This is a genomic window from Dorea sp. 210702-DFI.3.17 (genome assembly GCF_020560825.1).
Taxonomy (GTDB): Bacteria; Bacillota; Clostridia; order Lachnospirales; family Lachnospiraceae; genus Dorea; species Dorea formicigenerans.
This window is the reverse complement of the sequence record NZ_JAJCNB010000012.1, coordinates 1-57,671: the sequence shown is the minus strand read 5'-3', so window position 1 is coordinate 57,671 and position 57,671 is coordinate 1. Positions and strand designations below refer to the sequence as shown.

Below are 57,671 nucleotides of genomic sequence, written 5' to 3'. Positions count from 1 at the left end.
AACCTTTGTCACACTGCCATCTTCTTTGACTTCAAACGTCACATCGCTGGCAGACACATAGCCATCTTCATAAGGAGCCAGTTCCTCATGTAAGGTATAACTTCCTTCCGGCAGTCCGTAAATGACATGTTCTTCCTTACTGCTTACCCATTCTTCCACAACATTTCCGGCTTTATCAATGACCTGCAGTTTGGCTCCTTCCAGCTCATTTCCGGTTGTTGCATCTGTTTTTGTAATGCGTGTTTCTGTCGGCTGATTCTCAACTTCTTTGTTCAGTTCAATCTTTGTAAGATTCTGATTTTCGTAAGTTGCATCTACATTCCATACTTCCTCATTTGGAAGATATCCGGCTTTTCTGACTTCCTCTTTGACATAGTATTTTCCATGTGGAAGATCGCTGTCGAAAGTAAGTGTTCCCTTTGCATCCGTTGCTTTCTTTTCCAGCAGGGTATCTTTCTCTACGAGAACCTCTCCCTGATTAGAAAGAATATCTTCCGCAGCATACAGTCCAAAAATAACACCTTCCAGCTTTTCGCCTGTGACAGAATCTTTCTTTTCTACTGATACAGAAACTTTCTGTCTTTCATTTTTATAGGTAACGCCTTCATAAACGACTGCCTGTGTATCATCCTCTGCTGTCAGGGTAAATTCTTTCTGTTCTGTATTCAGGACAAAATTCTCTCCTGCTACAACTTCTTTCAGATAATAAGTTCCCAGTGGCAGATTGTTGATAACTGCCATTCCCTTTTCATCTGTAGTCAGTTTGGCTACCAGGTCATCTTTCTCATATCGGACAACTGGATTTCCTGCTTCGTCCTTTGCTCCGTCCGGTGAATAGATGGTATCTTTGGCATATACTTCGAATTCAGCACCTTCTACTCCGGTTTCTTCATATTTAAAGCCTTTATAAATACCTGTTTCTTCTTTACCAGATACGGCATTTCTTACTTTAGAAACCAGTGCTTTTACTTTTGCCAGAACAGAATCTCCGGTTACTTCGGTAAGCTGTTCTCCCTTTTTCGTCAGGAGCAGGCTTCCTACCTGTTCGTCATTTTTCTGTTCTACTTCTACAATCGCAGCTCCTGTATCCGGATCAATCTGATGTGCAGTATTTGAGGATACTGTAATTACAATACCGCTCTGTGGATTTTCTTTATATGTTCCTTTTGTAGTCTGCTCTAATGGTGAAATAATCGTTGTTCCATCATACAGGGACTCTTCGCTTCCCTGCCTTACAAATCCTTCCGGTGCTTTTACTTCTTCGATTCGATAGGTAGCGCACTTCAGTTCCTGCGGTGTGATCAGATATCCTTCCTCATTTGTTTTGAATACACTGATCTTTTCTTTCTTCGGATACTGAACAACCTGTTCCACATATTTCTTATTTGTCACATCGTAAATCTTATAAGAGGCTCCGGCCTTTAAAACCGTATTTCCAGTCTGTGCATCCTTCTTTACGATTTTCAACAAAAATTCAAACGGACGGTCATCAAATACTCTCCACTGCATTGGTTCTCTGCTGTCATTTTCCACATTTACAACAAATGGATCAATGGTTTTCAGATTCTCCGGGGTAGTGCTTTCCACTACAACATAACTTCCATACGGCAGTTCCGGGCTGACTGCATATCCTTTGGTATCAGTGATCAGTTCCGGTACTGGTACGGCGGTTCCTTTCTCATAAGTAACTGCAACCTGCTCTTTGCTGAAGTCATAATTCTTGAAATCATTTGCTGTATAGCTTTCCCCATTGGACGGTTTCAGTTTCCCATTTTTCACCTGTGTCAGGTCGCTGATTAGATATACCTTAAATCCTGCTCCTGCAACCAGGTCTGTTTCTGTCTGCTCTCCATCTTCACTGACTTTGATTAACTGGAATGCCTGTTTCTTTACCTGCTCTTTTACCGTAAGGTCTCTTGTCACTTCTGCAACATCCTGACCTTCATAAGTTACGGATACTTCATATTTTGTAGTATCCAGTGTATATCCTTCCGGTGGAGTGATTTCTTTTACATACATTTCTCCAAGGTATAATTCTGAAAACTCCAGTGTTCCATCATCTCCGATGACTCCCTGCGCGATCAGGCTGTCCTGTTTATACAGAACTCCTGTTGTTCCATCCGGATGCACGATGTCCTCTTTGGCATACAGACCATACACCGCACCACGAAGAGCACTGTCCCCCTGTGCCTTAAATGCAAGTGTTTCTTTATCAATCTTTGCGATTTTCACCTTTCCGGTGACTCTCTCATCTGTTGCAGTTACAGACAATGTCTTTCCTGCTGTAACATCTACTTTATATACTTCTGTATTCAGTTTGTACCCTGTCGGAGCAGTAACCTCTTTTACATACACAGTTTTCAGTGCGGAATCAAAATAATCGCTGACTGCTTTTCCGTCTGTTCCGGTTGCTGACATTGTCATAAGCAGGTTTTCACACTTCTTATCAGTATAAATACCATAAACTGCCCCAGACAGCGGATTCTGTGTATTGACATCTTTTTTCATAAGTTCAATGCGTGTCATATTCAGCCACTGTACACTGAAACTTACCGGAGCTGCTGTTTCGCTTTCAAATACACCGATATCCTGTTTGGAATCTCCGGTCGTCAGCACCAGCGTTCTCCATGTCTTTCCGACAGAACCGTATAAGTTGCCGGAAGCATAACTGCCTGTCAGCAACAGATCTGCCGACAGATAAATAGTATCGCCGCCATAAATCTGGATCTTTCCATTTGTCACACTTGTTCCTTTAGTCAGGTTATGTGCGGTGACATTTTCCGGCACACTGAGTGTCACATAATTTCTGTGATCCCCGGACAGTGTGATATTTGGTGTTTTCTGGAGATTTCCATCCCTTACTGCATTCAGTTTCGTACTGGAAAGTCTCAGTTCCCCTTTTGGCGGTTCTTCCTGTCCGAACAGGTAATTGATATATGCGATCACCCCTGCATTTACAAGGTCATTGTAATTACAGCCTGTAAATCCGGCTTCTCCTGCGTAAGCGTAGCTGGCTGCAATATGCGTATACACATACTTTTCATCCTCTGATTTCCCGGACAGATAACTTCCTGTCAGATCTCCTGCCCCACCATAGCCATAGTAAAGGACTTTCTGCAGATTCTTGTTACTGTCCAATACCTGTGCCACATAACTTCCACTCGGTGGGGATGCTTTTTGGGACTGGAGACAGTATGCGATCTTTCCGTTTACGGTAAACAGACAAGTAAGATAATTTCCAATATAGCTTGGATAATAAATGGTTCGCCCCTTTGTCAATGTTACTGTAGAACCGCTGCTTGTAGCTCTTTCAGCCGCAGACAATACCATCACATTTCCCTCTTCGATGTCCTCTTTCAGTTCTTTGACTGCCTGTGCAGATGCATCTTCTTCGGATGTTTCAATTTCTACATCTGTGTAGTTCTGCACAGGCGATTCCGAATCATCTTCAGATTCTGTATCTGACTTCTGTTTCTCTCCACCATTTTCTTCGGAATGTGCCTGTCCTTCGGTATCCGTCAGAGTCACTTTCCGGGTGATGGTATAGCTGTCACTCTTATCTTTTGGAATGACCATATAAGTGGCAATATATGTTCCTGCTTTGTCTGAATGATACGCTCCACCATTCTCATCTTTGATACTTACAAGCGTAACATCTTCTTTTTCTGCATCATAATGGATTCCTTCCATACTGGTTTCCACTGCAAATGTATCATCTGAAACTGCTTTTGTGATATCATCTGCTGTAACTGATGTATCTTTCTGGCTTGTTACCGCCTGTTCAGATGCCTGTACTTCCGTCTGCTGTTCCGAGCCTGTCTGTTCGGCCGCAAACGCATTCGCACTGCTCAAGGTACTGATGCCCATCAGGACAGCCAGTCCAAAAGCAGCAATTCTGGTCTTTAATTTTCTAACCTTCATGTGCTTTTCCTTCCTATTATAAATAGATTTTTTCAGTAAAATACCGCAGAAGATGTTTCCTCTGCGGTACGTTTTATCTTGCATATCGATTTTTTTCTTTTTTTACTTCCTGTCTGGTACGTTTTACCGCTTCCATGACAGACTCCGTTGGAATCTGGTTATCCTTACATCCTTCCAGAATTCCATCCAGATAAAATTTCGACGGCCTTGCCGGAACATCTTTGTGCGGAGCGTTCATCATATATACAAACACTTCTTTCTCCACACCATCCCGATTTTTTACACGAATTGATTCTTTCCCATAAAAACTTGGAAATCCTTCATAAAAATCCAGACTCTTCTCACACGCTTCTGTGATTTTCCATAAGACTCCTTCGACATAGCTTCCTTTTTCCGGCAGTACCGTTGCTACTCCGTTACCCGGAGCCCTTCCTCGAAATGCCAGCCGATAATCTTCAAGCCGGACATTTTCCACAACTTCCGCAGCCGGACACCTGTACTTCATCTGCTCCAGATTCATGTTGCTGCCATAAGCGAAGTAATATCTATCTTCCATTCTTTCTCACCTCTATCTGACTCCTTCTGTCCTTTGATTTTTCTTCAGACACTCATACGTGCTTTTATCATATCTCCACGCAAGATCACCATCCAGATTTGCCAGCAGATGTTTTCGGACATTTTTATATTCATCTCCAATTAACCCAAGTCTCAATAAAAATGTACGAAATGTAAATGCCGGATTTTCTGATATCAGTGTCTTTTTCATCTGTGTAGATCTCTGATTGATCGCCTGTGCGGAAATGGCTAATGCCAATGTAATGTTTGCTCTTACCTTTCCTGCATGTAGTGTGCTTTCAAAACAGCGCCATTCCAAAGTTCCCTTGGAAAACACAGCATGAAGATTTAGAGCATAATAACGGGTATCATCATAATGGATATGACTTCTATCCCTGCCTCCATACCAGACATTTCTTACTCGGTCCATAGTGATTGACCTATTTGGTATTTTTCGGATTTTCTCCAATACCTCCGGTTGCACTCTCTGACAATAACTATTTGCTCTTCTCTCCTGCACTTTCAGAGCCTTGAACAGGATATCTTCCTTTGCATACATAATTGTCAATGCATTTTTCAGGCTTTGCGGTGTATGATTCGATGCATCTACATGAACATGCTGACCACAGGACTCATTTACAAAACCTCCATGCTGTCGCAGACAGCGTACTACTTCCTGTAACTTTCCCATTTCATCATAGGATAATTTCGGAGATACCATTTCTGTTGAATATTCTCCACTTGCATCTACAATTCGACCGTATACTTTCCGTTGTGTATAAATGCTTCCATCAGACATAAATTTCCACTTTTTTCCTTCCAAATCTATCACTGACCAGATTCCGTAGGTAGTGCCGTCATAATATGCTTCTGTTCCAAACATTTCAGCAACAACTTCTGCAGCACGTTGTCTGGTAATCCCTGTCATTTCGATTTCTGTGCCAAAGTATTGGTCTTTTATACCGATCATGCCTAATAGATTCCTTTCTCAGACACTTCCTGTGTGTTGAGTTCGGAGTCTGCCTTTTGTAACAATCTGCCAATTGCCTCGATAACATTGACAGTTACTCCGTTTCCAGCCTGTTTATAAAGCTGTGCGTCAGAAGTGCTGTCTATGATCTTATCAATCTGCCAGTCGTAATAACCCTGCAGACGCAGACATTCCCTCGGAACTAACCTTCTTATTCTGCCGTGATACAAGATGCCATGACGATCGGTTGCAGTAATTGTAAACATCGGTTCTTCGGGTTCTTTCATACGTCTGCCGTTCTGACGAACATTTTCTTTGGCTGGTGTAAGGACTGCTCTTGCCCCTTCTTCACTTAATACGCCGGAACATTCTCCTTTGTATTTGTGGATTCCGCATTGTCGGGTATTAAGGCTTCTGCATTCTTCAGTTATCAGTGGTGGCGGAGATAAATCTACAAAATGAAGTGTTCCCTGTTGGATACCTGTAGTCAGGGTATGTGCTATCCGATGTCCGACTCTTCCTCTCCTGCTGTTGAGATTCGCATAGCCTAAATCGATGCTGTCACCCTCTCTTGCAAGTTTGTAGCCGAGCTTTGTATTTTCTTTAATTGGAACACCCACATCATATAATCCTGTCTTTCCACCCATTCCTCCGGCTTGTGATGTCAAGGTACAGCTTAATCCTTTTGGACTGTAGACTCTTTTTCCCTGACTTCCTGCCCGGATTTGAACAAGAGCTGCTCCATTTGTTTCTGGTTCAGGTAATACTTTTCCGGCACATCTGAAATCAAGATATCCGACAATATACACCCGCTTTCTTGCTTGGGGGACTCCGAAATCCTTGCTGTTAAGCACTTTCCATTCGACATGGTACCCCAGTTCAGAAAGCGTACTGAGGATGGTGCAAAACGTCCGGCCTTTGTCATGCGATAACAAACCGGGAACATTTTCAAGGATAAAATACGAGGGTCTTTTAGCTTCAAGAATCCGGGCAATTTCAAAAAAGAGAGTTCCTCTTGCGTCAGCAAATCCTTCTCGCTTTCCGGCGATAGAGAATGCCTGGCAAGGAAATCCTGCACAGAGTAAATCAAAATCTGGCATTCGTTCTGGTTCAATTGTTCTTGCATCACTACAATACCACTCCCCTTCTGTGTCAAACAGCAATCGGTAGTTCTTATCCGCATAAGTATCCACCTCGCAATGTCCGACACAGACAAAGTTTCCTGCCCGTCTTAAGCCTTCACGGAATCCCCCGATTCCGCTAAAGAGATCAAAAAATTGAATGGTTGCGGCTATCAACCTCCTTTTTGCTGATAAAAACAGGCGGCATGATTTCTCATACCGCCCTTCGTTATTCTGTATCAATTAGTTACCATTCTGTTTGTTCTTCTGCTTTGGTTTCTTCTTCCAGATCAGTTTCTCTTTCTGGTTCAGTTTCCTCTTCCGGTTCGCTTTCCCCTTCAGGTTCGTTTTCCTCTTTTGGTTCGCTCTCTCCTTCCGGTTCGTTTTCCTCTTTCGGTTCGCTCTCTCCTTCTGGCTCGCTTTCCTCTTCTGGTTCACACTCCCCTTCCGGCTCAGTGCTTTCTTCCGGTTGAGTTTCTTCTGTTCCCGATTCTTCGGTTGTCTGTTCGGATTCTTCAGGCTGTTCTTTGCTTTGCCATTCTGCCTCTGCCTTTTCCAGCGCTTCTTCTATAATCTGAATTAAGAAGTCTTTCTGTTTCATGTGTTTCTGTCCGATGACTACTTTTAATCTCTGGAATAACTCCTCTGATACCTGTACTGCTACTGTTCTTACTGCTCCCATGCTTATTTCTCCTTTTCCTTCCAGTCTGTTGAAATGTTCTTCAATGACCTGTTGTAAAAATTTTTGTGTGCTGCTTTCTGTGAGTTCGATCTCTTCTCTTACTTTTTCATGTAAGTCCATCGGGATCTTTCCGCAGATATTTTTCATCTCTGCCATAACTTTTCTCCTTTCTCTTTCGCTACACACAACATACTCCAAAGCCGCATGGAAAGCTATTCACAATACCCACCAAAGATAACGATACATTTCTGTCCTTACCCCTAGCAGATCCAACAATGTATGTATCGTGCAATCATAGGCCTCACCCCCTTTACAAATTTTCCATTTGAGATAAAAAATCCATCATCTGAGCTGGTATTTCTTCCGATGATGGTTTCGTTTTCAATTGTTCCGTAGTGCCACATATTCCTAATTCCCGAACACTTTCTTTTATCGTCTTTTGAATGACTTCTTCCAGCCATTTCCGATCCTCTTTTTCCAGAATTGCCTGAACCAGATACTGGCTTTTCTGCCCTTCTGGAACACTTTGAAATTTCTCCCATGCCCTCTGGTGTTCTGGATTTTTCAGGTTTGGGCGGAACGAATATACCGGACGTGTCATCTCGCCCACATCTGCTCTACAATCCGTTCATACCCTGTTGCGTTGGCATGGACGTCCTCTATAAAAACGGGGCGGCAAATCGCGTCCTGTGCGGTCACGTGGCGTTTTAAAATTGCGGAGCCTCCACCCATAAATACGGTTGGTACTGCCCGGAGATCAAACCCAGATTCTGTCACCGCAGACAGTATTCTTTCTATATATTTCCGTCCGCTTTCCTGTATAATCCGTCTGGCCTCCTCTGCCATACTGCAAGATTCCCCCCGAAGCACACGCTCAATTTGAGTTTCTGTTACAGACAGTCCGGTATTTCTACGCACCTGTTCTGCTGTCTCATCAATACATCGGATCACTCCAAGCTCCAGACTCCTGCACGTTGCTGCATTCGGAACAGCATTGTCCAGCCTCATAAGGTCAACGGTCCAGCCACCAATATCAACAAGCAGAACAGACGGTTCATTTTTCAGATACTCTGGATGAAGAGCAAGCGCAGAGTATCCCTGTGGGAACAGTTTCACATCTTTTATTGTTATCTCATATAATTCACTTTCATATAAAAATCGCACTGGCTGCTCTTTCCGCAACAGATACTCCCTGAATCCCTGTTTCTCTCTTCCGAAACTTGAAAGCGGAAGTCCGACAGCCAGAATTACCTCTGTCTTTCGTTCCGCTTTCCGATGCTTGATTTCTTCTGCAATGGCTGCCAACGTCAGCAGATAATAATTATCATTGGACGTTTTATTTTTTACCAGCGTCTGTCTTCCCGTACCACAGACATAATACTTTCCCTGATACTGCAGAACATTCTGCATGGTATACGGCTCGTAATCATACCTGATAATTCCACTTGGGAAAGACACTTGTCTTGTTTTTATTGCATAATAGCCATGATCAATTCCTATGATTATCGCAATCACATCCTTTCATTTTTCTGTTTAACGTAATGTCAAAAATGCTTTCACTGCTGCAACGGATCGTTGCAAAAGTGCCATTCGTGAACACTTTTCTATGTTCCAGTGTCCCAAAACCTGCGGAAAATCTGGCTTTTTTATACCACTATCGCCAGAGGAACACTACTGTTCCTTCCCAGCCGGTTATAAAAGATCCCTCTCCCGGTGGCGGTTCGGCCTGTCCGGGGGAGGGATATATCGCAAGTTTCCTTTTTGAACAATTGCCTGTCTTTTTATTTTTATGAGATGTTTTTCCTGCTTTTGTAAAATGGGAAGATACTCCGGTTCTGACAAAAACTTCCGTATATAATTCCCCTTTTCTCCCAGCCTGTTATCATTTTCTAACAGCTCCATTTCCACCATGTAATGGGTATCTGGATGAAATCTCTTCTCACACAAAATGCTGTCCCCTTTTATATAATCAGATTTAGCCGATTCTCTTGCTGCCGCCAAGAGTTCATAAATACTTACTTCCACCTCTTATCACCTCCCAAAAGACCAGAAAAAAGCAGACCTCTTAATCGAAGTCTGCTCCTGTCGGATATGGTAATCCTCTTTCTTCATATTTTTTATCGATATAATTTCGAATCCATTCCCTGTATTCTTCCGTTAATGCCAGTTCCTGAAATTCTAACAACCACTTTTCCCCTTTTGCTTCGTCATCAAGCCATCGATCTTCTATGCACTCCGGCTCATCTAACATTTTCATCATCGCTTCAAATGGCTCTTTTACATCATCACCAAATTCTTTCCATAAGGCGATTCCATAGTTCTCCAGTTCAAAAAATTCTGTCAGATATGTCAATCGTTCCATATCCCCCAATGTCATTCTTTTTTCACCTGACAATAATGCTCGATCTCTTTTGCCACATAGATTTAAAAATTTTCTCTTTTCCATCTCCACATCCATTATACTTTTACCTCTTCCTGTTAAAAATAATTCCTTATTACGAAACATTATAAAATTTAAATTCTTTAGAATCAATATATATATTTCTGTATTACGAATCTTTTTATTTTATAAGGGGAGTTCATCATTATGCAAAAGATTAGACCAGATATGGATATTGGTAAAAATATCCAAGCAATTCGATATAAAAACAATATGACTCAAGACCAAGTAGTTGCAAAATTAAATCTTATGGGTATCTCCATCACCAAAAGTACCTATGCCAAACTGGAAACAAATCGCATGAACATTAAGGCATCTGAATACCAGTATGAAGCTGATCGTATGAACAGACAATGGTATTCTGTAAGTAAAGACAAACGTTTAAGTGGTACATGGACTTTAGAGCAATACGAAGGACAGTATAGAGCTGCTATGTATGCAGCAGTGAAATCGGCTAATCCAAATTGGAAGCCGGGACAAAAGTTTGATACAAGCATTCTTGATAACGTTACAAGAGAATCAGTGGAATCTACGCTTGTCAAAAATGGTAATAGGTTAGTTCGCAATTCTATTGATGTATCAGTATAGAATACAACATCTTTGGTGCTAGAGATACGGTCAAATAAGCTGCTCCATCATGGGAAAAGTATAAAATTAGGAGGGATTATCGAACTGGTTTATATTGTGTTACAAAGTGTTGTAAAGCCCGGAATTACAGGCTTTTTTAAAATTGACTTACATATAAAGTGTTATATTTATTTATCCTGATTTGACCGAAATTTGCCCCGAGATTCTTTGTTTGGATTTGTTTGAAAATAGTTTGATAAAAATAAAATGGAATGAAATATTTGAAATAAACATAAAAAAATATAGACAAAATAGGGAATAAGATATAATATTAAAGTAAATATATAATCTAAGGAGGAAGGATATTTATGAGAAAAATTTTTAAACGATTTGCTTCACTTTTGACAATCTTTATATTGACTATTATGTCAATAGTTCCTGTCCATGCATCGGAGAATACTTCTGTTGTAAATGTTACGGATGATTTGGCGATACAGATGGCAGAACGTTTTGCAAAGGGAATAGGAGAAAATAGCAATATTGTTGCTAATAATCCGAGAAAATTTTATGATACAACAGGTCAAGCTATTGGATATATTGTAAATTACAATTTAGAAAACAAACCATATGGATATGTAGTTTTTGATACTACGTGTGAATCTTTGATATCAGAATACTCATTTGGTAATAATTCAGCAAATCCATATGAGGTGATTTATCAAAGTGAAGCAAATGTATTTAGTGAAAAAGCAAATACCTCTGAAATATATAAAATAGCTCCGTTTGAATATGGTATTGTTGATAATTTGGGAAAGATTAGAACGAATTATGGTGAAACATTAGAAAAAACAGTACTGTCCTTGAATGAGAGTAGGGGAAAAGACCCAGCTACTTGGGATGAGGTTTTGCTAGATATTGATGAAGTTTATGAAAACTACACGCTTGTTTCAACAAATCATCTTCAAGAATTTATTTCCTTTAATGAGCCGTATATAGAAAGTGTAACAGGACATTATGCATGTGCAGTTAGTGCATTATTAGCATGTGGTGCATATTATAATGCTGTTGATTATACAGATATTGCAGGTGATTATATGGATATTTGGGATTCAACAGGAACGACAGTTTCATCGGAGAGTGGAGGAATAACATATGGTTCAACAACTATTGGCAATATTGGACCTGGATTTGTGGACTTTTGTGCTGGAAAGAATGTTTCTGTAACACAAAATACTGACTATAGTCCCAATTATAATTTTTTCACTAATTGCATTGATAGAGGAGATATAGCAGTTGTCCATTGTGGTATAATTAGCAGTGATACTGGAGAACGTGCGGGGCATTCAATGGCAGCAGAGGGATATGCAACTTTGCGAGCATATAATTCTGGAAATACAGTACATACATTGATGGTATTTGATGGATGGGGGGATACAGTACGTTATTTGAATTTTGATTTTGATAGTTGGACAGACATATCGGGGACTACATTTAATGGATAAGAAACGATTGATTTTGTTAATCATACTTTTGCTTGCAATAGTATTAATTGTGCTTGGCGTAAAAGGAAATGTTTTTAAGGAGAATCGTCAAAATATGGAGTTGCGTTCTAGTGGAGATGATAATTCTCATTGGTTTCATTTGAGTGGGGTTGTTGTAGAGAAAACTTTTGATACACTTTTAATAGAACTAAATGAGAAGGAAGAAAGTAGTCTATTTTTTGATACGACAAAAGTTAGTTTAGATTGTACTAAGTGTAAAGGTGATCTAGAACAAGTATCAGAAGGAAATGTTATTAAATTTTATTTTTTTAAGTATAATATTGATGGTGAAACGGTAAAAATTGAAAGAATAGTAAGATAAAAGTATAAGTAAGAGTTCTGCTATCAGAACATTATTATTAGTGAGGTAAAGGAACAAGGCGAAGCCGAGACGCCGTAGGGCAGTCCTTTACGGAACGGACACAGCCAATACCATCATGATACATAAGAGGACTTGAAAGGTCACAAACCTTGCAAGTCCTCTTGTTTATCTTATGGGTTACTTCTGTCGGATTGCATTTTCCGATAGACCGCTTCTTTCGTGGCTTCTCGGAAAAAGCTATCCTGTCTGGTATATGCCAGATGTTCATTCTGGATATAAGCGTCTGATTCGCAATCATATTCGTAAGGGATTACCTGTGTTGTTCCCTGTTTTTCATCAATTCCATAGATAATTACTTTGGAATCTCTCAATGCCAGTCCGAGTGTCAGAAAGCCGGAAGTGAAATAATTGTTGTTGTGTGGAGCGGTTATGCTTTTCAGTGCATGAAAGAAGTCTGCTACTTCCTCAGTCTGTCCATTCTCAAAAGCCGGAATGATATGTAAGGTGTTGTTTGCCTTATCTGCATATGCCCGGCAGACCAGAACGGAAGAATCCGCTTTTTGTATGATACCGTCAAAATAATCGCCGGAGTATGCAGTTGGCTGATAGAAAATGGCGGTTTCTTTTGTTGTAAGGTTATGATAAGTCAGAAAGCCGTTTACAAGCCGGACAATCTCGATATCATCCCCGTAGGTAAATCCGTTCTGCTCTAAAAGAGAATAGAAAGTTCTGGTAAATTCTTCCGGCAGTTCAATCCCCAGTTTTTCTGTGATAAGCATATCTACATATTCTTTAAATGAACCATACAGAAGTTCATTCAGCGTCATATTGCCCAACGTGGCAATCTGCTTCAAGCGTTTCTCATTGGGAAGATTCACACCCTTTTCCCAACTGTTTACAGAGCCTTTCGGGGCATTATCTATGATTTCCCCAAACTTCTGCATACTGTAACCGTATTTCTTGCGTATCTGTAAAATTCGTTTTCCTACTGCTTCTTTATTCACAAACATATGCACACCTCGTTTCTGTTTTCATCATAACACAAGATAAGGATAAATGTAAGGGTAAAATTATAATAAGTTATAAAAAGATATAGTTAAGCGTTTGAAATACAAAAATAAAAAGTAAGGGAAAAAGTAAAATAATTGTTGACAAGAAGAAAAAACAGGTCTATGATGAGGTTAAGAGGTAAGGAGAAAAGTAATGAAATAAATATAGACGTGGATATGAAAAGGACTTGTCACACTTACCAGACACTCATTCACCATGATTTCAAAAAAGGAGAAATGTAGCATGCAGATTACATTGACAAAAGAACAGGTCAGAGAAGCGTTCGGGGAACTCCGTTACATGGGAGCAGACTACTGCTACAAGTATGATAAGGAAACCCGGAAGAAAACCGAGGAAGTGGAAGCATTGAAACTTCACCTCGGAAGCATGAAACTTGGAAACAGCGTAGATATCCGTCTGGAAGCAACAGAACTTCCAAAGGTAGAGCCTTACACAGTGGTAGAACTAGAAGAAGCGGTATATGCCCCTTATGTGCAGAGAGGAAACTTCCCGGTATTGGTGGACAGAATCTCCTGCAAGGGTATCCGTGTTGTTACCGGAAAAGGAAACGTGTAGAGACTGTTCCCGGAAATTCTCTGCGGACTGCTCCGTACAGCGTGAAAGGAGCAAAGGGAGTAGAGGAAGTTCCGGGAACGTGGCGAAAGCCACGGCATACTACGAAAGGCAGGGATGATGATAACAGAGGTAATGAAAATTTCAGAACCCCCCTATACTAACAGGGGGGTAACTCGTCAGAAAGAAGATTTGACAGCACTGATTGACTGGTGTCAGATTACACTCCCTTCATTATCCAAAGTATTTTTGCATCAAACTATCAAAAAGCAATTGCGATTTATCTAAAGCAGCTTGGATTACAACTTTTGATTTGTCGACTTGATTTATAAAATCAGCAAATTGGCTCTGTAATTCCATCGGCGGAACAGGTACTACCAAATTAAGAATATCTTTATTTGAAATATTAGCCTGTCGAACTCCTCTACTGATAACAGTAAGTTTTTTCTTAATCTGTTCAAACTTAAGCAATTGGGAAAGATAGAACTTATCTATTCCCTCTATGATTTCAAGTTTTGCATTTCGCTGATTAAGATAATACATATCATAATCAGCACCTAATATGCAGACGTTTCCGTAATCATCCTTGCCAACAGTTCCAGTCAGTGACATAACCAAATCACCCGGATACATTGCATATCTATCAAGGCTTTCATCCTCTTGCCAATAAACAAGATTAACAGGTCTGAAAAATCCTGCATTAATATTTCCGATTCTAAGAACCGGAATCCCGCTTCCTTCGCTGAAGCCATCACTCTTAAAGGCATAACCTCCAACTACATTCAGTTTTTCAGATAATGCACATTCATTCCATCCCTTTGGATTGGTATCTGGGTCACCAAACATCTCGACAAATCGGGCTTTGATAAGATTGTCTAATGACTCTAATTCTGCATATCTTTTTTCAATAATAGACTCAGTCAGCTCCAATATTCTTACTCGATGTATGGATTGTCTACACCATGGGTCATCATGTTCATGGCACCAATTCGAAGCATTGTTCTGTCCATATCAAAGCCATGGAACATGTGATTCATATAATGATTCTTGTTTTGTTTATTGAAGAATACTTCTTCTTTTTTTGTTTCTTTTAAGTATTCACTTGCCGATACAAGAAATCCAGAGGTACCACAAGCTGGATCACAGATGATTTCATCGACTTTTGGATCCATCATTTCCACCATCATACGAATAATGTGTCTCGGTGTACGGAACTGTCCATTCACTCCTGCTGTTGCCAGCTTTGAAAGAAGATACTCATACACATCTCCTCTTGTATCAGCGGATTTCAACTGCGCCATTTGCTCATAAATAGCATCCATAGCTGTAACAATTTTATCCAGCATCAGCGGTGTCGGAACCTTGAAAATTGCATCTCCCATGTATTTTGAGTAAGCACTATCCTTATCTCCATGAAGATTCTTAATAAACGGAAATACCCACTCCTGCATTGTGCTGTACAACTTTGCTGCCGGAAAATCATGGAATACACTCCATTTCAGTTGATTTCCTGCAATTGTTCGTTCTCCTACCTGAACCTCATCAGCAAAGATACTTTTATGCGGAAGTCCTAACATTGCCGCTTCCTTTGCATGGAGATTGTCCGCATCATCTAAGTCACGAATAAACATTAGATATGTCATCTGCTCAATCACGTCTAATGGATTCGTCAATCCACCAGTCCAGAAGATTTCCCATAATCCATCAATTTTACTTTTCAATTCGCCTGTAACCATATTAATCGTTCTCCCTATTCCATACGTACGAAGTATATCTTCCGCCACCAATTTTAATTATCTCGTTATTCTTAAGCAGTTCATTCAGTGCTCGCTGCACGGTTGTCTGGCTGATGCCTGGACACTGTTCCATTATTTCTGCCTTGGTTATTTTACCCAATGTACCTTTGATCACCTCTCTGATACGGTCAGGTTTTGACATTGTTTTATTAGTCAGAAGTGCTGCTCGATCCGTAAAATCTCTGTATGCAGCAACAATAATTCCCAGCATGTATTTCACAAATGGTTCGTAATCATTTTCCTCTTCATGCCAATTGCAAGAACTTTCCTGGAGAGCTTCATAATAGCTTTCTTTTGTGTCTGATATCAGTTTTTCAATACTTATGTACTGTCCAACGTTATACCCACATCGATAAAGTGCTAACAATGTAAGCAATCTACTCATACGACCATTTCCGTCAGAAAATGGATGGATGCATAAGAAATTCAGTATAAACATAGGAATTAAAATCAACGGATCCATCGTGTGTTTATTCATTGCTGCATTGAAATCATCACACAAATTATTAACTGCTTCCGGTGTTTCCCAGGATGGAACCGGCTCAAACCGTACTCTTCTTGTCCCATCTGGCAATTCTTCCGCTATCACATTGTCTGCTGCCTTGAAATTACCACCCACACTACTTCCACTGAATTTATACAAATCTCTATGCAGCTGAAGAATCATATTTGATCTGATTGGAATATATTCATAACTCTCATGTATCGTTGCAAGGACATCTCTATAACCAGCAATTTCTTTTTCGCTTCTAGTCTTTGGCATTGTTTTCTCTTTTACAATCATCTTCAAACGGTCATCCGTTGTAATAATTCCTTCAATCCTGTTTGAAGCCTCTGTACTCTGAATTTTGGCAATTTCTACTAATTCAGCCAAAATCTCTTTCTGCGATTCCACATCGGAGTGAAGTCCTTTAAACTCATGAATTTGAGTCAAATACGAAACAATTTCAGGAGTAAGTAATTTATTGTAATTTTTTTCAAAATCAAAATATCTCATTCATATACCTCATTCTGATTTCAACACTTTCTATATGATATTCTACCATTCAATTACACTTCAATCAATTTATTTTAGTCATTTTATCTGATTTTGACTAAATTATTTTTTATTATGACAATAATACACCTCTTCACTCTCCATATAATCATTTAATTTTAATCACAGTTTTTCAAACTGCCCACTTAATTTCCAATCAAAATACTGCTTTTAAAAAATGTGCCTGACCATATTCGAATGCCTCATAAAACAAATTGTAAAATCCCCTGTCGTTTCCCGGAAGAAATTTTGTAGATGCTATCCTGTATTCGTACTTTGATTCTCTTCCATCCTCGCCACAGATTGCTTCTTTCAATTTACAACTATATTCTCTAGAATCCAGTATTTCACATCCTCTATAATCCCGATTCACTTTTCCTTCTTGTAGTAATTCCAAAAATGTCTCATATTTTTTATCGATTTCGAACCCATTATAATATGACGGCATGTCTGAATCTGAAATAGCCGGTGTAAGTATACAGACTCCTCCATTTTTCAGAACCGGCTTCAGACTATCCTCTCCCACAAATTTTTTCTTCACTGGAAGCATACATTTACCCGAATTTTCATCCGTAACATTTCCAAGATTCAGTCGGTAAATATATTTATAGGCTCCACATTCGAATAAATCTGTGTACCAGGCCTGTATTCCCATGAACTCCTTTGAATAATTCTTATACTTTGCATCACAGGCGAAGAATATTTCTTTATTGAGAATCAGAAAAATGTCCGGTCTTAGCTGCTCTGTGCTGTACTGGACTGCTCCTTCTTCATCCACTTCTGCTTTTGAAACTTTTTTCCCTTGAAATGTACAATTATAGCCCAGATAAATATCATTTTCCCCGTTGGTAATATGGATCACCAGTTCTTCCAGTATTTTCACAGAATCTCTTTTTTCACGATTTTCAATATATTTTTTTATAGCGTGAACCACTTTACTGTAATCCCGATTTTCCCATGATTCGAATACAAACGGCTTTTCCTTTTTCCCCGGCCAGGATATCCGATCAATGACATATCCTTTCTCCAAGATGAATATTTCTAATATTTTAAAATAGCACCAGATTTCATAGATTTCCGATGATTTATGGTAGCTGCTATATTGCACTGTCTCCTCGACAAGCTCTCCCATCTCTCGATAAGTCCGCATTTGATGAAATAATTTCTTATATCTTTTATGATTTACAAAAAGATTAGAAGTCTGCAGCGGATATACCTTTTGTTCTTTATATTTCTCATTTTTAAACATAGGAAGCTGGTAAACAGCCTGAAGTTTTCCCTTAAGATTTGCAATGGTACTACATAGTTCATCTATGGATTTTTTCGTTCCTGCAACACCCGAATTTTCTTCTACATCATCATACTTGGATCTATTTTCTCCTTGAGCTGCCCGATTCATCTGCATTTTCTTATCTTCCAGTTCCTGTTCCAGTGCCCACAGACGCTTCTCCAGTAATTTCACAAAATTATATACCTTCTGGTTTTCATAAATATGAAATGTTTTTTCATGGACTCTTGTACGCACCTTCGGTTTCTTTAACACATAATGATCCATAATAACATTGGCGTCCAGATGTTTTACCTGTCTGAAATTCTGTCTCGCCGGCCGGTTTATCATATCCGTTACCGGCTCCCGGTCCAATGCTTTTAAGGTCTCTGACATTTCTTTAATTGTGTGTTCCAGCTGATGAATTTCCAATTCATACTCTGTCAGGTACTCCCTTTTTATACGCCTGTTTTTCCCATCATTCATAGTCATAAAAAGAAAACGGATACTGATTGCTGTCAGTTCCTTTAGAATTTTCTCATAGGTTTCCCCATCCAGCATAGAAGCAACATGTATTCGGATTTTTTGTTTCTTTCCATTCTTCCGGTAAAAGAATTGTGCATCTCCAACTGTATAGATATTAAAATTTTCCGGAATGAAATAAATATACCCATCTGTTTTCCTGGACAGTATCTCATATTCCTGATTTGAATCGAATTCTATATTTTCATCTTCGTTTGCCTCAAAAGCAATTCTCGGAAAATAAGCTCCATCGACTCTCAGATACTGCATGATCCAGATATCGTGAATCTCTCTTAAAGGCTCATCCATTCCTTCATAAAATGGTTCCGCATCCGGATTATCCTTACAAATCCTTACAGGATGTACTCTCTCGCATGTTTTATTATTCAAAAAAACTGCCTGCATTTGTATTCCTCTTTTGTTAATTCATTCTCCAATAATTCATGGTTTTCTCTTCCGGACTGCACATTTGTTTCAGATATGTGACTGTCAACGGATACATTTTCTCCCAGTTCACATCTCCGCCCTCAATAAGAAAATCACCAATGGAGAATTCTCCATCATCCAGCATGCACTCCACTTCCTCTACGTTCAGGGCTGGCAACACTTTCATTGCAAGAAACATGTCCTGGAAATCTCTGTCGGAAAGCTGTTCCTTTAAGTATCCACTCTTTAGTCTCTCTCTCATTCTGACTCTTTGTCTCTCCACACGATTGGAAACATCTTTCTTCAGAGCTTTCAAAAGCTGTTTTTCAAATGAATCTTCTCCCTGCATCTCTTCCCAAGTCATAACACCTTGTTCAAATGGGCACAAAGTCTCTCCTGCATCTTTTGTCACTTTTATAATGCAGCTTCTGTCAATCACCTTCGGGCTTAGATCATTGGTAGTCGCATCCATATTGAGGGTTCCTACAAATGTTACATTCTGCGGAATTTCAAATTCCGGTGTATAACGATTTTTAAGATTTTCCTGATCAGTCTTTGCATCCAGCCATTCTACGGTATTCTCATTATGAGATGCCATGATAGCTTCCTGTCTCTTCCATGCATTTTCCTGGTCTTTATGAGCATATAATGGAATTCCTTCTCCTGATTCCATACTGCTTAACACGTCTGAGAAATAATACTCTACATGCGCAAGGTTCATCTCATCCAGACAAATGAGATAATGCTTTTGGGGATTCTCCTTTGCCTCACAAAGTGCATCCAGAAATGGGGTGGAATAATATCTTCGTTCTACCGGGTTAAAATATCCTGTCAGATCCTGATTATCAATCCAGTTCGGTCTTACTGGAATGATCTTATATGCAAATCCAAGCGCTCTGGCTATATTTGATACAAAACTTGTCTTTCCCATGCCCGGTGCTCCGTGTAAAATTATGAGCTGATTTGTATTCAACCCCAAAAGGAACTGGGCGAGAACCTTGATATTACAATGATAGCCCTGGTCCTCCAGTTTATTTTTCAGTGATAGAATATTTTCATCTGTTTCCTCGGCAGTTCTTATTTCCTCGTCCAAATCAGAAACGAAAGACGTGACCATATTTGCCCCGGGAACCTCTTCGCAAGGCTGAGGATTTCTTGTAAATAATTCACTTCCACTAAAGAAAAGACCCTGAATATAAGATTTTTTCTCTTCCAGACGATTTTCGGGGTTGGTTCTTAATATTTCCACAGGTCGTCCATTCCAAAGTAATAACTTAGAATCCGCATCACACAATAGCATAGATACCTTCTGACGTTTTGTCTTTTCATCTAAAAAGCTATCTGTTACAAGACCTATTACCTTTCCGAAAGTAAATTCTTTTTTTCCTTCGCGATCTATCTCCGTTGATTTCCCAAAAATCTGTTCCAAATACTCTAATATATTCTCATTTTCTTCTAATACCTGTTGATTATTATATTCAAAAAATTCACTGATTTTCATTTTTTCACCCTTTCTCATTTTCTTATACACATCATTGTATCACACAAACATTTGTCGCTCGTAATAAATATTTTCTCTACGATATTCTGATAATCTGCTCCCACAGCAGTAATTCATCCTTTGTTACGTTTCGATTATCATGATAATGTCCAAAAAACCATTTTTTAAATCTGGCTGTCTGCCGAATCTTTTTTTCCACCGGATAGGCATACAGGCGGTCAAAATTCTCATGGTTTCCGTCAACAAATAATGTAGTAAATGCTTTGCCGTCCAGCCAGTCAAGAGCACTCGTTTCCATCTTGCTTTCCCCATCTTTGTTCCACACCCCGCCGAAATCTCCGCAGATTATGACATAATCATCTTTTGTCATCTCTTTCTGTTCCGGGAAATTCCGGGTGTTAAATCGTTCAAAATTACTGTGGCAGTCACCGGTTATATAAATCATTTTAAATCTCCCCCTCCCTGTACTTGCATGCTCAATCCTAAAAATTCTTACCAAATCTGTTTTAATCTACTTTTATAAGTAAAAGACTTCTCTTTTACAATCATACCAACTCTTATGGATAATATTGTAATAGAAAAGTCCTTCTTTGTCATCAACCTTATACTATATATCCTCTGCCATGACCAGTGAGAAATTTTTTGAAATTTATTATCAGTTCAATTCCTCCAATAGAAATTGAACAACTTCCCATTTTATGATATAATTTCTAATACAATTCCAACGGACAGGGGATTATTTTACCGCAAAGCGAGGTGTTTATTATGGTAATACGTGAATCTGCCGAAGATTATCTGGAAACAATACTGGTTCTGAAAAACAGACTTGGAAATGTCAGGTCAATTGATATTGCACATGAGCTTTCTTTTTCTAAGCCGAGTGTCAGTGTTGCAATGAAGAATCTTCGATTAAATAATTATATTACTGTTGATGAAAATGGTTATATCAACCTGACAGACAGTGGTATGGCAATTGCCGGGAAAATTTACGAACGTCACACATTCCTGACAAGTTTTCTGACTTCAATTGGGGTGGATCCGGAAACTGCCGCTGAAGATGCATGTAAGATTGAGCATGTCATCAGCTCAGAGAGTTTTTCCGCTTTAAAAAAGTACCTCGCAGATAATGAGAAAAACTAATTGTTCTGTATAAGCTGCATGAACGAAATAACCGTTAATAAAAAACAACAAAATCAAAAAATCCGGATTTTTCGCAGTCCTCACTAACCATGTGATATTACGCAAATCCGGATTTTTATATTTTTTCTTACACCTTATGGTTGGAATCCACCTTCAAAACCTGCAAATGAAAGTTCGCATTTGCCACCCAGACGGCTGCAGATATTCAATGCACGTGTCATAACCTCTGGATACTGCTGATCCTTCGTGTCCACGAACAGATACTTATTATCTTCTGTTATTCTTGCTGTCTGAACATTTTCCAGTTCATTAATCTCGTTCAAAATTGCGGTTGCCATATCATCTGTGATTTTCTTAGATAAACGATAATATCTTCCCATGTTAGATTCCCTCTTTCCTATATGATTCGAGCCTCACTGGCGGTGTCGGTCAAATGATTCCGGCTCATCTGACGTATTTAGCACTCGCTAACTTCTCTTTTAAATTTACCACTTTCATTTTTTTGTGTCAACATGTTCTAACACAGATAAAATAAGAAATCCCATCATTCCGACAAAGGACATCACTTTTCCTGCTGCCATCCCCGGTGCATGGTATGTGATGACAATGTCATGCTCCCCTGCCTTCATCTTACAGCCAAGGAACGCTGTATTTACTTTCTCACTTTTTACATTTTTTCCATCAACCTGAATTTTAAATCCGGAATCGTATGGAATCGAAGTAATCAGATATCCTGACTTTTGCATTGTCAGATTTCCGGCAATTACGTTTCCCTTTGTCTTTGTGCTATTTTGTAAAAACTCTGATTCATAAAGCTCTGTTCCCGGCAACGTTGCTATATATGCTTCCACATCAGACAGATTATATTTTCCTTTGCTAAATGTAACCTCTACCTGATTTTCATCACCCTCAAGTGCCACTGCATAAGTAAACGTTGTGTTATCATTATAATAGACCCGCTGCTTAGCGCTCAGTTTATTACGATTGCCATCCACCCAGATTGTCAGATCTTTTGAGGGTTTCAGATTCTTGACCTTGAACCGAAGTAATAAAACTCTGTTACCAGAATCTGTTTTTGTTTCATTCGCAACGTTTGTGTTTTCACCGGCATTCTCTGTATTCACTGTATTCACTGAATTTATGTCTATCTGGCTCACAATCTCTGCTTTGACTTTTGTATCCTTCCTGGCAAAAATATGATATCCACCGTCTGCCTCGGAAATGCATGAGTTTTCCCCAAATCGCAGTACTGCGTTGTGCAAATTGTCCACCGCCTCTATACTGTCCGTCTGCTTCGTGGCACTCTCCGGCACAACTGCCTTCTGAAGAAGCGTTGTCTGATTATATGGATAGTCCAACTTATCATAATTTTTCTCACTCATAACCTGGCTTGTTCCATAGATGATCGAAGCTGCACTTTCATTTTCATAAATCTTCCACTCCCCCGACTTTCCAAGAAGCCTGACACCTTTCATCTTAGACTTTGTAACAATGTATTTTTCGCCCATGAATCTCGCATAAATCGGATTTGACTCCTCAGATTGCATCAGAAAATTCCGGTAAGGCTGTTCCAGCCCAAATGTATCCTTTCTAAAATTCTGGTAGGCCTTATTATAGGAAGAAGAATAGATAGAAGAAATGTACTGATCTGTGTTCCACACACGATTTAAATTTGCTGCATTTTCATCGTCAGTGCCAAGCTGGACTGTCCGGTAAAATCCTCCATCTTTTTTTGCCTCATCGGTTGCTGTCTGAATTGCATCTGTGATTTTAGAATCTGTTACCTGTTTATAAAATGTTGTATCCAGCATCTCCTGTTTTTCTTTGGCATACTGATTATCAAATACTGCCAGAAATACCGCCATAGAACCTGCTAAAATTAAAACTGTTCCTCTAATTCTCCAGATTGTCTTCCTTCGTTTTCTCCACTCTTCTTTTATCACACCTGTTGCCAGATAACAACCAAACATAATCTGAGATTCTGTCATCAAAAATGGCCACAGATTTCCCATCCCTTCCTGGTTTCTTCCTATATAGATAAGTTCCATCGTGACAACATATGGAATACAGCCGCCCCACGAAAACTCTTCACAGCTCACCTTCTTTAAATACATGGCAAGCATATAGCAAAAAAGCGGAATTAACGGGATCAGTGCCTTGTCCCTCAGATAAAGTCCCCCATTTAAAATGTATACAAAAACCGGCACGCCTGCGACAATGGCAATGATCCACGCCATTACGCTGTCACTCCATCTTCGCCTGAACATGGTCGCAACAAGCACCGTCAGCATCAACGTTCCGAATCCCAGACCATACGGTGAATAAAAAACTCCTGACAATCTAAGTTGTGGAAAGAAAAGTCCTTTCAGGATTTTTGTTGCATTTCCACTTCCAAGCAATACCGACAGACTTTCTGCATTCGCGCTGCCTCCGGAAGATTCACCGGAACTTCTTCCAATCAATGCAATGGCTGTCGGCACAAGAAGGACTCCGCTTGCCAGTACTGCAAAAATCATAGGCAGAAGAAATCTCACGCCCTCGCACAGAAACCCTTTTACTGCGGCACGCTCATTTTTTTCTTCCAGTTTTCGTCCGTAACAATGAATTCCATAGATTACCAACGCCAGCATTCCTCCGATACTGAAGTAAAAGCTGGTCATGATCATAAGAAATGTACTGACTGCCAAAAGCCCTGAACGCCTTTTTTCAAAGTATCTGTCCACGCCCATCATAGCCAGGATTAAAAATGGCATGTAATTAACGAACATAATCTGGCTGTAGGACTGGCAGATCATAGGTCCCGTCAGCAAAAAAATAGCAGCCACAGCGAAGCTGACAGCTCTGCCAACTCCTTTTCGATTCAGCCACAGATACAATAAAAGCACCGAAGCCATCAAGCATAGCATTTCCATAACAATAACATACGTAGACATTTTCACAAAAGGCAATGCGTAGGACAACAAAAATAACGGACTGTAAAGTCCATAATATGAATAATTGTATATGTTCTGTCCTCCGCCCAGGTTCATAGCGAATTCCGGGAATAGATTTCCTGTCTCATAAAACTGTTTTCTGAAATAATCCGGAATAACACTGTGCTGGCTGATCCAGTCCACCTTCGCTCCAAATACTCCCCATCTGAGGCAAAACATCCAGCAGAAAAATAATGTCAGTACTGCAAGTATTACATACCCTGCATAATACAGATATTTTGACATCGTTGTTTCTTCATTATTATGCAGATGCACCAGCTTTGCTGTTCCAACATTTTGATTATGCAGACGCTTTGACTGTCTTGTCTTCATGAGATTCCTCCCCGGATTTCTTTTCTTGCATTACAGCATTCACACCGCTTCCCACAAAGCTGTCTCCTGCTACTTTTCCTGCCGTCTGAACTTTACTTTCTTTCAATATAAATATCGGACGGTGCTTCGTCTCCAGATATGTCTTAGCCAGATACTCTCCCACGATTCCAAGACAGAACAGTTGAACCCCGCTCACCAAAAAGATAATACATACCATTGACGGCCAGCCTGCAACCGGATCGCCCCAAATTAATGTCCGTACTATGATTACTGCAATCATAATAAATGCCAACGCGCAGAACCCTACTCCCATAACAGATGCCAGAGACAAAGGTGCTACTGAAAATCCGGTAATTCCTTCCAGCGAATAAGAAAATAGTTTCCGAAGAGACCATTTTGTTTCTCCTGCCGAACGCTCCACGTTTTGGAATTCCAGCCATTTTGTACGGAATCCGACCCAGCCGAAAATTCCCTTCGAGAAACGATTATATTCACTCATTTCCAATACGGCGTCCACCATAATCCGTTTCATCAGCCGATAATCTCTTGCACCATTGACAATTTCTGTCTTGGAAATGCTGTTAATAAACTTATAAAATGTCTCAGATAAGAAGGAGCGGATTTTTGGCTCTCCGGTTCTGGTGGCACGTCTTGTCGCAACACTGTCATAAGGTTCTTCCTTCAAAATACGATACATTTCCGGAAGAAGTCCAGGTGGATCCTGGAGATCTACGTCCATCGTTGCCACATAGTCTCCACTTGCATGTTTAAGCCCCGCGTATATAGCTGCTTCTTTTCCAAAGTTTCTGGAGAAAGATAAATATTCACATCTTCCATCTTTTGCATTTAATTGTTTCAATATTTCTAAAGTCTTGTCGCTGGAACCATCGTCCACGAAAAGGATCTCAAAGGAAACCTCTGACAGCTCGCCCATGACGCGCTTCATCTCCCGATAATACACCGGCAACGCTTCCTCTTCGTTAAAACACGGAACCACAATACTGATTCTGTCCATTTTGCATACCTCCATAAATTCAGTCCCTGCAGAAGACACTACTCGTCATCTCTGCTTTATCATTCAGTATGCCCAAAGTTTAACACTCATCCCTTAAGAAAATGCCTAATTAAATCTTAAAGTTTCTTAAGAAGATTTTTTATTTTTTCTAAATTCCTGTATAATAGGATCTATCGAAAGGAGTTATTTCTATGGATAAGACTTGTATTTTAATCGTAGATGACAACCCGGAAATCCGGGAAATTATAAATGTGCTGCTTGGTGGGGAAGGTTTCGAAGTATCTGAAGCAGAAAATGGGGCGCAGGCACTTACACTCATTGAGCAGCAGGATTTCGACCTGATTATTCTGGATATTATGATGCCTGGGCCAAATGGCTATCAGACATGCCGGAAAATCCGGGAACTGAGCAATGCGCCAATTCTATTTTTAAGTGCCCGCACAAAAGAATGCGATAAGACGCTTGGCTTTTCCAGTGGCGGTGATGATTATCTGGCAAAACCATTTTCCTACAACGAACTGATCAGCCGAAGCAAAGCATTGATTCGGCGTTACCAGGTATACAAAGGGAAAAATGAAAGCTGCAATCAAAGTATCAATAGTGCTTCTGTTAATCCGACTGCTGATCCAATAGCTAGTATATTGAATGCTTCTGACTCCAGGCATCGTATCCTGCTCTTTCACGATCTGGAAATAAACCAGACTGTCCGGGAGGTTCATAAAAATGGGCAGCTTTTAGACCTTACAGAAACGGAATACTCCATGTTGGAACTGCTGGTCACGAACCGCCACCAGACATTTTCTGCCCAGCGTCTTTTTGAGTCTGTCTGGCAGGAGCCTTATTACTACGGTGCAAATAATACTGTCACCGTACATATTCGAAACTTACGCTCCAAAGTGGAAGATCATCCCGGTAATCCTGAACTAATTAAAACAGTCTGGGGAAAAGGGTATCGTTGCGACTAATAATTTTCATTCAGTAACAATGAGGTAACAGCATGAAAAAAAAATTCAGTACCATGAAATTACAGAACCGTTTTCTTTTGATCTTGCTTCTGGCTCTGACGATTTCTGCAACATTATTCGAACTGCTTTGGCTAAATAAATGGACTCTGGTAAACTGGACAGGCAATTTTGAAATTTTACAGTCCCAGATTGATGACGAAGATTTCTGGACGAAATTGGACGAAACTGCACAAAATTTATCACTTCCAGAATCCTCAGACGAGGAAGCTGCCGCAAAAGCAATAAAACCCCTTCTAGATCTGGCAGATAAATACACAAGCATTTATCTTTACGAACAGGAGGATGGTCTTTATATTACAGGACAATATGCAAAAATTATGGACGAAAAGCATTCCGGTTTCCGGACTTTTTTCGATCTTGGATACAGGTTAACTGATGGGGAAGGGGAAGATTTTCGTCAAGGGTATCTCCAATTTCAAAACAGAAAAGCTCAAGTCGTTGTTGTCAATTACCAGCGTGCCCTTTTCATTTACCCTTATATGTTTCTTTCGCTACTTTTAAGTGTCCTGGTCTTTCTTGGAATCGTCCTGTTCTTCATGAACCGGAAGATGCGTGAAGTACTGGCTCTGGAGCAGGAAATTTTGCTGATGTCCACAGGGGATTTGACCCACCCGGTTCCGCAATATAGTAAAGATGAAATTGGCATTTTGGCAAATGAGTTGAATCATCTTCGCATCTCTTTAAATGAAAATATTGTCCGTGAGCAAGAAAGCCGAAAAGCAAATCAGGATCTGATCACAGCACTCTCCCATGATTTACGGACGCCACTTACAATTCTGACCGGATATCTGGAAGTATTAAGGCTTGGAAGAACTCCTGAAAAGCAGGCGGATTATCTGGACCGGTGTCTGAAAAAAGCTTCCGATATTAAAGAACTGACGGATCAAATGTTCAGCTACGCCCTTGTTTCCGAAGAGCAGGAAACTCCTGACATGTCCTGGCTGTCTACTGATTATATTTTTCAATGTATTCAGGAAAATTGCGATTTCATTAGTCTGGCCGGATTTACGACAAATGTTAAAATTCCAGAAGTGACTGGTATTCTGCTCAGCGACAAAACAATGATCAATCGCATTTTTACCAATCTGTTCTCTAATATTTTAAAATATGGAGACAAAGGAACTCCGGTCATCGTCCGCAGTTCCATCCGTAAACAGCGCTTTACTGTGACTGTTTCCAATGCAATCAAGCAAGAACATTCTGATGTCGGAAGCAGCAATATCAGACTTCGTAATGTCCAGCGGATGATGCAGATGATGGACGGCGAAATGCTTCTGACAAAGAAAACATCATCAGACAGCCCGGGAAACCATAACATTTCTCAGAATACAAGTTCAGCCTTCGCCTCTGAAAATGTATCCGGAGTCTTTGAAGTTACACTTTTGTTCCCACTCCGATGACATACTCTGACCTGCTGTTTTTCTAACAAGCGGAATATCAACTATCAATTGTTGAGAAATACGTCTCATTAGATAAGCTGCGTTTATAAATGCTTACAATATTGTTTTATAATCCTTATAAAACAGCATGAATTTTCATGTTTTGAAGCAATTAGCTATTGTTTTTTGTAATAAAATCTGCTTAACTTATAAGTAGGCAATATAAACCACGCCAGGATAACCCGAATAAAATTATTGATAATAGTGAGGTATTAAGATGAAACCAATCAAAGAAGGAAAAGTACGTGAAATCTATGATAACGGTGACAGCCTGATTATGGTTGCTACGGACCGCATCAGCTGTTTTGATGTGATTCTTAATAACGTCGTTACAAAAAAAGGAACTGTTCTGACTCAGATGTCCAAGTTCTGGTTCAATCTGACAAAAGACATTATTCCGAACCATATGATCTCTACTGATGTAAAAGATATGCCTGAGTTCTTCCAGAAACCAGAGTTCGATGGCAACAGTATGATGTGCCGCAAGCTTGAAATGCTTCCAATCGAGTGCATTGTCCGCGGATACATTACAGGAAGCGGATGGGCAAGCTATAAAGAAAATGGAACAGTCTGCGGAATCACTCTTCCGGAAGGATTAAAAGAGTCCGATAAACTTCCAGAACCAATCTACACACCATCTACAAAAGCTGAGATTGGTGACCACGACGAGAATATTTCCTATGAGCAGAGCATTGCTCATCTTGAAAAATACTTCCCTGGAAAAGGTGAAGAGTATGCCAAGAAACTTCGCGATTACACCATCGCTCTTTATAAGAAATGTGCGGACTACGCACTGACACGCGGTATCATCATTGCTGATACAAAATTTGAATTCGGTCTTGATGAGAACGGTAACATGGTACTTGGGGACGAGATGCTCACACCAGACAGCTCCCGTTTCTGGCCAGCAGATGGTTATGAGCCGGGTCATGGACAGCCGTCCTTCGACAAGCAGTTCGCCCGTGACTGGCTGAAAGCAAATCCGGATAATGACTGGACCCTTCCGGATGAAATCGTCGAGAAAACAATCGACAAATACTTACAGAGCTATGAGATGTTAACTGGAGAAAAATTAGCTTAATGCAAAAGAATTACATTTACCGTGGGGGCTTTTACTTAGTAGGATTACTGGTACTGGCCCTCGGTATCTCTCTGAATACGAAGACGGGACTTGTTTAATTATCTTTTTTATGAGAAAACAAAAACTCTGGCCGGACTTTAATCCGGTCAGAGTTTTTTCGTTTTGCCTTTCTTATCATATTCCTACAGCGGAAGTTCATCTTCTTCACCAAATTCTTGGGAGAATTTGCGTTCTTCCTCTCGTTTAGCCTCTTGAGCTTTGCGTTCAGCCTCCCAGTCACTCCGGCTTTTTCTCTCTATCTTTTTGGATCTCGGTTTGATCATTTCTAAGGTTTCAGGTTCAGGTTTCTTGTACTTCTCTATCAAGTCTTTCAGATTCTGTGCATCCCTAAAATAATTCTTTAAATCAACAACCAAACCTTTTATATAATACCATTCTATAAGCTGCGAAAAAAACTTTGCTGCGTCTGCAATCCAACTGATTTCTATATGTTTCTTCATCAGTTCTTCATGCGTCATAGCTTCATATTTTTCGCGCATTTCATCATAGCACATAGACTCCTCTTCATATTCCAATTGCGATTCAAGTTCACTTCTATCACTACGGTTTGCATTACAAGAATAAACAACAAATTTGTCCAAATAATCAAGCAGTGTATCTAGATTCTGTTCAGCATCCCTCAAAGCACTCTTTGCATGCTTCGCATCCTGACTTAATTTTATACATTCCTCTATCAGTTCATCACAAGTCTTATCTTCAAGTTCATTATACGGGTCATCCGGATCTCCCTCTAACACATGTGTTAGACCACGACAACACCAGGAAGCTACAGCTTGGTTAAAGTGCCACATTATGCTATAAATATATGCCCCAACAGTATCCCCTGATCCTGAATAATGATTTTCTACTACTAGTCCATAATACTTAGAATCCTCTTCCGGTATATTCTCATTGTAAACCTCTGCCATATCTGCGCCTTCTACATCTAATATTTCTTCCCAGTCAATTCCCATAGTAAAGTTCTCCTTTTCTTACGTACTTCCTTGATTTGTTAAGCTTATTTTATCATACCATAATACTGGTCTGTAATCTATGTGGATTTAACCTGCCAAGCATTTCTTTTATGTGAAAATAGAATTCTCCTCAAAATAAAATAATCCCATAGCAGGTACTATCACGCGTGTACCTGCCAGGGATTATTTTATGGTATATAAATTACATATTTACATGGAAATCCAGCCAAATGCGTTTGCCACGGAACTTGCCAGAATAATCATAGCAAAAATCGGGCAGAGATATTTAATCATGACTACAAATATCTTCTTTCTGCGGAACGCAGCTTCCCCATGTCTGATTTCCTCTTCTATGCGGTCTATGCCAACTACTTTTGATACAAATATACTTGTCATCATAGCTGCGATTGGCATCATCACTGAATTTGTCAGGAAATCAAAGAAATCCAGGAACTGCATTCCAATGATTTTTACAAATGCCAGCGGTCCATATCCAAGACAGGATAATGTTCCAAGGGCAATCATTATAATTCCGATTACGGCTGTAGATTTTCTTCGGCTCCAGCCAATCTCATCTTCAAAGGTTGAAACTGCACTTTCTGTCAGTGCAATAGAACTTGTCACTGCTGCAAATAATACCAACAGGAAGAATAAAATTCCTACAACTGTTCCAAATCCCATATTTGCAAATACTTTCGGGATTGTAATGAACATCAATGCCGGACCTGCCTGCAGTGTATCCGGATCTCCTCCGGAAAATGCAAAAACTGCCGGAATAATCATAAGTCCTGCCATAATTGCAATTGCTGTATCGAATACTTCTACATTTCTTGTAGAATCTTCAATGGAACTGTCTTTTTTCATATAAGAGCCAAATGTAATCAGAATACCCATAGCAATAGACAGGGAATAGAACATCTGTCCCATAGCCGCCACAACCGTCATCCATGAAAAATTCTTCAGATTCGGCACGAGGAAATATTTCACTCCTTCAATAGCTCCTGGTCTTGTCACAGAATAAATCGCAATAATGACAGACAGAACGACCAAAATCGGCATCATGAACTTTGAAACTCTTTCGATTCCATTTCTCACACCTGCATAGATGATTGACAATGTGAACAAACAGAAAATTACAAAACAGATTTCTGTCGATGCTCCATTTGAAATAAATTCAGAAAAATATCCATCTGCCGCCAGTTTTGTACCATTTCCCTTCACATACTCAATCAGATACTTAATGACCCAGCCTCCGATCACGGAATAATATGGTACGATCAGCACTGGAATGATTGCATTGATCCAGCCTCCAAAGGAGAGCCACCCCGCTTTCTTTCCAAATGCTTTAAATGCTCCTACAGGACTTTTTCTTGTCATACGTCCCAAAGCTGATTCGGCAACAATCATTGTGTAACCGAATGTCAATGCGAGCAAAATATAAATAAGAAGAAAAATTCCTCCACCATACTTTGCTGCAAGATACGGGAATCTCCAAATATTTCCCAATCCTACTGATGCACCCGCCGCAGACAGTACGAAACCTATCTTCCCCGAAAAGGTGCTTCTTTTGTTCTTTTTTGTTTCCATCTCTCTTTTACCTCTGATCTGCTCTTATTGCAGATCAGGCTTTCCCTTTCTCACGCCCAAGGCCTCTATGCCCTGGCTTTAAATTAATCCCGGCTATTCTTGATTTATCTTTTGCCGTATTGATTCATTTTATCACAAATCACACCTTTTATCTAGTGTAGAAAGCAGTGTATTTCTGCGGTGTATTCAGTATAATCACATTGCTCTGTCGAATAAAATACTGTATAATGAAATTCATCTGAAAACGAAAGGGATTTACATTTAGCTTTCGTTCAAATTGGCTGTTAACTATAGGAATCATTGTAGGAGGAACACTCTTTTTATACTTTGTGGGCTTGCAATGTATTGCAGGATATTTATGGAAAAGGAAGTTGGTGACAATAGGCGCAATTTTTATAGGCTGCTTCTTTGTGTCTACTGTCAGTGAAAATCAGGTGGTTTCAGGGTTAAACACGGTAGCATATTTTCTTGCAGGTTTTGTTTTGGGAATACCTATTGCCTGGTTTTTCTTATCAGCAGGTCGAATTGCGTTTCGAATAATGAGACATGAACGCCTGGTTAATTCCGGTTCGTATACCGGTTCTACTGTTTCTTATAACTCAAATAACAAATGGGACCAGGAAAGAGCCGAAAGAGAACGGCAAGAGCGTGAAGCGGATCAGCGTGCGAAAGCTCGTTATGATGCCCGTACCAATCAATTAAAAGCAGAGTATGATGCCCGTACTGCCGCGGGATGGGGAAAAACAGGCGCAGAACGAAACTTCCGTAATGATGCGGATTATTGGAAAAATCAGCAAAAAAAATATTAACATTGAAAATAAGAGGTTACAGCATTGAAAATTCAGTGCCACAACCTCTTATTTTTGTACAAAAAAACAGTTCACAGATTTTTCACAAAATAATTAGCACTCACCTCTTGACAGTGCTAATAATAGGTGTTATATTACAGTTAGAACAAAGGAAGGGAACAAAAAGAAAGATAAGATTCCTGATCCGAAAGGTTCTGGCACACAACACATCGGATTTCTCCGACAGTGCTTAAATATATTTTATGAATGTCTTTTGAAAGGAGATATGACTTATGATGTTACCTAGTATTTTTGGAGAAAACTTATTGGACAATTGGTTTGATGATGGTTGGAATTCATGGGATTACAGCAATACAAGCCTCATGAACACAGACATTAAAGAGAATGATAATGATTATGAACTGACGATGAATCTTCCAGGTGTTAAAAAAGAAGATGTCACAGCAGAGTTGAAAGATGGTTACTTAACAATCCATGCTACATCTAATCAGAACAAAGATGAGAAAGATGAAGATGGCAAATATATCCGCCGTGAGCGTTACAGTGGTTCCTGCAACCGTAGCTTCTATGTTGGAGATGCTGTTACAGAGGAAGATATTAAGGCCAGCTTCGAGAATGGTACTTTGAAGATGACAATTCCTAAGAAGGAAGCAAAGGCTGTACCGGAGAAGAAATTCATTTCCATTGAAGGATAATTTCACAGCAAAACTGTATACAAGTTTTAGATTTGTTACACCTTCTTTGTAACCGTGGCGGTTCAAAAGAACCGCCTGCGGATCACATAGATGAATAATTTGATTATAACGATTTTAGTATATATTTTTAGGAGGAATGACTTATGTTACCTAGCATTTTTAATGATAATTTATTTGATGATTTCTTTAACTTTCCATTTTACGATGACAAAGCAGAGCGTCGTGCAGAGAAAAAACTTTACGGACATCATGCTCACAACCTTATGAAAACTGATATCAAAGAGAAAAAAGACGGTTATGAGTTAGAGATGGATCTTCCGGGCTTTAAGAAAGATGAAATCACCGCTGAATTGAAAGACGGTTACATGACCATCAGTGCAGCAAAAGGTTTGGATCAGGACGAACAGGAGAAAGATACAGGACGTTATCTTCGTCGTGAGCGTTACGCCGGTGCCTGCCAGAGAACGTTCTATGTTGGAGAAGATGTTACAGAAGAGGATATCAAGGCTGAGTTCAAACACGGTATCTTGAAACTCTTCATTCCAAAGAAAGAAGCAAAACCAGCTGAACCAGAGAAAAAATTCATCTCCATTGAAGGATAATTTTCTCTCCCATTGAGAGTGTTTTCCTGTGAGATAGAATTTTCTCATAAATGTAATTTCCCCTCTTACCGGAAGAACCTGTCACTGGCAGGTTCTTCCAGATGCTTCGGCAACGAAAAGAAGTGTCACATCCCACAGTGGCACTTCTTTTTATTTGCATTTTATTTATACTTTTTTATTCTTTATAATCAACAGATTTTATTTCCATTGGCTTTCATTTTAAATTTTAATCCCAGTATTTCTGCTGCTCTTTTACACATCAGCATGCGCTGCAGGAATATTTCAAAATAATCTAAAATGGAGCATATTTCTTCATCAAGTTCAATTTCCAATAAGATCACTTTCTTCTCAACATTAACCTGAAGACTGGAGGCAACTGCCGCATAATTAACACGATCGTGCATATCAAAATTCTCTTTGATTGGATTCCTTACACGGTTTCTTCTGACATCTGTCTTATCTGCCAGGATCAATGCCGCAGAAACAGCATCTACTGCAGTCCCAGTTTGTTCATCATGCTGACCGATTGCACTGACAATTGCCGCGATATCTTCATCTGGAAACTTCCATTCCCGAAGTAGCTGAAATGCCATCAGGGCAGAACTATGTGCATGATCTACACGATTGACACAATTTCCCATATCATGCATATATCCTGCAATTTGGGCAAGTTCTACCGTATGTTCGTTATATCCTAATTTTTCCAAAATATCTCCTGCTGTCTCGGCAACTTTTACTGCATGTCCTCTGGAATGTTCTGTATATCCTAAGATTCCTAAAACTCTATTCCCCTGTTCAATATATGCATTCACCTCCGGTATTTTTTTGATTGATTTATAAGTTATTTTATCCAATTTAAATATGTTCCCTTCTGTTATTTATAATCTTCGAATTGCATCCATCGCCAGTTCCGATCGCTCACATTCTTCTGTTGACATCGTAATCTGATAGCAAAGCGGACTTCCTTTCATATACTCCGATGCATAACTGAGACCATTCGTTCTCTCATCAAGAAATGGACGGTCAATCTGATTCGGGTCTCCAAGCAGCACAATTTTCGTTCCTTTTCCGGCTCTTGTAATAATTCCTTTCACCTGATTTGGAGTCATATTCTGAGCTTCATCGATATTCTGCAAGTTGTTGACCTTGCATCATCTAATATAACAAGGGAATATTGATTTTATTTCATGATTGTGTAAAATACGCGTAAATTAAATTACAATCCCATTACAATGATCTATCTCATGCTGAATGATCTGTGCAATCCAACCAGTATATTTCTGACGCTGTTTTTTCCAGTTCATGTCCTGATACTCGAGTTCAATCTCCTGATATCTGGTACATGGGCGCACGCCAATCAGTGACAAACATCCTTCTTCTGTCTGATAAGAACCACTTTTCTTTACAATTCTCGGATTGAACATGGCAACATTCATAAATCCCATATTCACTGCAATAATCCGCTTCTTGACACCAATCATGTTAGCTGCCATACCGACACAGCCCTCCTCATGAGCTTTCAACGTATCAAGTAAATCTATAGCAATTTGCTTGTCCTCCTGTGTGGCAGACTCTGACTTCTGCCCTAAAAATAAAACGTCATGCACAACTTCTCTTACCATCTATTTTTATGTCTCCTTCTCTTTACTCTTCCGTATCATTCAAATCGTTCAATTATTTCAGCAATTTTTTTCATTTGCTCAATAGTTGCATTATAATCTACATAATCCTCTGAAAAGTAGTCTGTAATAGCCTGATAATCTTCTTTATAGAAATCATTAGCACAAAATTCTTTTATTAACACCGATACACAAACACCCTCTTTAGCCGAAGGGCATATACTCATTCCTTTTCTATGCTCCTGAATTTCTTTAAATAACTTCTCAAAATTCGTGTCAAAATTAACTTTTTCTGTCAATTTATATATATCATATAAGTGTCTTGAATATCGCTTGGATTTATTTTTCAAATAATAATCACACAATGCGAAAATCTTGTCAATGTAAGTTCTTTCTATTGACTGGAGTTTCATTTCAAACTCTTCCAAAGAAAATTTTGAAATAAAATCTGAATGATTCTTTTTAACAAAAAAATCTCTTATATAACTTCCAAGCATTACATTTTCTGTCGGGAATGCATAAGAACCTAATGCTGTCTCTAATTTTACAGATGACAATACTCTCTCGTCTTGAATTCCGCAAACTGATTCATATGTGAAATAATATGCATTATAATCTCGATCACTCTGTATTTCATTCCAATTTATTATCGGCATATTTAATTCATCGCTAATACCTTTTAATATATTATTTTTCAGTTTTTTTCTCCGTGCTTCTCCCAAATGTTCATCAAATGTAATATCTATATCTTCTGAAAACCTATTTATAATTTTATAGCCTTTTGAAAGTGATGTACCACCTTTAAATACCACATTTGACAACTTATTTGCTAAATTTTTCAATAGCATAGTTACATAATAATCTTTTTCAATAATTATTTCCGTACGCCCCGTCTCTGCAGCCACTTGTTCTATTATTTCTTTAAATATTTCCTTATCATCATGCAGATACATACTTCACCTCTGTTTCATAAATGGCCTTATAAACTTTCAGTGGATAATAGCATAAAAGGCGGTCTACCTGATTTTTTGTTATTGAATGTTCTATTGCAAATTGGGTTAGAATTTCCCCGCAAACTTTCATATCTTCTTCTGCTGATTTATCAATATCTTTCAGACAATCTAAAAACTGAAGAACATATGCATTTTCTTCCGTCACTTCTACCACAGGCTTTCGTATCACATATTTTCTATTCTTAATACTAACCTCACGAACTAAAGCTGGCGCATAATTACTAATTATTTCTTCTTTAAATGGCATCTGCGTTGATAAACCAAGTCGATTTGCCAACGTATATCCTGAATAAAAACCTACTCTTTTCCCTTGTCTTAAAATATATTTATGCGTGGCAACTGTTTCAGCCGAAATCACAGAATTCTCACCAAAAATATTTTTTTTAGGCAAATAATAAATTCCTGCCTCAAATCGGCAAATCACACCCGCATCTGTTAATTTTTTCAAATGATACCTTATATTTTCCTCTGACATTCCCTCTATGCTAATATCCGCCAAAAATATCGGCTCACCTTTTTCGTAATTTTTCACCAAATAATCCAGTAACATATAATCACCATCTTCCAAAAAGTAAATTATCATTTTACTTATCGTTAGTATATGTTTAAATATGTTTTTTGTCAATTCGTATTTTAAATATTCTATAAATATTTTTACAAGCACTTATTTTATGAAATCCTTATCTATTCTCCCTCCAAAAATCCTAAGTATTCATCACATATATTAAACAACATATCCCCGGAACACACCGGAAGTTCGGCTGTTGTTCCCGGCAATTCTGCATATTGATACAAATCCTCCGCCTTTGTTAATACAAGTACTGGTATTACTTCATACTGCGGACCAAACAATACTTCCAGATAAGGGCTGTACTTGGCAGCCTGAGATATTTCTTCTTCCAGTATTTTATCATTCATCTTAAACTCCAACGAAAATACATAATTCTCTGTAATCACCAGCACGTCCACATAAATTCTTATGTATCTGGATTTCTTAATTCGCAATTCAAATAGAATTTCCCAGTCATCAACCTTTACATCTGCATCACTAAGATCTGCAAACAGATTCTTCATCACCTCATAAGAATCCCGAAATGAATGGAATAGTCCTCTTGTATCGTTAAGATTCCGTCCAATCTTCCTGCAGCCTTCCGTCAACATCTGAAACCATTCATCCTCAGTAAGTTTCAGAAACTCAGCTACTGTTCCATAATATCCACTATAATCACCCAGCCCCACGTGTGGTCTGCTCTGCCTGATTAGTCCGTACCACTCATAATTCTCATTACGGTAGCACAAATCCTTCATATAAGGCGAATTATAAAGATAATGATTCACTGTGCTTCTGTCTTTATTCAGTTTCTTAGCAATCTCCCGTGCTTTAATTCCATCGCCAGAGGCAATCAGGGCATAAATGTCCCGTTCAATGATATCCATGATTAAAAGCTTGTCCTCCAAAGTGGAATCACATTAATAACAGGCTCTTCATACGGGTGAACTGATTTTACCACTTCGATTGTCTTATCAACATTTTCTGTGTATACTGTGACCTCTACTTTCAGCTCCGGCTCACAACTGATTTCTCCGTTCGTCCCTATATATGGATTACAGCCGTCAAGCGGACGCCAGTAACCAGTTACCGGACTCACCGACATACAGGAATCATAATTTCCGATGTGTCCCGCATCAACCTCCTGGAGAGCTTTCTGTAAGACTTCCAGGTGCGATGGTGGAAGGAAAATTTCTAATTTACAATACTTAAAGTCCATGGAAATACCTCTTTTGTTATTCTTATAGTTTATCCTTATTGTATCATAATAAGAATATCCCGTCTTCCATTTACACGTACAATCATCAGGCAATCATCATTATTTAATTAAATGAGAGACTATCTTCCTCTTTCTCCGGTAAAGGCTCATGTTCTTTCTTCTCCTTCAGCCCATCTACCACTTTGCAGATCACATAATTGCCTGCCACAAACATGACTTGTACTTTAAATTTCTTTTTAACCTTATGTGCAATCCGTCCTGCACTCTTTGTTCCAACCGCCACTGTATAGGTAGAATTTGCCACATAACCAACGGTTCCAATATGTTTCACCTGACACCTGATAGCCTCCTGATCATAATAATTATCCGGTTCTTTCACACATGTAATCTTCCGCCCAATTTCAAAAGGAATAATTCCATAATAATGTTTGATGCCCGTAATTGTAATATACTGCTCCTTCATAATCTAATCCTCCATATATTCTCTATAATCTACTTCACTTGCGAATAACATATATCTTCCTTGCACTAATCCCATGTAACCTTCTGATGTTGCATAACCTTTCATCTTCTGCTTCCTCCTTGAACATAATCTGTAATTTATATAGTTTCCATTGTTTCTTTGCTTTCTTATAGCTATAGTTTACAGATTTAGGTGTCCTATAAAAATGACAGGTTGACGTATAAAAATCTTTATGCTATTCTTATCTCGCTAATCTGATTCAATTTATCAGATTAACGATAACATTTATAAAATACATATTCTAAAAACTACAGTGTGGACTTTTTCAGTTCAACTTTTTTTCGCCGCACAATTATAGGCTTTTTATAATTGTACGGCTTTTTGTATGCCCGAAATAATTCGTTTAACACATTTTTAAGGAGGAAATATTTATGAATGATACATTTATGAAAGAAAAGCCGATTCTGCCTCTTTTGACTTCTATGGCGCTTCCCATGGTCATTTCAATGTTGGTGAACTCGCTTTATAATATTGTAGATAGTTTTTTCGTAGCTCAGATCAATGAGCAGGCAATGGCTGCCCTGTCACTGGTTTTTCCGGTACAGAACTTTGTGAATGCGACTGCCATTGGATTTGGCGTCGGAATCAACGCTATGATCGCATTCCATCTTGGAGCTGGCAATAAAGGAAATGCAAATGCTTCCGCAACTCACGGAATGATTCTTTCAGTGATACATGGATTTCTTGCTCTGATCATCAGCATTGCAATTCTGCCAACATTTTTAGGAGCATTTACGAAAGATGAAAATGTTATAAAACTTGGATTAGAATATTCCAGAATTGTATTTTTGTTCGCGCCAGTGATTATGATCAGTCTGGCTTTTGAGAAAATATTTCAGGCTGTAGGACGAATGAATGAGACGATGTTTGCACTTTTATGCGGCTGTATTTCCAATATCATACTGGATCCGCTGCTGATTTTCGGAATTGGATTCTTCCCGAATCTCGGAATTAAAGGTGCTGCGCTTGCAACCGGCATCGGACAAATTATTACTGTAATTGTTTATCTAATCTATTACGTGAAGAAGCCACTTCCGGTAAAGCTAAAAAAATCTTGTCTGCCCCTTCAGCGATCCTTGGATTTTAGGCTCTACACAATTGGCGTACCAGCCATTTTAAACCTGGCTCTGCCTTCATTTTTAGTATCATTTCTTAATGGTGTTCTCTCCGCCTACTCCGACATTTACGTCGTAGTGCTTGGAATTTACTACAAATTGCAGACGTTCCTTTATCTTCCGGCAAGTGGAATTGTCCAGGGAATGCGTCCAGTCATTGGTTACAACTATGGTGCCGGAGAAATGGATCGCGTAAGAAAAATTTTCCGTCTGGCGCTGCTTATGTGTGGTGGAATCATGGCAGGCGGAACACTTCTATGTCTGTTTTTTGCAAATGGTCTTATCGGAATGTTCACTACGAATCCTGAAACAATTCAGGCGGGCGGTCTTGCACTTCGCATTATCAGCTTCGGATTTATTGTTTCCAGTATCTCCGTTACTGCTTCCGGCGCACTGGAAGGCCTCGGAAAAGGGGTACAGTCACTGCTCATTTCTCTGATGCGTTATGTAGTTATCATTATGCCGGCGGCATTTATTTTAAGCCGTATCAGGGGTGCAGTCGGAGTATGGAATGCATTCTGGATCACAGAACTTATCAGCGCAATAGCTTCTGTGTGGATCTATAGAAAAAGTCTGAAACACTAAATTGGGGACACCCTTAATCGTTGATGGGGACGTAACACTTTGGCAAAGTGCTACGTCCCCATCTTACTATTTTATATTGATATAAGATTCAATCAACTCTACTGTCTTCTCAAATCCAAGTTTTCCGCTGTTGATGCACAGGTCATAATTTTCTGCATCATCCCAGCTTCTTCCTGTGTGATAATGATAGAAGTCTGAACGGTATTTGTTGGTTCGTTCGATGTATTTCTCCATCTCTTTTTCGCTCATGCTGACACGCTCTAATGCGGATTTCATCTGGAAATCGTGATCTGCATGAACGTATACGCTGATCATATCCGGATCGTCTTTTAAGACAAAGTCAGCGCATCGTCCGATCAATACGCAAGAACCTTCTGCTGCGTATTTTTTAATGATCTCAGCTTCGTAGTTAAAGAGATTCTGATCTGATGTAAATTCTTTGCTTTCCGGTGGAAGGAGTTCTCCGCTATATACGTTGGTGGATAGCAGGAATTTCGGTAACCTTTTCAGGCGTTCATCTCGTGCATTGAACATACTCTCATTAATACCACTTTCCTCGGAGGCACGCTGCAGGATTTCTCTGCTGTAGCATGGAATTCCGAGTTTTTCTGCCAGCATGTACCCGATGGTCTTTCCACCGCTTCCATACTGTCTGTTGATTGTTATTACTACTCTTTTCATAGCAATTCCCCCAATCTTTTTCTGTTACTTATATTTTAAATGTAACATCTCATTTATGCAAGTCTTGCTCTAACAAGCCTCAATCTGAAACTCATAGAAGAAAACATTACTCTTCCCTGAACTTCTACACATTTATCCTCTACTCACCAAGATATGCCTTCTTAACTGCATCGTCGTTCATCAGCTCTTTTGCATCTCCGCTAAGCAAGATTTTACCTGTCTCTAATACATAAGCACGATCTGCGATTTCCAAAGCTTTCTTCGCATTCTGCTCTACGAGAAGTACTGTCGTTCCCGTTTTTCTTACTTCTTTGATAATGTCAAAGATCTCGTTTACAAAGATTGGTGAAAGTCCCATGGAAGGCTCGTCCATGACGATCAGTTTCGGTTTTGACATAAGCGCCCGTCCCATTGCCAGCATCTGCTGCTCGCCACCGGAGAGTGTTCCGGCTCTCTGGTCTTTTCTTTCTTTCAAACGAGGGAATCTCTCATAGACCATAGCAAGCGTCTGTTCGATCTCCTCTTTATCTTTTCTTGTGTATGCACCCATTTTCAGATTCTGGTATACGCTCAGATCTGCGAATACACGACGTCCTTCCGGTACGTGTGCGACTCCCATGTATACAATTTTGTGAGCAGGCACTTTTGTAATATCCTGTCCCTCAAATGTTACAGTTCCTTTCTTTGACGGAAGAAGACCTGTAATTGTATGAAGTGTGGTTGTCTTTCCGGCTCCATTTGCTCCGATAAGAGCCACAACTTCTCCTTGGTTTACTTCAAACGAAATGCCTTTGATTGCCTGGATCATTCCGTAATATACTTCCAAATCCTTTACTTCAAGCATTGCCATATTCTTATTTCCTCCTGTCTGGCTTTTCTTTACGTTTGTTTCCGGTTCTCTTATTCATCTCCAAGATATGCAGAAATAACTTCAGGGTTATTCAACACATCTGCTGTTTTTCCCTGTGCCAGTACCTGACCGAAATTCAGAACTGTCAGTTCTTCGCAAATTCCGGATACCAGTTTCATGTCATGCTCGATCAGAAGTATTGTCATTCCAAAATGTTCTCTCACGAACTGGATCGTCTCCATCAGTTCTCCCGTCTCATTCGGGTTCATACCTGCGGCAGGCTCGTCCAGAAGAAGAAGCTTCGGCTCTGTTGCCATAGCACGGGCAATCTCCAGCTTTCTCTGCTTACCATATGGAAGGTTCGTTGCCAGCACATCTGCTTCACCGTCAAGATCAAAAACCTTCAAGATTTCCATAGCCTTCTCGTCCATGGCTTTCTCTACTTTTTTGTATTTTGGAAGCCGTAAGATTCCTTCCAGTGTAGAGTATTTATAGTGATTGTGAAGTCCGACTTTCACATTATCAAGTACTGATAACTGCTTGAACAGACGGATATTCTGGAATGTTCTTGCGATACCTGCTTTGTTGATGTCAATCGTCTTCTTACCTGTAATATCCTCGCCATCCAGTTTGATAATTCCCTCATTTGGCTTATACACACCTGTCAGAAGGTTGAATACCGTTGTTTTACCGGCTCCGTTCGGTCCGATCAGTCCGTAAAGCTCCCCTTTTTCAATCTGCATTTCAAACCCGTCTACCGCACGCAGTCCTCCGAAGGAAATGGACAGATTTTTTACATCTAATAATGCCATCTTATGCTTCCTCCTTTACTGCTTTTTTCTGTTTGAATTTTGCCAAATGTTTTTCTCTCCACTCAATTGCTTTCGGAGCCCAGTTAAAGAGCATCATGACAATCAGTACAATTGCGTAGATCAGCATACGGTAATTGGACAGCCCACGCAGAAGTTCCGGAAGCAGTGTCAGGATTGCTGCTGCAATAATAGAACCTCTCACACTTCCAATTCCTCCCAGAACAACAAATACAAGAATCATGATAGACATGTTGTAACCAAAGTTCTGTGGTGTTGCCATCAGCGATGACAGATTATGTGAGTAAAGCACTCCAGCCATTCCTGCAATTGCTGCAGACAGAGAAAATGCAATCAGTTTATATTTTGTTATATTGATCCCTATGGATTCTGCTGCAATACGGTCATCACGAATCGCCATGATCGCGCGTCCGGTTCTGGAGCTGATCAGATTCAGAACAATGACAAGTGTGATCAGAATTAATATAAATCCGATAGTAAATGTACTGTCTTTCGGTGTTCCGCTGATTCCCTGTGGTCCGTTCAGTAAAATCTTTCCATCCGGCTCCATGTTCAAAGACACGGAATCCTTCATAGAAAAATGCAATCCTTTTGAATCTTTACCTATATAAAATACATTTATAACATTTTTAATAATCTCACCAAATGCAAGTGTTACAATTGCCAGGTAATCTCCATTCAGACGAAGTACTGGAATTCCAATTAGGATTCCGAAAATTCCTGCGCACACTGCTCCGATCAGAAGAGCAATCATGAATCTTAAAAGATCCGGCTCAATGACACCTTTCATGCATTTAGAGAAAAATGCACTTGTAAATGCTCCGATACACATGAATCCGGCATGTCCAAGGCTTAGTTCTCCAAGAAAACCTACGACCAGGTTCAGAGAAATTGCCAAAATGATGTAAGTACAGATTGGTACAAGTAATCCTGTAAATAAGCTAGACAGGCTTCCACTTGTAACAAGTACCTGGATTACTGCGTAAACTACGATTACCATAAGATATGTAATCATGTTGTTTTTTGTTGTTTTATTCATATTCTTTAACATTCCTGCCACCTACACTTTCTCCTGGATATTCTTACCAAGAATTCCAGTAGGTTTTACAAGAAGTACCACGATCAGAACTGCAAATACGATTGCATCTGCAAGCTGTGAAGAAATGTATGCTTTTCCGAGAATCTCAATGATTCCAAGAATAATTCCTCCTATCAGCGCTCCCGGTACAGAACCGATTCCACCAAATACGGCTGCTACGAACGCCTTGATACCAGGCATGGAACCTGTGTAAGGTGTCAGGCTTGGGTATGCAGAGCAGAGCAGTACACCGGCGATTGCAGCAAGTGCGGATCCGATTGCAAATGTCATGGAAATAGTCTTATTTACATTAATTCCCATAAGCTGTGCTGCACCTTTGTCCTCGGATACAGCCAACATTGCCTGACCTGCTTTTGTCTTATTAATAAACAGCATCAGACCTGCCATAATAACAATACATAGTACAATTGTCAGAATGGTCGTTCCTGTAATTGTAAGCTTTCCACCTGCCAGTTTTAAGTTCGGCAATTTGATGACTTCTGGAAATGATTTCGTATTAGAACCAAAAATCAGAAGTGCCAGGTTCTGAAGCAGGTAGCTGACACCGATTGCTGTAATCAGAACTGCCAGTGGAGATGCCGCATTACGAAGCGGACGATAAGCAACTCCTTCAATTACAACTCCAAAAATTGTGCAGGCGATCGTCGCAATAATGATTGCAACAATTGGATTCAGACCTGCGCCTGTCACACAAGTCAATACGATATATGCTCCGACCATAATAACGTCACCGTGGGCGAAGTTCAACATCTTAGCAATACCGTATACCATGGTATAGCCAAGAGCAATGATTGCATATACACTTCCAAGGCTGATACCATTAATGAGATAAGATATAAAACTCATTTTTCTTCTCCTTCCTTTAACTAAAATTTTTACCTCTCAATTATAATGCAATATGTGAGAAAGGCTGCCACAGCAATTCTGTAGCAGCCGCTTATCACTATTTTAACTTATCGGGCTGAATTAGTCCATGGATACATATGCACCATTTTCAATCTTAACACCCTTAGGTGCCTTATTCGGCTCACCGTTCTTCTCCCATGTGATTCCGTCTACACCTGTCAGACCGTCAATCTTGATCTTTGTCATAGCGTCCATCAATTTGTCGCACATCTCTGAGTAATCCATATCCGGTGTTACATCAGCTTCCTCTGCTGCAGCTTTGATAGCGTAAATTGCATCATATGCATCTGCTGCAAACTGAATTGGTGTATTGCCGTATTTATCTTCATATGCTTTTGTGAATGTCTGAGTCTTCTCATCCTGTGCATCAGATGCATAAGGTGTCAGAAGCATCGTTCCCTCTGCAAGAGATTTATCAAATCCCTCTACACCAAGGATTCCGTCAAGTCCATCACATCCAAAGAATGTCGGATGATAATCTAACTTAGCTGCCTGCTGTAAGATAGCAGATGCTTCCTGATAGTAGATTGGAAGGAATACAAGATCAGCTCCTGATGACTGTGCCTTCTTTAACTGTACAGAAAAGTCTGTCTTATTATCTGCTGTAAATGCTTCTGCTGCTACAACATCAAGGCCTTCTTTCTTAGCCTCTGCTGCGAAGTTTGTGTAAATTCCATTAGAATATACATCGGAGCTGTTATAAATAACTGCTATCTTTGTTGCAAGTTTGTTCTTTGCAATGTACTCTGCAGATTTTGTTCCCTGTTCAGGATCTGAGAAGCAAAGACGGAATACGTTGTCGTGATCCTGAACGCTCTCTACTGCTGTTCCGGAAGGTGTGATCTGGAACATGTGATCACTGTCTGTCTCAGATGCTACTGCTGTACAAGAACCAGATGTTACAGTTCCCATAAGAATCTGCATACCCCAGTCTTTCAGAGTATTGTAAGCATTCACAGCTTTCTCTGCATCTGCCTGATCATCTTCTGTCTTGAACTCAACCTGCTTACCATTGATTCCACCATTTTTATTAATCTCTTCTACAGCAAGCTTTGCACCATTGTCTACTGCTTCACCATATGCTGCTGCATCTCCTGTCATCGGTCCGATTCCACCAATTTTAAATACATCTGATTTTGAATCTGAGCTTCCGCTCTTAGAACCACAGCCTGCCATCATGCTGACTGCCAGTGCTGATACTAATACAGCACTTACAACTTTTTTAAATTTCATAATTCCTATCCTCCAACACTGTTTTTGTATTGACCTTATAATATCTCCTTCTTTTCCGTCTGTCAATGAAAATTTTAGATTTCACTCTGTTTTTTTATCAGTACAATCTTTTTTACATAATAGAAAATACAATTTCTTATTATATAAAATAATAACAGGTAAACATATCGCTTTCAATGTCATATTTAAACTCTGACATTGAGTGCCATATATCCACCTGCTATTTTTTAATATTTTCCTTCTATATAATGATGTTGGAACAAAACCCCAGCTGATATTATCTCATTTTCAGAATCGGACTGATCTTCTTGTAGATCAGAAGTACTACAACGGATACCATTGCACCTTTCAAAAGGTTAAATGGTGCTACTGCAAATACGACAAATGTAAGTAAATTCGTAATATGACCATTTACTGCTGTTCCCATTCCTACCAACGCATCGATTGGCATGCTAAATGCTTTTGCATAAGCCGGAAGTAATACATATGCATTTAAAAAGCAACCGATAAATGCCATAAATACAGTTCCTGCTGCCATTCCGATCATTGCACTTTTTCTGGAGTGTTTTGCTTTATAAATCCATGCTGCCGGAAGGATAAAGGCACAACCAATTGCAAAGTTGGCAATATCACCGACACCTGCTGTTGATGTTCCACTGATCAGAAGATGTAATACGATTTTAACAAGTTCAATCATCGCTCCTGCTGCCGGTCCCATTGCAAAGCAGCCGATCAGTGCCGGAACTTCGCTGAAATCAATCTTGTAAAATGCCGGTGCAAATGGAAGCGGAATTTCAAATGCCATTAAAATAACTGCAATTGCCCCCAGCATTCCCACCTGGGTAATGAATCTTACTTTTGACATACCTGCTGTGTTTGATTTGTTCTGTGTTGCTACATTTGTACTCATTTCTTTCTCTCCTTTTTATCTGCGGTGTGTCTGATCTGTGCAAATGAAACCCTCAGACACTGTCCTCTTTTATTCGTAAGAAAGAATACTTCTTTTGGAACTATGCTTCTTTAGAATGTACCACTAAAAAAGGTCCACCGAACCTTTTTGTCGTATGCTTGACAACACAAAATCCCCCGACGCTTACGCTTCGGGGGACTTAATATACATTCACCATAATTCTTCTCTCATCCAGACTTTACTGTCGGTTCCGGAATCTCACCAGATCAGCCACTGCATACACTTACGCAGCGGGTCGCGGACTTTACCGCCGGTTGGGAATTACACCCTGCCCCGAAGAATCTCTCTTATCTGTATTTGATTATAATCCTCTGATTAGTCCTTTTCAAGGCTTTTTTCAAAAATCTTTTTACTGGAAGGACATCATCAGATCGTCCTGATGCACTGTCTCACCTGGTTTTACATAAATCTTGTCTACAACACCTTCGATCGTAGATACAACGATTGTCTCCATCTTCATAGCTTCCAGAGTAAGAAGCGGTGTATTGACTTTGACCGGATCTCCCTCTTTGACAAGGACATTTCCTACGATACCTGGGATATTTGCTCCAAGCTGTTTCGGATTGGACTTGCTTGCCTTAAGCTTACGATCTGTCTTGATCTCCAGTTTCTTATCCAGAATCTTGACGTTACGGATAGATCCATTTACCTGGAACATCAATGTACGGTATCCGTCCTCGTCCGGCTCGCTTGCTTCCAGATATTTGATCAGAAGTTCCTTTCCTTCGCCAATCTTCAAGTAAGTCTCCTCACCCTTTCTAAGGCCATAGAAGTATACGTGACTTTCCAATCTTGTAACATCATTGTAAATCTCAAAGTGTTCGCAATAGTCCTCATATACCTTCGGATACAGCGCATAGCTGACTGCTTTCTTGCACATATCTGCTTCTGAGCGATCCTCATAATGATATTTCTCGCACAGATCCTTCTTAATCTGATCCAGATCAACTGCCGGGAGAAGTGCACCTGGACGTTCTGTCAGTGGTTTAATATCTTTCAGGACAATCTTCTGCAGTTCCTTCGGGAATCCACCATACGGCTGTCCCATCATACCCTGGAAATAAGATACGACGGAATCCGGATAGGATAATCCAGCACCTTCTGTCAGAATATTATCTTTTGTCAGGCCATTCTTGTACATAAAGATAGCCAGATCACCAACTGCCTTGGAAGTTGGAGTTACTTTTACGATGTTTCCAAGCAGATCATTGGCGTCTTTGTAAAGTCTCTTGATTGCTTCAAAATCATCCGGTGATCCCATACTTGTTACCTGTGCAAGCAAGTTGGAGTACTGTCCTCCTGGAATCTCATATTTGTAAATCTCTGTGTTTGGAGATTTCATATCACTTTCAAATGGTGCATATACTTCACGCACACGGCTGTAGTAGTGACTTAATTCTGTCAGTTCCTCCGGCTTCAGGCCTGTGTCACGTCTTGTTCCACGAAGTGCCTCTGCTACTGCGTTCATAGACGGCTGACTGGTCAGTGATGACATAGACTCAATTGCCAGGTCGACAATATCTACGCCGGATTCTGCCGCCATCATAACAGTACTTACACCATTTCCCGTGGAATCGTGTGTATGCAAATGTAATGGTACATGAAGTTCTCTCTTCAGTGTGCTGATCAGTTCTTTTGCTGCCAGCGGCTTCAGAAGTCCTGCCATATCCTTGATCGCAATAGAATGGCATCCTAAGGACTCCAGTTCTTTCGCCATCTTCACATAATAATCTAATGTATACTTTGTCTCGTTCGGACTTGTAATATCTCCTGTATAACAGATTGCACCTTCAACGATCTTTCCAGTCTTAAGTGCCTCCTCGATTGGCAGTTTCATAGTCTCGATCCAGTTCAGACTGTCAAAAATACGGAATACATCGATTCCATTCTCTGCTGAGATCTGAATGAACTCTTTTACAAGGTTGTCCGGATAGTTGCTGTATCCAACGGCATTGGACGCACGAAGCAACATCTGGATCAATGTGTTCGGCATACGCTCTCTTAAAGTTGTCAGACGTTTCCACGGTGACTCCTTCAGGAATCGGTACGCTGTATCAAATGTAGCACCTCCCCATGCCTCTACTGAAAATGCGTTCTGCATAAATGCATTTGTCGCATAAGCGGCACCGCACAGATCTTTGCTACGCATACGTGTTGCCACCAGTGACTGCTGCGCATCACGCATACTTGTATCTGTAACATAAAGCTTTTCTTCTTTTAAAATCTTCTGCATGTAGCCTTCTGCACCAAGTTTTAAAAATTCATCTCTTGCACCATAGACCGGTTTATCATGGTCAAATGTCGGCAGAATACGGTTATCGAACTGTTTCTTCTTACCCATGTCAGAATTGATGATACGATCACCGATAAACTCAATGATCTTAGTCGCACGGTTCAGGCTGTGTGTCAGGCGGAATAACTCCGGTGTCTCCTCGATAAATGTTGTGTAACACTGACCGGACTGGAATGTCGGGTGGTTCAGCACATTGATCAGGAACGGAATATTTGTCTTAACTCCACGGATACGCATCTCCTGAAGGGCACGCTCGGATTTTCTCACTGCACCTGCAAAGGTACGGTCATGAGAAATAATCTTTACAAGCAAACTGTCATAGTGTGGTGATACAACGGCTCCGACATATGCACAGCCACCGTCCAGACGGATACCATTACCGGAACCGGAACGATATACTGTCATCTCACCTGTATCCGGCAGGAAGTTATTTGCCGGATCTTCAGAAGTAACACGAGTCTGAATAGAATATCCGTTACATGTAACATCTTCCTGTGATTTAATATGTATCTCTTCTGAATCAAGAGCATATCCTTCTGCAACCAGGATCTGAGCCTGCACGATATCAATTCCTGTCACCATCTCACTGACTGTATGCTCTACCTGAATACGAGGGTTCATTTCAATAAAGTATGGATTGTTATCTCTGTCTACCAGAAACTCCAGTGTTCCTGCATTGACATATCCAACATTTTTACAAAGACGGATTGCTGCATCAAAAATCTTCTCTCTTGTCTCGTCTGGAATGGTAAATGCCGGCGCATACTCTACGACCTTCTGGTGACGTCTCTGCACAGAACAGTCGCGATCGAACAGATGCACAACATTGCCGTAATTATCTCCAATCACCTGAACCTCAATATGCTTTGGTCCTTTCAGATACTTCTCAACGAAGATCATATCATCACCGAAAGCTTTTTTAGATTCATTTCTCGCCTCGTTGAATTCTTTTTCCAGATCAGCCGGATCATTGACAATACGCATACCACGTCCGCCACCACCGTTGGAAGCTTTCAGCATAATCGGATATCCGACCATGTCTGCGATTTTCGCTGCCTCTTCATAAGATTTCATCGCATGATCTACTCCAGGGATGATCGGTACATCTGCTGCAATGGCAATCTGTTTGGAAGAAATCTTATCTCCCATTGCTCTCATAATATCACTGGAAGGTCCAATAAATGTAATGCCATTCTGTTCACATGCATCTACAAACTCCGGATTCTCTGACAGGAACCCATATCCAGGATGGATTGCATCTACGCCTGCATTCAGTGCGATCTTAATAATTGTATCAATATCAAGATATGCATCGATTGGTCCTTTATCAGGATTCAGGGGATAGGATTCGTCTGCTTTGGAACGGAAAAGAGCGTATCTGTCTTCCTTAGAATAAATGCTGACTGTCACAATTCCGAGCTCATTGAGCGCGCGGAATACTCGAATGGCGATTTCCCCACGGTTCGCCACCAGAACTTTCTTGAACTGTTTCATTGTCTTCTTCCTCTCTTTTTTTATTGGTTTGCAATTAGCCTTTTTCTCTCTAATCCCACGGGCAATTACAACTTGACCGAAAAGTCGCATGATAGTTCATCTGCCCCACACGGATTACATGCACTTTTGATTTAGTTTACAGGATTTTTCTGAGAAATGCAAGATAAAAATATGACAACTTCATTTTTTGACGATAGTTAAGAAAATAACAATGAAATTTGCAAGATTTTAAATTGTGAAATTCATTTTAGCCTCTTTTTTCCCTTTTTTCTTGTCTATAACAGATAAAAATTGCATCAAAACTTTTCTTTTCCATGATTCACACTTTTTTAACAATCTAAACACAAATCGAAAACATTTTTTCATTATTATATAGACATCAGCAAGAGAGATGCTGAGATATAAATAACAATTTTCTTTTTCATACTTTTTCCTTTGAGAGTCTTCCGGTGGGAGGGCTCTTTTTATTTTGGAAATTTAATTTATTCTTCTGACATTGACGCCCCTGTTTTTTCCCTGCCACTTATAAATCATGAGATAAACCTTATAGTCGAGTTCGTCTTGTGCGGTGACGAATGGCTCTTCTCTTAGTACCTCGGATTTGATTCCCTGCTGATAAAGTTCTGCCTGCTCTTTTTTTGCCTGACTGATAAGTTTCTGATGTCTTTCATCAGCTTCTTTTCCGAAACTCCGGTTTGGATAGTTTGCGGCTTCTTGTTTGAGTTTTTCTGTCAGAAGTTCTATGAAGCGTACATGTTTTGTCTGATGTAATTTTACGGCTATGTAACGACTCGTTCTCATACCATGATGTTTCCGGTAATATTTTAATAACTTTATCATGCTTTTATCGTCTGCTTCTTCTGCGAATTCTTCCATGACTGTGATCGCCTCTTCTGACGGCTGCCACGGATTATCTTTTGGTACAATATATTGATCCGGCACCGCCGGGTAACAGCAGTAATTGAGTGGCGGGAACTGTTCTAACATTGCCAGTTTCTGTTCTGTCGGTGTGCAGAATTCCGGTCCCAGATATTCTAATTTGTCCCGTAAAATTGCAATGCGATATTCCAGTTGTCTTAAGTATTCGTACCCTTCCACCCAGAAATGTCCGATTTCTCCATAATTGTATAAATGTACTTCCACTGACAGCGACTGGTAAAAGAGCGTTACAACGGAATCGTCCTGATGTACCACAAGCACATATTCTCCATTTTCATAGGTAACTGATGCATCCAGTGGTCCTTCATAATCGTCCTGATAAATTCCGGTCATTCGCGCACCGTGAAATACAAGAAAGCTTTCCACTGCATCGTTCATCATATAAACTAGTTTATACTCTGGCAGAAGTAATTCGAACTGATCTTGTTCCAAAAGTTCTTCCAGCATCTCCAAAGCTCTCTCCTGACTGATCTGGTACGCCTGATTTTCCACATTTTCTTTATTCTTTTGCTCTGCTTTCCACACATTTTCTGTGCTTTTCTCTGTTTCCAATTATCTCTCGCTCTCCTTCATTGGCATCTTCCATCACAACTTTCGTTTCTCTGATCATGCCTTCCGGCAGTTCCTGATACTCCACCCTCAAGACTGCCTGTGCCCAGTTCAGACTAATCTGAGGCTGTTTATTTTTCTCACGTCCGGCTCTCTCGATTTCTTCCAGAAGTTCTTTTAACACTTCTTTGGTCAGATAGCCGCCTCGCCAGTGAAAGGTCAGCACGCGTCCTTTCTTCGCTGCCTGAAGCGACCGCTTGTATACATCTTCTATCTTTGTAAATGACAGTTTCTTTTCTTTATAATAGTAGCGTCCGCCCTCGTTGCATGCTGGAGCCGGATACAACAGTGGTTCGTGATCCCGGAAAATGTTTTTATCATCCAGGTTAAAATAATCGTACCTGAAATCCATCTGTTCTGCTTTTCCGGCTTTGTTCTTTCCCGATGTGTTGCGTGGAGTTTTGTTTTCCGGTTTCTGATTTTCTTTTTTCTCATAATTGCCAAGCGTATTGTCAAATGTTACGTCCAGGTGATAATACTGTCCGTCAATCTTTACGATATTCCATGTATGACGGTACTTAATCCCTTTTTCCGGATTATTTCCACACACTGCAATCATACACCAGATTCCAAGGGCATCACACAATACCTTCACGGATTTTGCAATTCCTTCACATACGCCTACCCCATGCCCTAAAGGTCCGATAATCTCATGGGAATAAGGTTTTTTCAGCTTATCATAATGTATACTTTCACATAAAAAGTCGTGTATATATTTTTCCTTGTCCCACTGGGAAAATGTTTTCGCTTCTCTTGCGATTTTCTCTACGCGGGCTGTCATGGCTTTCTGATGTTCTTTTATCTTTGCTTTTTCAAATAAATATTCCGGCACAAAAATCAGATTGGGAGAATCGTTGTAATATTTATACTTATAGCCTGTTGCCCAGAAAATTTCCGGATGATCCAGCCGGAGCTTGAAAAAGACATTATAGAGTGCCTCACCCTCCAGTCTTGGAATCTGAATCTCTTCATCTATATTTAAAAATCCCTGATACAAGGCATGATAAACTGCCTGTTCTATTTTATTCATCCTATTATAATAGTACTGTTCCATGTAATTTTCCGTAATCCTTTTCTATCATTTCAAGCTTTTGTCACTAATAATGATTGCGAGTTTTCTGTCACACGCAAATTCAAGTCGAACATTGCAACTAGAGTATAACATATATTATGAATATTTTCGTGTTTCTTTGAAGCATACATTGACATTCCATATCAGACTTTTTATACTGGGAAATGTAAATTTCAAAGAAAAGCTTATGTAATAGGCTATGAGAAGTTTTCAGAAAGTAGGAATCCAATATGAACTGTAATGATTCTATGATAAATAATTCTATTCTCAAGAAGAGGAATGATCCCGGCAGAAATTTCCAAATCCTTGCCATTTCAAACCGACATCTCTGCAATCAACCTTTTGAAGACCAGATTAAACGGGTCTGCGAATGGCACCCGGACGCTCTCGTTCTTAGAGAAAAGGATTTGCCAGAAGACGAATACAAAGCATTAGCAAAAAATATTCTGGATATCTGTAAAGCTTACGATGTCCCATGTATCTTACATACTTACTGGAAAGCAGCGCTGGAACTTGGACATGATGCCATTCATTTGCCACTGCCTCTGTTACGGGAGTTGTCTGCCGAGTCGCAGAAGCATTTACAAAGTCAGAATTCGACAATCTCGCAGAATTTTCATGTTACGGACTTCCATAGAATCGGCACATCTGTTCATTCTGTCGAGGATGCCATGGAAGCAGAACGGCTCGGTGCGACCTATGTGACAGCCGGACACATTTTCACAACAGATTGTAAGAAAGGCCTGCCGCCACGTGGACTTGATTTTTTGAAAAATGTCTGTGATGCAGTCACGATTCCTGTCTACGGAATCGGCGGAATAAAATTTGACCCGCAGCAATGGAACAGCCTGAAAAAACAAGGTGCCTGTGGCGGGTGTATTATGTCAGGAATGATGCAGCTTTAAAACTGCATCTTTTTTGTTGCAAAGCATACACCAAAAAGGTCCGGTGGACCTTTTTTAGTGTCTTCTGCAATTCATTATTGCACATATGGATTATACAGAAAGAACGCTCCGGAAAAAGCCAGCGCCAGATATATCATTGGTTCCCATTTTCTTCCATCAGCCTCTATTGGATTTTCCACATGTCCATCACTTTTTTCTTTCTGTTTTCCACAAACTAACACATAAATACCTCTCCAGATCAGATATCCTGCGCACGCGCCGATCGTATTCGCAAGCAGGTCATCAATATCTGTTGCACGCGCGTTAAATATTTGAGAAATTTCAATTGTTAACGACAATAAAAATCCTGTAACCGTGACATTTGTTATGCTTCTGCATTTCTTCCATATACATGGTATCAACAGCCCCAGCGGCAAAAACATGATTATATTTAACACAAACCCCATGCCCAATCCTGCCAGTGGATTCCAGTTATATCCACCACTGATGGCATCTTTAAGTCTTACAATGTCTGCCAACAGGCCTATCCCTGTCACTTTAAATACCACCCACAGATAAACGAGCATTACATAAACTCCAAAATAATATTTTGCAGGCACACGCCTGGAATTTTGCTTTGCTTTGATTTCCATTAGTCCCTGATATATCAGACACGGCAGCAGCAGCGTAAGAAGCAGATAACCACTGTACATAAAATCCTCAACTATATAAATATATAAAATCCTCACATAATCCATAACATTTCCTCTCCTTTTTCCAGCCTTTATCTTCACACCTGATATATTAGAATACATTTCTTAACAACTTCTTTGGAATATTCTTAATATTCTCTATAGTTTTAACCCATGCCTGTATCATGCAGTCCGATAACATCACTTCCATCTGATATAATCAACATTTCTATCAATTTGTTTCTTGAATTATCAGACAAATGCATCTATCATAATCATATAAATATGATACTTGCAGCTCAGTAAACCAGAGCTGCATTTGGGGAATCAATTACAAATTCAAAAATGAATTCAATGATATAGGAGGGCTTTTCTTATGACACAGGCTGAAATCAAACAACTGATTCAGAAACAGCGGACTTTTTTTCATTCCGATGCTACGCTTGATGTAGAATATCGTATACATGCACTTCAAAAATTAAAAGCATGCATCTTAAAATATGAAAATGAAATTAATATCGCAATCCGTGCAGATTTGGGAAAATGTGCTTTTGAAAGCTACATGTGCGAGACTGGTCTCGTCTTAAGCGAACTGACTTACATGCTGAAACATACACGCAAATTTTCGAAAGAGCGCACAGTCAGGACTCCACTGGCACAGTTTCACTCCAGGAGCTATCAAAAACCGTCCCCGTATGGTGTCACACTGATTATGAGTCCATGGAATTATCCGTTCATGCTCACCATAGAGCCGTTGATCGATGCGCTGGCAGCAGGAAATACCGCAATCCTGAAGCCAAGTGCCTATTCTGCACATACTACTGCTCTGATCAGCCGTATGATCCAGGAATGCTTCGATGAAAAATATGTGGCCGTTGTCACAGGTGGGCGTGAGGAAAATAATTTCTTGCTAAATGAACATTTTGACTACATCTTCTTTACCGGGAGCCAGGAAGTAGGGAAGGAAGTAATGCGGCATGCTTCCAACCATCTGACTCCAATCACCCTTGAGCTCGGTGGTAAAAGCCCTTGCATCGTTCATAAAAGTGCCGATATCAGACTTGCTGCTAAACGTATTGTTTTTGGTAAATTTTTAAATTGCGGGCAGACATGTGTTGCTCCTGATTACATTTACTGCGACCGCACAGTCAAAGATAAACTTATAAAAGAATTGAAAAAACAGATTCAAAAACAATATAGTAAACAGCCTCTGGCACATAAAGAATATGGCAAAATTATCAATTTAAAACATTTTGACCGGCTGCTTGGACTGATTGATTACGACAAAGTGGTCTATGGCGGCACTTTCGACCATCACACTTTACAGATCGAGCCAACAATCATGGACAACGTCACCTTTGCGGACGCTGTCATGCAGGAAGAAATCTTCGGACCGGTTCTTCCAATCCTGACTTACGATTCTATCAGCGAAGCCGTGAATAATATTCGTGCCATGTCCCATCCGCTTGCACTTTATATTTTCGCAGGAGATACTCATGTAGCGGAAAATGTAATTGCAAGAATCGGGTTCGGCGGAGGCTGCATCAACGATACACTGATTCACCTTGCCACAAGCGAAATGCCTTTCGGCGGATTTGGCGAAAGCGGCATGGGCAGTTACCACGGAAAGACCGGATTCGATACATTTACACATTACAAAAGTATTGTGGATAAGAAGACCTGGCTGGATCTGCCAATGCGATATCAGCCTTACAAGAAGATAAATAATAAGTTGTTACATATGTTTCTAAAATAAATGCTATCTAAAAACAACAGACCAGTTTACAGTTCTCCCACAAAACCGCAAACTGGCCTGTTGTTTTTTATCAGAATTGGACCTTTATATCAAGCCATGATTGTTGTACAGTAGGTTCAATCGAAAGATAAGTAATCATATAAGGAAAGAGGTTTTACTATGAATTCAAATTTGAAAAAAATTGTGATGACAGCACTTTTTGCTGCACTTGCATGTGTTGCCACCATGTCTATCCGTATTCCAACACCTGGCACAGGCGGATATATACATCCAGGTGACGCAATCGTAATCCTGTCAGGAGTTGTTCTTGGACCAAGTTATGGACTGTTGGCAGCCGGTATCGGTTCCGCAATGTCAGACCTCCTCGGTGGATATTTTGTATACGTTCCGATTACATTTGTAATCAAAGGACTGATTGCTCTGTTTTCAGGACTTGTTTACCAGAAAATTGCAAAAGATTCCAAATCACGTTATGTAGCAGTGCTTCTCGGTGGCGTGATCGATATCGTACTGGTAGCCGGTGGATATTTTATCTGTGAATTTTTCCTTTATGGATCATCTGCAGCAGCAAGTATTCCAGCCAATATTATTCAGGGAGTCGGCGGACTGATTATCTCCTTCGTACTGTACCCGGTATTAATGGCAATTCCAGATGTAAAACAGCTCACATATAAGACAAAATAAACTATGAGAAACACGCTTCGCGAGTTTCTCAAGTTATCGCGGCAGTCGCCAAGG

At 39.9% G+C, this 57,671-nt stretch carries 52 protein-coding genes, 4 pseudogenes and 1 riboswitch (1 of these 57 running past the window's edge); of the genes and pseudogenes, 16 read left to right on the top strand and 40 right to left on the bottom strand.

Translation table 11 applies throughout. From position 1 onward, the window contains the following. The 9 genes from LI149_RS08055 to LI149_RS08015 all read right to left on the bottom strand — a co-directional run. Positions 1-3,921: the 5' portion of a SpaA isopeptide-forming pilin-related protein gene (locus LI149_RS08055; protein ID WP_226853955.1), read on the bottom strand. It extends 456 nt beyond the left edge of the window; only the first 3,921 of its 4,377 coding nucleotides appear in the window; the start codon lies at positions 3,919-3,921; the stop codon falls past the left edge of the window. Positions 3,922-3,994: 73 nt separating this feature from the next. Next, complete coding sequence (locus LI149_RS08050) at positions 3,995-4,477, bottom strand: gamma-glutamylcyclotransferase family protein (protein ID WP_226853954.1); 483 nt, start codon at positions 4,475-4,477, stop codon at positions 3,995-3,997. Between the two features lie 12 nt (positions 4,478-4,489). Further along, complete coding sequence (locus tag LI149_RS08045) at positions 4,490-5,446, bottom strand: amidoligase family protein (protein WP_118626981.1); 957 nt, start codon at positions 5,444-5,446, stop codon at positions 4,490-4,492. Positions 5,447-5,448: 2 nt separating this feature from the next. Beyond that, complete coding sequence (gene dcm / locus LI149_RS08040) at positions 5,449-6,744, bottom strand: DNA (cytosine-5-)-methyltransferase (RefSeq protein WP_226853953.1); 1,296 nt, start codon at positions 6,742-6,744, stop codon at positions 5,449-5,451. Positions 6,745-6,814: 70 nt separating this feature from the next. Beyond that, positions 6,815-7,405 carry a hypothetical protein gene (locus LI149_RS08035; RefSeq protein WP_226853952.1) on the bottom strand — a complete coding sequence of 197 codons (591 nt, stop codon included), beginning with the start codon at positions 7,403-7,405 and terminating at the stop codon, positions 6,815-6,817. A 154-nt stretch (positions 7,406-7,559) separates the two neighbouring features. Beyond that, positions 7,560-7,850, bottom strand: a complete 291-nt coding sequence (locus LI149_RS08030; protein ID WP_118626984.1) for a plasmid segregation centromere-binding protein ParR — start codon at positions 7,848-7,850, stop codon at positions 7,560-7,562. Beyond that, complete coding sequence (locus LI149_RS08025) at positions 7,847-8,755, bottom strand: ParM/StbA family protein (RefSeq protein WP_173722859.1); 909 nt, start codon at positions 8,753-8,755, stop codon at positions 7,847-7,849. Before LI149_RS08025 ends, LI149_RS08030 begins: the two co-directional genes overlap by 4 nt. Before the next feature lie 186 nt (positions 8,756-8,941). Continuing rightward, entirely contained in the window at positions 8,942-9,274 is a 333-nt protein-coding gene (locus LI149_RS08020; RefSeq protein ID WP_161169722.1) for a DUF5720 family protein, read from the bottom strand. Positions 9,275-9,314: 40 nt separating this feature from the next. Then, a complete protein-coding gene (locus LI149_RS08015; RefSeq protein ID WP_227084812.1) occupies positions 9,315-9,611 on the bottom strand; it encodes a hypothetical protein in 297 nt (98 codons plus the stop codon). Between the two features lie 225 nt (positions 9,612-9,836). Here LI149_RS08015 and LI149_RS15710 point away from each other — a divergent pair. From LI149_RS15710 to LI149_RS07995, 4 genes and pseudogenes are all read left to right on the top strand, one after another. After that, positions 9,837-10,010 (top strand): annotated as a pseudogene (locus LI149_RS15710) (helix-turn-helix domain-containing protein); the annotation flags it as partial. Between the two features lie 39 nt (positions 10,011-10,049). After that, positions 10,050-10,277: pseudogene (locus tag LI149_RS15705) on the top strand (DUF3879 family protein); the annotation flags it as partial. Positions 10,278-10,624: 347 nt separating this feature from the next. Further along, positions 10,625-11,758, top strand: a complete 1,134-nt coding sequence (locus LI149_RS08000) for a hypothetical protein (protein WP_004844113.1) — start codon at positions 10,625-10,627, stop codon at positions 11,756-11,758. Then, the gene (locus LI149_RS07995) at positions 11,751-12,119 is read left to right on the top strand and encodes a hypothetical protein (RefSeq protein WP_004844112.1); all 369 of its coding nucleotides are present in this window, start codon (positions 11,751-11,753) and stop codon (positions 12,117-12,119) included. Before LI149_RS08000 ends, LI149_RS07995 begins: the two co-directional genes overlap by 8 nt. 170 nt (positions 12,120-12,289) lie before the next feature. Here the strand turns inward: LI149_RS07995 and LI149_RS07990 are convergent, their stop codons facing one another. After that, positions 12,290-13,129 (bottom strand): helix-turn-helix domain-containing protein, encoded by an 840-nt coding sequence (locus LI149_RS07990; protein WP_005333717.1) that lies wholly within the window; start codon positions 13,127-13,129, stop codon positions 12,290-12,292. A 283-nt stretch (positions 13,130-13,412) separates the two neighbouring features. Here LI149_RS07990 and LI149_RS07985 point away from each other — a divergent pair, with 283 nt between their 5' ends. Further along, positions 13,413-13,745, top strand: a complete 333-nt coding sequence (locus LI149_RS07985) for a hypothetical protein (protein WP_009244196.1) — start codon at positions 13,413-13,415, stop codon at positions 13,743-13,745. A gap of 231 nt (positions 13,746-13,976) precedes the next feature. Here LI149_RS07985 and LI149_RS07980 read toward each other — a convergent pair whose 3' ends face one another. The 6 genes and pseudogenes from LI149_RS07980 to LI149_RS07955 form a co-directional block, all read right to left on the bottom strand. Next, complete coding sequence (locus LI149_RS07980; protein WP_227143184.1) at positions 13,977-14,672, bottom strand: restriction endonuclease subunit S; 696 nt, start codon at positions 14,670-14,672, stop codon at positions 13,977-13,979. Between the two features lie 11 nt (positions 14,673-14,683). Next, positions 14,684-15,478: pseudogene (locus LI149_RS07975) on the bottom strand (N-6 DNA methylase); the annotation flags it as partial. 1 nt (position 15,479) lies between these two features. Next, entirely contained in the window at positions 15,480-16,535 is a 1,056-nt protein-coding gene (locus tag LI149_RS07970) for a Fic family protein (protein ID WP_227143183.1), read from the bottom strand. 196 nt (positions 16,536-16,731) lie between these two features. Continuing rightward, positions 16,732-18,768 carry a hypothetical protein gene (locus LI149_RS07965; RefSeq protein ID WP_227143182.1) on the bottom strand — a complete coding sequence of 679 codons (2,037 nt, stop codon included), beginning with the start codon at positions 18,766-18,768 and terminating at the stop codon, positions 16,732-16,734. Between the two features lie 16 nt (positions 18,769-18,784). After that, positions 18,785-20,308 (bottom strand): McrB family protein, encoded by a 1,524-nt coding sequence (locus LI149_RS07960; protein ID WP_227143181.1) that lies wholly within the window; start codon positions 20,306-20,308, stop codon positions 18,785-18,787. A 58-nt stretch (positions 20,309-20,366) separates the two neighbouring features. Beyond that, the gene (locus LI149_RS07955; RefSeq protein ID WP_173785545.1) at positions 20,367-20,735 is read right to left on the bottom strand and encodes a metallophosphoesterase; all 369 of its coding nucleotides are present in this window, start codon (positions 20,733-20,735) and stop codon (positions 20,367-20,369) included. 320 nt (positions 20,736-21,055) lie between these two features. On the opposite strand from LI149_RS07955, the gene LI149_RS07950 reads away from it, so the two are divergent. Next, complete coding sequence (locus LI149_RS07950) at positions 21,056-21,430, top strand: metal-dependent transcriptional regulator (protein ID WP_117494844.1); 375 nt, start codon at positions 21,056-21,058, stop codon at positions 21,428-21,430. Positions 21,431-21,564: 134 nt separating this feature from the next. On the opposite strand, the gene LI149_RS07945 is transcribed toward LI149_RS07950, so the two are convergent. From LI149_RS07945 to LI149_RS07935, 3 genes are all read right to left on the bottom strand, one after another. Next, complete coding sequence (locus LI149_RS07945; RefSeq protein WP_005330927.1) at positions 21,565-21,810, bottom strand: hypothetical protein; 246 nt, start codon at positions 21,808-21,810, stop codon at positions 21,565-21,567. Between the two features lie 114 nt (positions 21,811-21,924). Continuing rightward, positions 21,925-24,735 carry a YfhO family protein gene (locus LI149_RS07940; protein ID WP_227143180.1) on the bottom strand — a complete coding sequence of 937 codons (2,811 nt, stop codon included), beginning with the start codon at positions 24,733-24,735 and terminating at the stop codon, positions 21,925-21,927. Next, complete coding sequence (locus tag LI149_RS07935) at positions 24,704-25,750, bottom strand: glycosyltransferase family 2 protein (protein ID WP_168934143.1); 1,047 nt, start codon at positions 25,748-25,750, stop codon at positions 24,704-24,706. The genes LI149_RS07940 and LI149_RS07935 overlap by 32 nt, the downstream gene beginning before the upstream one ends. Before the next feature lie 191 nt (positions 25,751-25,941). Between LI149_RS07935 and LI149_RS07930 the strand changes: the two genes are divergently transcribed. From LI149_RS07930 to LI149_RS07920, 3 genes are all read left to right on the top strand, one after another. Beyond that, complete coding sequence (locus LI149_RS07930) at positions 25,942-26,715, top strand: response regulator transcription factor (RefSeq protein ID WP_173785542.1); 774 nt, start codon at positions 25,942-25,944, stop codon at positions 26,713-26,715. Between the two features lie 32 nt (positions 26,716-26,747). After that, positions 26,748-28,175 carry a HAMP domain-containing sensor histidine kinase gene (locus LI149_RS07925; protein WP_173785541.1) on the top strand — a complete coding sequence of 476 codons (1,428 nt, stop codon included), beginning with the start codon at positions 26,748-26,750 and terminating at the stop codon, positions 28,173-28,175. 256 nt (positions 28,176-28,431) lie between these two features. Next, positions 28,432-29,295: a phosphoribosylaminoimidazolesuccinocarboxamide synthase gene (locus tag LI149_RS07920; RefSeq protein WP_117494849.1), complete on the top strand. Its 864-nt coding sequence runs from the start codon at positions 28,432-28,434 to the stop codon at positions 29,293-29,295. Positions 29,296-29,477: 182 nt separating this feature from the next. Here LI149_RS07920 and LI149_RS07915 read toward each other — a convergent pair whose 3' ends face one another. Further along, a complete protein-coding gene (locus tag LI149_RS07915) occupies positions 29,478-30,308 on the bottom strand; it encodes a hypothetical protein (protein ID WP_173785540.1) in 831 nt (276 codons plus the stop codon). A 210-nt stretch (positions 30,309-30,518) separates the two neighbouring features. Then, positions 30,519-31,895, bottom strand: a complete 1,377-nt coding sequence (locus LI149_RS07910) for a sodium-dependent transporter (protein WP_173785539.1) — start codon at positions 31,893-31,895, stop codon at positions 30,519-30,521. Between the two features lie 374 nt (positions 31,896-32,269). Here LI149_RS07910 and LI149_RS07905 point away from each other — a divergent pair, with 374 nt between their 5' ends. The 3 genes from LI149_RS07905 to LI149_RS07895 all read left to right on the top strand — a co-directional run bounded on the left by LI149_RS07905 (position 32,270) and on the right by LI149_RS07895 (position 34,001). After that, complete coding sequence (locus LI149_RS07905) at positions 32,270-32,704, top strand: hypothetical protein (RefSeq protein WP_173785538.1); 435 nt, start codon at positions 32,270-32,272, stop codon at positions 32,702-32,704. 272 nt (positions 32,705-32,976) lie between these two features. After that, the gene (locus LI149_RS07900) at positions 32,977-33,399 is read left to right on the top strand and encodes an Hsp20/alpha crystallin family protein (protein WP_005330910.1); all 423 of its coding nucleotides are present in this window, start codon (positions 32,977-32,979) and stop codon (positions 33,397-33,399) included. Between the two features lie 143 nt (positions 33,400-33,542). Further along, positions 33,543-34,001, top strand: a complete 459-nt coding sequence (locus LI149_RS07895; protein ID WP_005330909.1) for an Hsp20/alpha crystallin family protein — start codon at positions 33,543-33,545, stop codon at positions 33,999-34,001. Positions 34,002-34,189: 188 nt separating this feature from the next. Here LI149_RS07895 and LI149_RS07890 read toward each other — a convergent pair whose 3' ends face one another. The 8 genes and pseudogenes from LI149_RS07890 to LI149_RS07855 form a co-directional block, all read right to left on the bottom strand. Next, a complete protein-coding gene (locus LI149_RS07890; RefSeq protein ID WP_173785537.1) occupies positions 34,190-34,855 on the bottom strand; it encodes an HD domain-containing protein in 666 nt (221 codons plus the stop codon). Between the two features lie 24 nt (positions 34,856-34,879). After that, positions 34,880-35,128, bottom strand: a pseudogene (locus tag LI149_RS07885) (PhoH family protein); the annotation flags it as partial. An 84-nt stretch (positions 35,129-35,212) separates the two neighbouring features. After that, positions 35,213-35,623, bottom strand: coding sequence for a peptide deformylase (locus LI149_RS07880; protein ID WP_022279727.1), 411 nt, complete (start codon positions 35,621-35,623; stop codon positions 35,213-35,215). 35 nt (positions 35,624-35,658) lie between these two features. Then, positions 35,659-36,573, bottom strand: coding sequence for a nucleotidyl transferase AbiEii/AbiGii toxin family protein (locus LI149_RS07875; protein ID WP_173785536.1), 915 nt, complete (start codon positions 36,571-36,573; stop codon positions 35,659-35,661). Next, positions 36,560-37,201, bottom strand: coding sequence for a DUF6088 family protein (locus tag LI149_RS07870; protein WP_227079044.1), 642 nt, complete (start codon positions 37,199-37,201; stop codon positions 36,560-36,562). The genes LI149_RS07875 and LI149_RS07870 overlap by 14 nt, the downstream gene beginning before the upstream one ends. A 116-nt stretch (positions 37,202-37,317) precedes the next feature. Further along, on the bottom strand, positions 37,318-38,070 hold the full coding sequence (locus LI149_RS07865) for a winged helix-turn-helix transcriptional regulator (RefSeq protein WP_173785534.1): 753 nt from the start codon (positions 38,068-38,070) through the stop codon (positions 37,318-37,320). A 2-nt stretch (positions 38,071-38,072) separates the two neighbouring features. Continuing rightward, positions 38,073-38,402: a cytochrome C biogenesis protein gene (locus LI149_RS07860; protein WP_118146142.1), complete on the bottom strand. Its 330-nt coding sequence runs from the start codon at positions 38,400-38,402 to the stop codon at positions 38,073-38,075. A gap of 103 nt (positions 38,403-38,505) precedes the next feature. Continuing rightward, on the bottom strand, positions 38,506-38,865 hold the full coding sequence (locus LI149_RS07855) for an HIRAN domain-containing protein (RefSeq protein ID WP_147567617.1): 360 nt from the start codon (positions 38,863-38,865) through the stop codon (positions 38,506-38,508). Positions 38,866-39,296: 431 nt separating this feature from the next. Here LI149_RS07855 and LI149_RS07850 point away from each other — a divergent pair, with 431 nt between their 5' ends. Continuing rightward, positions 39,297-40,625 (top strand): MATE family efflux transporter, encoded by a 1,329-nt coding sequence (locus LI149_RS07850; RefSeq protein ID WP_173785533.1) that lies wholly within the window; start codon positions 39,297-39,299, stop codon positions 40,623-40,625. Positions 40,626-40,691: 66 nt separating this feature from the next. Here the strand turns inward: LI149_RS07850 and LI149_RS07845 are convergent, their stop codons facing one another. The 10 genes from LI149_RS07845 to LI149_RS07800 form a co-directional block, all read right to left on the bottom strand. Then, positions 40,692-41,306, bottom strand: a complete 615-nt coding sequence (locus LI149_RS07845) for an AAA family ATPase (RefSeq protein ID WP_005330900.1) — start codon at positions 41,304-41,306, stop codon at positions 40,692-40,694. A 139-nt stretch (positions 41,307-41,445) separates the two neighbouring features. Then, entirely contained in the window at positions 41,446-42,156 is a 711-nt protein-coding gene (locus LI149_RS07840; RefSeq protein WP_005330898.1) for an ABC transporter ATP-binding protein, read from the bottom strand. A 50-nt stretch (positions 42,157-42,206) separates the two neighbouring features. Beyond that, positions 42,207-42,968, bottom strand: a complete 762-nt coding sequence (locus LI149_RS07835; RefSeq protein ID WP_005330896.1) for an ABC transporter ATP-binding protein — start codon at positions 42,966-42,968, stop codon at positions 42,207-42,209. 1 nt (position 42,969) lies between these two features. Beyond that, on the bottom strand, positions 42,970-44,037 hold the full coding sequence (locus LI149_RS07830) for a branched-chain amino acid ABC transporter permease (RefSeq protein ID WP_173785558.1): 1,068 nt from the start codon (positions 44,035-44,037) through the stop codon (positions 42,970-42,972). A gap of 9 nt (positions 44,038-44,046) precedes the next feature. Beyond that, entirely contained in the window at positions 44,047-44,931 is an 885-nt protein-coding gene (locus LI149_RS07825) for a branched-chain amino acid ABC transporter permease (protein ID WP_005330892.1), read from the bottom strand. Between the two features lie 120 nt (positions 44,932-45,051). After that, the gene (locus LI149_RS07820; protein WP_334290734.1) at positions 45,052-46,227 is read right to left on the bottom strand and encodes an ABC transporter substrate-binding protein; all 1,176 of its coding nucleotides are present in this window, start codon (positions 46,225-46,227) and stop codon (positions 45,052-45,054) included. A 274-nt stretch (positions 46,228-46,501) separates the two neighbouring features. Further along, positions 46,502-47,134: an ECF transporter S component gene (locus tag LI149_RS07815; protein ID WP_227079174.1), complete on the bottom strand. Its 633-nt coding sequence runs from the start codon at positions 47,132-47,134 to the stop codon at positions 46,502-46,504. 215 nt (positions 47,135-47,349) lie between these two features. Then, positions 47,350-47,479, bottom strand: a riboswitch (FMN riboswitch). 64 nt (positions 47,480-47,543) lie between these two features. Next, positions 47,544-50,981, bottom strand: a complete 3,438-nt coding sequence (locus LI149_RS07810; RefSeq protein WP_227079175.1) for a pyruvate carboxylase — start codon at positions 50,979-50,981, stop codon at positions 47,544-47,546. A gap of 477 nt (positions 50,982-51,458) precedes the next feature. Then, positions 51,459-52,472 carry a DUF3878 family protein gene (locus tag LI149_RS07805; RefSeq protein ID WP_173785530.1) on the bottom strand — a complete coding sequence of 338 codons (1,014 nt, stop codon included), beginning with the start codon at positions 52,470-52,472 and terminating at the stop codon, positions 51,459-51,461. Continuing rightward, on the bottom strand, positions 52,420-53,583 hold the full coding sequence (locus LI149_RS07800) for a transglutaminase domain-containing protein (RefSeq protein WP_173785529.1): 1,164 nt from the start codon (positions 53,581-53,583) through the stop codon (positions 52,420-52,422). The genes LI149_RS07805 and LI149_RS07800 overlap by 53 nt, the downstream gene beginning before the upstream one ends. 248 nt (positions 53,584-53,831) lie before the next feature. Between LI149_RS07800 and LI149_RS07795 the strand changes: the two genes are divergently transcribed. Continuing rightward, on the top strand, positions 53,832-54,506 hold the full coding sequence (locus tag LI149_RS07795) for a thiamine phosphate synthase (protein WP_227096780.1): 675 nt from the start codon (positions 53,832-53,834) through the stop codon (positions 54,504-54,506). Between the two features lie 74 nt (positions 54,507-54,580). On the opposite strand, the gene LI149_RS07790 is transcribed toward LI149_RS07795, so the two are convergent. Continuing rightward, positions 54,581-55,243: a VanZ family protein gene (locus LI149_RS07790; protein ID WP_227143179.1), complete on the bottom strand. Its 663-nt coding sequence runs from the start codon at positions 55,241-55,243 to the stop codon at positions 54,581-54,583. 310 nt (positions 55,244-55,553) lie between these two features. Here LI149_RS07790 and LI149_RS07785 point away from each other — a divergent pair, with 310 nt between their 5' ends. Then, the gene (locus LI149_RS07785) at positions 55,554-56,933 is read left to right on the top strand and encodes an aldehyde dehydrogenase (RefSeq protein ID WP_227079178.1); all 1,380 of its coding nucleotides are present in this window, start codon (positions 55,554-55,556) and stop codon (positions 56,931-56,933) included. Between the two features lie 159 nt (positions 56,934-57,092). Beyond that, on the top strand, positions 57,093-57,617 hold the full coding sequence (locus tag LI149_RS07780; protein ID WP_005335742.1) for an ECF transporter S component: 525 nt from the start codon (positions 57,093-57,095) through the stop codon (positions 57,615-57,617). Positions 57,618-57,671: the final 54 nt, after the last annotated feature.

Coding starts and splice junctions, on each gene's coding strand:
- LI149_RS08050 (WP_226853954.1), bottom strand. CDS start 4,477: ATGGAAGATAGATATTACTTCGCTTATGGCAGCAACATGAATCTGGAG.
- LI149_RS08045 (WP_118626981.1), bottom strand. CDS start 5,446: ATGATCGGTATAAAAGACCAATACTTTGGCACAGAAATCGAAATGACA.
- LI149_RS08035 (WP_226853952.1), bottom strand. CDS start 7,405: ATGGCAGAGATGAAAAATATCTGCGGAAAGATCCCGATGGACTTACAT.
- LI149_RS08030 (WP_118626984.1), bottom strand. CDS start 7,850: ATGACACGTCCGGTATATTCGTTCCGCCCAAACCTGAAAAATCCAGAA.
- LI149_RS08015 (WP_227084812.1), bottom strand. CDS start 9,611: ATGGAACGATTGACATATCTGACAGAATTTTTTGAACTGGAGAACTAT.
- LI149_RS08000 (WP_004844113.1), top strand. CDS start 10,625: ATGAGAAAAATTTTTAAACGATTTGCTTCACTTTTGACAATCTTTATA.
- LI149_RS07995 (WP_004844112.1), top strand. CDS start 11,751: ATGGATAAGAAACGATTGATTTTGTTAATCATACTTTTGCTTGCAATA.
- LI149_RS07990 (WP_005333717.1), bottom strand. CDS start 13,129: ATGTTTGTGAATAAAGAAGCAGTAGGAAAACGAATTTTACAGATACGC.
- LI149_RS07985 (WP_009244196.1), top strand. CDS start 13,413: ATGCAGATTACATTGACAAAAGAACAGGTCAGAGAAGCGTTCGGGGAA.
- LI149_RS07970 (WP_227143183.1), bottom strand. CDS start 16,535: ATGAGATATTTTGATTTTGAAAAAAATTACAATAAATTACTTACTCCT.
- LI149_RS07965 (WP_227143182.1), bottom strand. CDS start 18,768: ATGCAGGCAGTTTTTTTGAATAATAAAACATGCGAGAGAGTACATCCT.
- LI149_RS07960 (WP_227143181.1), bottom strand. CDS start 20,308: ATGAGAAAGGGTGAAAAAATGAAAATCAGTGAATTTTTTGAATATAAT.
- LI149_RS07955 (WP_173785545.1), bottom strand. CDS start 20,735: ATGATTTATATAACCGGTGACTGCCACAGTAATTTTGAACGATTTAAC.
- LI149_RS07950 (WP_117494844.1), top strand. CDS start 21,056: ATGGTAATACGTGAATCTGCCGAAGATTATCTGGAAACAATACTGGTT.
- LI149_RS07945 (WP_005330927.1), bottom strand. CDS start 21,810: ATGGGAAGATATTATCGTTTATCTAAGAAAATCACAGATGATATGGCA.
- LI149_RS07940 (WP_227143180.1), bottom strand. CDS start 24,735: ATGAAGACAAGACAGTCAAAGCGTCTGCATAATCAAAATGTTGGAACA.
- LI149_RS07935 (WP_168934143.1), bottom strand. CDS start 25,750: ATGGACAGAATCAGTATTGTGGTTCCGTGTTTTAACGAAGAGGAAGCG.
- LI149_RS07930 (WP_173785542.1), top strand. CDS start 25,942: ATGGATAAGACTTGTATTTTAATCGTAGATGACAACCCGGAAATCCGG.
- LI149_RS07925 (WP_173785541.1), top strand. CDS start 26,748: ATGAAAAAAAAATTCAGTACCATGAAATTACAGAACCGTTTTCTTTTG.
- LI149_RS07920 (WP_117494849.1), top strand. CDS start 28,432: ATGAAACCAATCAAAGAAGGAAAAGTACGTGAAATCTATGATAACGGT.
- LI149_RS07915 (WP_173785540.1), bottom strand. CDS start 30,308: ATGGGAATTGACTGGGAAGAAATATTAGATGTAGAAGGCGCAGATATG.
- LI149_RS07910 (WP_173785539.1), bottom strand. CDS start 31,895: ATGGAAACAAAAAAGAACAAAAGAAGCACCTTTTCGGGGAAGATAGGT.
- LI149_RS07900 (WP_005330910.1), top strand. CDS start 32,977: ATGATGTTACCTAGTATTTTTGGAGAAAACTTATTGGACAATTGGTTT.
- LI149_RS07895 (WP_005330909.1), top strand. CDS start 33,543: ATGTTACCTAGCATTTTTAATGATAATTTATTTGATGATTTCTTTAAC.
- LI149_RS07880 (WP_022279727.1), bottom strand. CDS start 35,623: ATGGTAAGAGAAGTTGTGCATGACGTTTTATTTTTAGGGCAGAAGTCA.
- LI149_RS07875 (WP_173785536.1), bottom strand. CDS start 36,573: ATGTATCTGCATGATGATAAGGAAATATTTAAAGAAATAATAGAACAA.
- LI149_RS07865 (WP_173785534.1), bottom strand. CDS start 38,070: ATGGATATCATTGAACGGGACATTTATGCCCTGATTGCCTCTGGCGAT.
- LI149_RS07860 (WP_118146142.1), bottom strand. CDS start 38,402: ATGGACTTTAAGTATTGTAAATTAGAAATTTTCCTTCCACCATCGCAC.
- LI149_RS07855 (WP_147567617.1), bottom strand. CDS start 38,865: ATGAAGGAGCAGTATATTACAATTACGGGCATCAAACATTATTATGGA.
- LI149_RS07850 (WP_173785533.1), top strand. CDS start 39,297: ATGAATGATACATTTATGAAAGAAAAGCCGATTCTGCCTCTTTTGACT.
- LI149_RS07845 (WP_005330900.1), bottom strand. CDS start 41,306: ATGAAAAGAGTAGTAATAACAATCAACAGACAGTATGGAAGCGGTGGA.
- LI149_RS07840 (WP_005330898.1), bottom strand. CDS start 42,156: ATGGCAATGCTTGAAGTAAAGGATTTGGAAGTATATTACGGAATGATC.
- LI149_RS07835 (WP_005330896.1), bottom strand. CDS start 42,968: ATGGCATTATTAGATGTAAAAAATCTGTCCATTTCCTTCGGAGGACTG.
- LI149_RS07830 (WP_173785558.1), bottom strand. CDS start 44,037: ATGTTAAAGAATATGAATAAAACAACAAAAAACAACATGATTACATAT.
- LI149_RS07825 (WP_005330892.1), bottom strand. CDS start 44,931: ATGAGTTTTATATCTTATCTCATTAATGGTATCAGCCTTGGAAGTGTA.
- LI149_RS07815 (WP_227079174.1), bottom strand. CDS start 47,134: ATGAGTACAAATGTAGCAACACAGAACAAATCAAACACAGCAGGTATG.
- LI149_RS07810 (WP_227079175.1), bottom strand. CDS start 50,981: ATGAAACAGTTCAAGAAAGTTCTGGTGGCGAACCGTGGGGAAATCGCC.
- LI149_RS07800 (WP_173785529.1), bottom strand. CDS start 53,583: ATGGAACAGTACTATTATAATAGGATGAATAAAATAGAACAGGCAGTT.
- LI149_RS07795 (WP_227096780.1), top strand. CDS start 53,832: ATGAACTGTAATGATTCTATGATAAATAATTCTATTCTCAAGAAGAGG.
- LI149_RS07790 (WP_227143179.1), bottom strand. CDS start 55,243: ATGGATTATGTGAGGATTTTATATATTTATATAGTTGAGGATTTTATG.
- LI149_RS07785 (WP_227079178.1), top strand. CDS start 55,554: ATGACACAGGCTGAAATCAAACAACTGATTCAGAAACAGCGGACTTTT.
- LI149_RS07780 (WP_005335742.1), top strand. CDS start 57,093: ATGAATTCAAATTTGAAAAAAATTGTGATGACAGCACTTTTTGCTGCA.